Origin of the sequence: Enterococcus mundtii (assembly GCF_002947535.1) — a bacterium.
In the GTDB taxonomy this organism is placed as follows: Bacteria; Bacillota; Bacilli; order Lactobacillales; family Enterococcaceae; genus Enterococcus_B; species Enterococcus_B mundtii_B.
Map to the genome: position 1 here is coordinate 57,672 of NZ_PUAP01000034.1, position 57,671 is coordinate 115,342.

Here is a 57,671-nt window from a genome sequence, read left to right on the forward strand (position 1 = left end):
GATTTTTGACGGCACGCAAAATACGAAAACTATGATGTTGCTCACCTTCAAAATACAAGACCGTATCAACCATGTGCTCTAACATACGTGGACCTGCAATCGAGCCTTCTTTCGTGACATGACCTACTATAAAGATGGCAATACCGTTTGTTTTTGCGATTTTCAATAGCTCGGCTGTGGTTTCTCGCACTTGACTAACACTACCTGCGACACTCGTGATATCAGGTTGAGTCATTGTTTGGATCGAATCGATAATGACATAATCAGGTGAAATCTGTTCGATCGCTCGACTGATTTCATTCATGTCTGTTTCTGCATACAAATAAAACTCTGTGTCGATCGAACCTAATCGTTCCGCACGCAACTTGATTTGGTCCGCACTCTCTTCTCCCGATACGTAAAGCACCTTACCACCAATAGCAGCCAGTTGTTGTGATACTTGCAAGAGTAAGGTGGATTTTCCGATACCAGGATCGCCACCGATCAAAACCATCGAGCCAGGAACCACGCCACCGCCTAGAACACGGTTCAATTCTTCTAACTTTGTCTTTACTCGCGGTTCTTTTTTAGGAACCACCTCAGCGATTTTTGTTGGCTTGGCTTTTTCGCCAGTCAAACTCGTTCTTACTCTGCGGTCCGTTGTATCTTGTTCGATTTCTTCAACCATGGTGTTCCATTTGCCACAATTTGGGCAACGTCCTAAAAATTTAGGCGACACATAGCCACAATTCTGACAAACAAATTGAACTTTTGCTTTTTTGGCCATTTCGGTGTACCACCTGTCTTTCATTTTACTTTTCTTGAGTTAAAGATAACTTCAATCTACTTTACTTATTGGTTGGATGAACCAAATCCACCTTGACGAGCATTAGCGGTTTGGTCTTGATCCGCTTTTAAGAACGGTAGGAAGATCCCTTGCCCAATTCTTTCCCCTTTTTTGATCACTACATCTTTGAAACCAAAATTCGTGAATTGGAACATGATATGCCCTTCATTTGCTTCGTTATTATAATAATCACTGTCGATCACGCCGACACCATTAGTCAAAATCAAAAAACGTTTTAACGGATTGCTCGAACGATTGGCTAATTGTAAGAATTCATCCTCACCCATATACGCTTTGATTCCTGTAGGTACTAAAACGGGTTTGATCTTTTTTTCCTCTGCTGATGTTTCAGGAATAAGCGCATCTGAGACCGCTGTGAGTCCTTGTTTGAACCCAGCTTTCCAAACACTTGGAATCACCACATCTTCTGCTGCTTCAAAATCATAACCGGCAGCGTGGTGAGTCGCTCTTTGTGGCAATTGGATCTGTTGATCCTGATAACGTGTAATTACTTCAAAACCTCTTTTATTCACCGAATCCCTCCCAGAGTAAACTAGTTCTATTTTAACATACCAAGCGAGTGAATACCCAAAGTTAACGAATTCTTCATGAAATTCACTTCTCAACTTAAGAAACAAATTTATTGATTTTTTGAAAAAAAGTTTATTTAAACATGACTTTATGATTGAAAACAAGTAGAATAGAGCAAAATCATTTCTGTGTAAAAAAGATTAGTTGAGGTGCTCCATGCGAAAAGAAATAATAGAAGCAAAACGTATCATTATAAAAGTAGGAACAAGTACGTTGATCTATCCAAATGGCAACATCAATTTGGGCGCGATCGATCAACTCGCTTTTGTTCTCTCTGACCTTCGTAATCAAGGGAAAGAAATCGTCTTGGTCTCTTCCGGTGCAGTAGGCGTTGGGATGCATAAGATGAATCTAGCCAACCGTCCCGCTACGATCCCCGAACAACAGGCGATTGCAGCAATCGGACAAGCTGAATTGATGAATATCTATAATCAACGGTTCAGTGCGTATGGCCAACAAACTGCCCAAATCTTAGTGACACGAGATGTCATTGATTACCCTGAAAGCCGAAAAAATGTTGTCAATACGTTAGAACAGCTACTAGCGATGGGAACCATTCCGATCGTCAATGAAAATGACACCGTCGCAGTCGATGAATTAGATCACTCCACTAAATTTGGCGACAACGATCAGTTATCTGCGATCGTTACCAAACTGATTGCCGCTGATCTACTCATCATTCTTTCAGATATCGACGGTTTTTATTCGGATAATCCAACCATCAATCCTAATGCTGAAATGTATCAAACAGTTACCGCGATCGATGATGAACTGATGGCACAAGCAGGTGGTGCTGGTAGCACCTACGGAACTGGTGGGATGGCAAGCAAACTAAAAGCAGCTTTAAGGATCTTTGAAGCAAATCGTCCGATGATCTTAGCAAACGGAAAAAATCCAGCAATCATCTTTGATATTTTAGCTGGAAAAGAAATCGGAACATTATTTAAGGAGGTTTTATAATGACTGATCTTATCCAACTTGGGAAACAAGCAAAAAAAGCCGCACGAGAACTCGCTTTGATGCCGACTAACCAAAAAAATGACTTGTTGCTACAAATGGCACAAACAATCAAAAGAAATCAACTAGCCATTCTTGAGGCCAATCAAAAAGACTTAGATCAAGCGACCGAAAATGATATTAGCGAAACGATGCAAGATCGTTTACGGCTAACACCAGAACGCATCCATACAATGGCGGAAGAAATCATCAAAGTGGCGCAACTAGACGACCCAATCGGAAAAGTCGATCACATGTGGCAAAACGAAGACGGTCTATTGATTGGTAAGAAACGTGTCCCTCTAGGTGTCATCGGCATGATCTACGAATCACGTCCGAATGTGACAACTGATGCGGCCAGTCTCGCATTCAAGTCAGGGAATGCAGTGATTTTACGTGGTGGAAAAGAAGCCTTCCACTCCAATCAATTGTTAGTTGAGTTGCTTCAAGAAACATTGAAAAACGCTGACGTATCACCTTATGCGATCCAATTCGTGGATGATACCTCTCATGAAACTGCTGCAGAGTTGATGCGTTTAACGGATTATTTAGACGTATTGATCCCTCGAGGTGGCGCTTCGTTGATCAAACGCGTGAAAGAACAAGCAACTGTCCCAATTATTGAAACCGGCACTGGCAACAATCATATTTATATCGACAAAGAAGCACAATTAGCCATGGCAGTTGATATCATCGTGAACGCAAAAACGTCTCGCCCTTCTGTCTGCAACGCTGCCGAGACGTTGCTGATCCATTCAGAGATTGCGCCTTTCTTCTTGCCATCCATTGAGCAAGCACTAGTAGAACATGGTGTCTCTCTACATGCAGATGCTCGCGCGTTAGATTATTTAGAGACAGCAACCTTAGCAGACGAAACCGATTGGGATACAGAATATTTGGATTACATTTTAGCGGTCAAGATCGTTGATTCTTTGGATGAAGCAATCGAGCATATCAACCGTCACAATACACAGCATTCCGAGGCTATTGTCACAGACAGTTACACAGCAAGTCAGCGCTTTTTAAATGAAGTCGATGCAGCTGCTGTTTACGTCAATGCTTCTACTCGCTTCACTGATGGTTCAGTATTTGGTTTCGGTGCAGAAATCGGTATTTCTACACAAAAACTCCACGCTAGAGGTCCAATGGGGTTGAATGAGTTAACAACGACGAAATACATCATCTATGGAGATGGACAAATTCGTAAATAATGTTTCACGGGAAACATTTAGGTTTGAATTGTCTTTCATAATAAGTTACGCAAAATCCTGATTTTTCTTTATTAAGAGAAAAATCTTTCACAGAAATAAGACGACATCCACGAAATTTGGTTTCAAATTTTTGTGGTTGTCGTCTTATTTCTTGAGATTGAACACTACTATTGCAACCTCCAACTAAATTAAAATTTTTTGCAAATAAATCCTTTGATCCCTTTGTAAACTACTCTTCAGGTAACTGATCAAATAAAGAAAAGCCATCAAATGTTTCCCCATCATAATAGCGCAATAATTGTTCACTCGTCAGATTTGTGGTAGTTTCTTTTTCTTCTTCTGATTCAAGAAGAAGTTGTTCACGATAGTTTCGGTATGTTTCTGCTAATTGTTGCTGCATTTTTGCTCTTGAATTAGCCTCCGCGTTGATCGTCGGTAACTCTTTGATAAACCCCCGATAAATCAACTGTTCATCTACCCATTCAACAGGTAGTTCGACCATCGTCAAGCCTACTTCTTTAAAATATTCTTCGATCATCATCTATGCCTCACATTTATGTCTTGCTTGCATTTTAGCTTATCTAACTGAAAGTTGCTAGCAACAACATAGAGACTTCTTTCTTTATTTTTGGATCGTCGCCAAAACTGCACGTGAAACTGGGCCGACAAATAATAACTGCAACGGCAACGCCATGATCGCATTCATTTTCCAGGCTGTAAGATAGGTAGAAAGAAATTGCTCTGGAATCCCTTGTTCAATAACAATACCGAATAATGACATACATGTTACCATACCTAAAACCATGAGGCATGAAATCGTGAGGATCATTTGCATTTTATTTTGTTTATTTATAGGTAATTTAAAAGCAATCTTTTTCGCAACCACTCCTACGATAAAAACATCTAATATAAATGCCACGATAAATCCTGGTATAAGTCCTATGAATAAATTTGATACATGCAATGCATTATGTAGCCATAGATTATAGATACTCATCCCTAAAACCATCAGAAAACACATCATCGTTGTAAAAATAATTCCTTCTTTTTTGTTTGTTGGCACTCCAATCACTCCTTTTCATGAAAAACAGCATAGCATAAATGAAAATTTTTCGTAAGTTTTTATTTTATTTTTTGTATCAAGCCACTTTTCTTGACTTAGTTTAGAAAATATATTGGAAAATAATTAAATTTACGATAGAATAATATTAGTAACACCAAAATAAAAATAACATTTTCTTATTAATCAAATAAAGAAAAGATTACAATTAGGAGGATATTTGATGAAAGTAAGGATTTTGCTTGCATCGATAATGTTATTAAACGCATCATTGTCGCCATGTATTGCTTTAGCAGAAACAATAACAACAAATAATCAGCAAACCGAAACCACCTCAAGTACAATCACCGACGAAAAAACAACAAATGTAATATCTCCAACTACCATTTCAAGCACAAACGAAGAGATACCCCCACCCAGTACTGACACACCAACTATAATAGGGACTCCCCAATTAATAGGTGAGAGCTATAAGGATGGTGTCAGTAAACCGAAAAGAATCAACTTATCAGCGACTGAAACTATGCAACAAACATTTATTGAAGATGAGGAAAACAAAAAAACAACACACAGCTACATTAGTGGAAACACAATCTATGAAATAAATTCCACAGATGTTCAAGTCCCTACTCCCCGAACCACTGATTCATCTACAATCCAGTTAGCTGTCTACGCTGGAGATGTCTCACAAACCAAACAAACTTTAGCTTATTATCTTGCACAACAGTTTAAAACCTATCAATTCTCCCTCGAGAATCCTAAAGATATTCTTTCAATTGATCCAGCTTTAGCGATTGATGAAGATAGTTTATTTGTTTTGATTCAAGAGTACTACCCGCAAGTCACAGAAAAAATTACGATTCAAGAAATAGAGGAATTAACTGATCAATATGGGAGCGTGCAACAACAAGCACTAACTGATACATTTAATCAACAACCTAATGGAAAAGAATTCTCTGGAAACATTCTTTTGACTCGAAAAATCGTATTATCCAATCAGGAAATATATTTTTTTGTCGAAAGTGCTACGCAGTCCGGTTGGATTTTTGCAGAAAATTTAACTTGTTATGATTCTAAAATAATAAACTTTTCTGAAAAAGGAAACTTAACAGAAAATCATGCAAAAATTTATTCCACTTTAGATGATGCATGGCTTGAAAAATCTGCAATGCAAGCTGATCTTGAAACACTTTATGAAGTAAACCAACAAATAAAAATCAATAACCGTTCATTTTATAAAATATCCCATGACAATGTTGTGGTGGGGTATGTTGATCAGAATGAATTTAAAAAATTAGGACAAGCTGATTCAGACACAATTGAAACAGAAAATATGACACCTATTGTACCTTCGAATAGTAGTGTCAATGATACAAATCATTCACCTAGCGAAAGTAGAACAGAAACTTCAATTAGTTACTCAACACATGTGCGTGGACACGGATGGATGCCCACCTCAAAAAATGGTGAGTTGTCTGGTACAGAAGGACAAGGACTACGCATTGAAGCAATACGTGCCAATCTTACTTCTTCCCTTTCAGGATCAATTGAGTACAGTTCCTATGTTGAAGGAACTGGCTGGCAAGACTGGGTATCGAATGGAGCAATATCAGGAACAGAGGGGCAAGGTCTTCAAATAGAAGGAATCAATATGCGACTCACAGGAGAATTGGCTGAAAATTATAACCTTTATTACCGAGTTCATGTTCAAAAACTTGGTTGGCTTCCTTGGGCAAAAAATGGAAACCCTTCTGGAACATCCAGTTTTGGTTTCCGAATCGAAGCCATCGAAATTCAATTAATTAGTCGCTCCCAACAAGGTCCTGAACTTGGAGATTCTTACGTCCAAAGAGCATCTATAAATTATTCTACGCATGTACGCGGACGAGGTTGGCTTCCTGAATCTTCGAATGGGGAAATTTCTGGAACAGAAGGACAAGGGTTACGTATTGAAGCGTTACGTGTCAATCTCTCTTCTGCCTTTTCTGGATCAATCGAATATACTTCCTATATTGAAAATCATGGTTGGCAAAATTGGGTATCAAATGGAGGGATATCGGGAACAGAAGGACAAGGTCGTCAGATTGAAGGAATCAGGATACGATTGACAGACGAACTTGCAACACATTACAATATTTATTACCGAATCCATGCTCAAAATCTAGGCTGGTTACCTTGGGCAGAAAATGGAAATAGTGCTGGTACATTGGGGTACGGTTATCGTATTGAAGCAATTGAAATACGTCTGCTACCCAAAGAGCAAACTGGGCCACCAACGGGTAAATCTTATGTTGAAAAAACTCCTTCTGTCTTAGCGAACGCTCACGTAGCTTCTAGAGGATGGCTACCAGAACAAACAGCCGAGACACAAGTTGGAACGGTTGGACAAGGTCTTAGCTTACAGGCACTTCAATTAAAATTAACGGAAAACAGTTATGCAGGTAGTATCGTTTACCAATCCCACCTGTCACATCGTGGTTGGGAAACTTCATGGATTCAGGAAGGACAAACTTCAGGGACCGTTGGACAAAGCTTAGCATTACAAGCTGTCCGAATTAATTTGACCGGTGATATCAGTCACCACTATGATATTTATTACCGTGTCCATTCCCAACATTTCGGATGGTTAGACTGGGCAAAAAATGGAGAATCAGCTGGCACACAAGGTTACTCTTATCGTGCAGAGGCATTACAAATAAAACTAGTCGAAAAAGGTCAAGCTCCACCAGGTGCAACTTCTCGTGCCTTTCGAATTGCACCGCCTAAGATTTCCTTTGACGGTCATGTATCGGGTATTGGTTGGGTCAATCGCAACGGACTAAGCAATTCTATCAATCATGCGAATCAAGGGCGTCAATTTGAAGCAATTCGTGCACAATTAGCACAAAGTGATTACTCTGGTGGAATTAGATATGATTCACATATTTCATCAAGTGGATGGACAAATCCTGTTGAGAATGGAGCTATATCAGGTTCTGTCGGACATAGTCGAGCACTCCAGGCCTTCTCTTTTCAACTAACAGGTGAATTATCCGAAAAATATGACATCTACTATCGTTCATTCGTCCGTTCACGCGGTTGGTTGGGTTGGGCTTCAAATGGCCAAAAGGCAGGCTCAGTTGGAATGAGTCTACCTGTCGAAGCAATTGAAGTAACGATTGTAGAAAATGATCGAAAACCAACGGGTTACCAAGCAAATCAACTGACCATTTTAGGACAAATCGACACTTCAACACCAGAAGGTAGATTTGTCAATTCTATCACTCAAAGTGCCAATCGTGTCGCTCCAGCGTACGGATTGTATACCTCTGTCATGCTTGCTCAAGCAATTTTAGAAACCGGCTATGGCACTAGCTTCTTGGCACGCAATGCGAACAATTTCTTTGGAATGAAGTTCAAAGATGGGGAAGATGAAGGGAAATATGATTACGTTTGGCATGTCTCAGATGAAGTTGTCAACGGGATCACAATACCTGTCAACTCTAAATTCCGTGTCTATCAAAGTACCGATGAATCTTTCATCGACAATGCTGTGAAACTAAAATATGGCGTACCTTGGGACCCTGTTCGCTATCGTGGAACTTGGAAAGTTAATACACGTTCTTATCGAGATGCGACCCAAGCCTTAACTGGAACATATGCAACTGATCCAAATTATGGAACAAAATTAAACAACATCATTGAACGTTGGCGTTTGGATCAGTTTGATTGATCTGATCTTTTATAAAAAATATCTACCTGACATTGTTTGAAAATGCCAAGTAGATATTTTTTATTTATTAATTCGCATAAAAGCCGATTCCTTCATATCTCCAACCTAATGGTGTCAAAGAATCTCTTTCTACTGAACTTAATGTGTAATGATGTGTTCCGATAGTTTCATTTGGGTTAAATAGTCGATAAATGGGTTTAGAACCTCCAGAATAAAAACTTAGCCCTTCATATCTCCAGCCTAGCGGTGTAAGGAAGTTGATTTCTGACTGAGCCATCGTGTAATGATGATCCCCGTTATTTGGGTTGTACAGACGATACACCGGTTGCCCACTATTTGGTGCTTGCCATGCAATCCCTTCATATTTCCAACCAACTGTTGATAAATAATTTTTCTCTCCCGCATTCAATGTGTACAAATGCTGTCCTGTACTTTTATTGTATAAGCGATACATCGGAGAAGAACTAGAATTTGGCGTATCATATTGTGTCAAATTGTAGGTTTCAATGATGTTGTTCAATGTTGAACCATAATTTGGTGCTGTCGCGTAACGCCCTGTTAACCATGCTGTGGCATCTTTGTACGAAGAGGTATTACTTTTCCAAGCTCCTGAGTAATAATACACACCAGATTGGAACGAAGTTGTTTTAAGGACAGTCACATTATCTTGTAAAGATTCTGCGTAAGAAGGATATTTACGAAAAGCAGCATTTACGGTGATCCATTGCCCGTTTACAAACTCAGAAGTTGGCATTGTCACTGATTGCCCATTATAACTTCCCTTTATTCCAAATAAATTGTAGTTAGGTGCCGAAGCTAGCGTGCTTTTCCCCCAGCCACTTTCAACAATTGCTTGAGCGATCATAACTGAAGCATATAAATCATTCGCGCTTGCTAAGGTCTGTGCACTTGCAGCAATACTATCAATGAACGCTTGTTGTGCATTTGAAGAAGAACGTGCTGAAAATGCTGCTATGCCAGGATTTTCAAATTGTGATAAATCCGCTTGATGTGTATGGGTCAGTTCCTCTCCATTGGTTAGAGGATTCGTAACAGACTCAGTTTTTTCCACATTTTCCGTAGGCTGTTCTGTCACGTCGTCTGCTTGTGTCGAAACAGTGGTTTCAACAGAATTATTTGTTCCTAATTCTTCTGCAAGTACAGTAAGGTTGGTAGTCACAAGACTACTCAGAATAATTGCACTAAATAATAAATTTTTTGCTCTCATTACTTCTCCTTTATTCTTAAAAATAAAATAATTTAATGTGTTGCATATGATAACAGAAATAAATATCATACACTTTTTAATTATACATAGATTTCAACTTTTTTCAGTATATAAATTCTTAAGATTTAAAGGAGTCTGTATGCCATTTTGTATCTTTTCAATTTTCAAAGTCAATGATTATTGGCTCAAATCAAACAATAAAAAACTCTTAGAGAATTGCCGGCTTGGTTTAGAAATACATCTGCTATTTCCAAACCCATACGTGCGCTCTAAGAGTAATATTCCTATTAAATTTGGTAGAAAAAACTAGTCCTTAATTTGGATACCTAACTCCCTTAACCCATCCTCTATCGAAGTCAATTTGCGACCTAATACTTTTTCAAAATCATCAGAAGTTACATCTAACTGATTGTTGCGAATATCATTTTGGATTGCAGTCGTCATTTCTGCACCGCCTTGAGAAAATCCCGAAGCTGTTAGTTTACCTGTGAATTCATCTGCAGCCAACGAAAGGATTTCTAAAGACTTCCCACTTACTTTAGCAACTTTTTCTGCCAATGTTTGATAAGTGATTGGCTTTCCAGATAATTCTAAGACCTCAGGATAATCCATTCCTGCTAATACTTTTGCAGCTACTTCTGCATACTCTCTCTTTAACGCCCAACCGGTTTTGCCTTTGCCAGCTGCATAAACAAACTGACCAGATTTCAATGCTACCTCGATCAACGGCATCTCATTTTCTAAGTACCAGTTATTTCTTAAAAAGGTATGTTTAATACCCGATTCTTTGATGATTTTTTCTGTGAATTGATGATCTGGAGCGAGGATACTAGTCGAATGATCTGCATCCGCAAAACTAGTGTAGGCAATAAAAGAAACCTTTGCCTCTTTCGCTGCTTCAACAACATGTTGATGTTCAGCTTGTCGGTTTCCCGGTACACCTGATACAAATAATAGACGATCGATGCCTTGTAGCGCCTGTACCATCGTCTCGCGATCAGCATAATCGCCGATGCGAACTTGAAGACCTGCTTCAATTAATTTCTGTGCCTTTTCTTCATTACGAGCAAGGACATAGATCTCCTCCAAAGGAACCAGTTTCTTTAATTCTTCTAAAGCGTAGTGTCCAAATCCTCCAGTTGCTCCTGTTACTAAATAAGTCATATTCCCACTCCCTATTGATTAATTATTTTTGTTCACATAGCTGTACATTTTTAAAATACACCATTATCATAAAGAGTATGCTAAGATAAGTCAAGAAATCAAGTTGAAAGGATGGATTTTTATGAAATATTCTCTACAATTAAGCGATGCGATTCACATCTTAGCGTATATCCACATATTTCAAGGAACTGATCTACTTTCAAGCGACATGATTGCAAGTAGCATTGAAACAAATCCAACAAATGTTCGAAAAATCATGAGTCAATTAAAAAAAGCAGACCTTATCTATACAACAAGTGGGAAACCAACACCCGTACTTGCGAAAGCTCCCGAAAATATCAATTTATTGGAAATTTATCGAAGTATTGAAGGCAACACGAATTTGATCCAAGTAGATCCTAAAACAAATCCGAATTGCGTGGTAGGCGCTAATATACAAGAAGTCTTGGCTGAAACTTATTCTCGATTACAGAAAAAAGTGGAAGAAGAAATGGCAGTAATCACTTTGGATGGGCTCATTAAACAGATTGCATTATCAGAAAAAGAGAAACGCCCAGAAAATCAACCACTCGTGGAAAAATTTCTTTAGTTTGTAAGTAAATCAGAGTCACTTTTAGTTATCTAAAAATTAAAATAACAGTTTTATATTATTATTACTTTTATAATAGATTAAATAATCTTCGTACTGGAAAAAAATTGCTGTTTTCTTTTTATTTATTCGGTAAAATTAAACTATGAAGATAACTAAAGGAGGAAATATTATGAAAGACTGGAAAAACGATTTTTGGGAATCTGATTTAGATCATGGCTATGAATTGTTTATTGAAAAACGTGTTCATGGATTTTTGGTTACTAAAGAAAAGATCAGCGCAAAAGTAATAGAAGACAACAATAAGGAGTATGACATACTTATCCAGCTAACAAATGATGAACGATTCTATGGTTTGTCTTGCAGTTGCTCCCATGAAGATACAGGTCATTGTCCACATGTCGTGGCTGTCTTATTCAAATATGAACAAGAATACAGCTACGAAAATGTAAATGATCTTGTCAAGTTCATTTCTTATGCAGATGAACAAGATGTTCAAGATTTTCTATTGAATATCCTAAAAGAGAATCAAGACCTTACACGACGCTTTCAAGAACATATTGCAATCAAAAATATTGACGATTACGAAAAATTGGTTGTTATCTTAGAGAAACATACCCAATATTTTGGTAGTAATATTAACGACCGTACATTGCAAAAGATCAGCAAAGAACTATCTGAATTTTTAAACAATCTTATTGATACATCCATCGAAAAAAAGCAGATCCTTCATGCATTCGAACTGATGAACAGAGTAGTTGAACACTTTGACTTAGCAAAGGTACATAATGTAGAAAATGATATCAGCCTTATCATGCATCAATGTTACTCTCTATGGAAAAAATTACTGAGACATGCATCTGAGCAAGAAAAACAACGAATGTATTCTAAACTTTCGGCTAAAATAAATAATGCAAGCCAGTCTAGTTTTTATATCCAACAAATTTTACATGAAGAATTCCCCGAACAGTTCTCTGATCAGGATCAGCAAAACCTAGATCAAATATCTGAAAATAGCGGACACTTCAACTATAAAAACAAAAGACTTCTATCCATTCGCCAAATGGAAAATTTAAATTATACAGACAACCAAATTCATCAACGTGCACGTGAAAGTTGGCAATCTCCAACTATACGTTCACAATATATCGACTATCTGATGCAAAAGAAAGCATATGAAGAAGCAATTACTGTTTTGAATGAAAGTATTGTATTAGACCAACACTCTTCCGATATGGTCACCCTGCATCGCTATGCATTAAAAAACCTCTATCATAAACTAGGGAAAAAAGAGCTTTATGCAGAACAAGTTTTGTTTCTCCTATTAGAAGGAGAAACCGTTGATATGAATTTGATCCATCAATTGAAAAAATCATATTCGATCGATCAGTGGGAAGAAGTACGTGAACACTTATTTGAACAATTAAAATATCGTACAGACGTTGGATTGTTCTATTCAAAAGAAAGACGATATGATCTGTTATTGGATTATGTCCTCAAGTCACCTGGACTGGAAGAAGCTAGCCGCTATTTTTCTTTCTTAAGAAAGCAGTTCCCAGAAGCACTCCTTCAAAAATATGAATACGAATTACGCCGAATGGCTGCTGAGACGACTACACGTTTACGGTATCATAAAATGGCTTTGTTGATTGCTGAAATGGCAACCCTCCCTAGTAGCACGATCTCTGTCCAATTATTGATCAAAGAGCTAAAAGAAAAGTACCCACGCAGAAAAGCAATGCTAGAAGAATTGAAAAAGTTAGAAAAAACATATAAATAATCTAGCAATAGCGACCTTATTCACAGTCAGTACTTCAAAAAGCCGAATCAACAAGCAACGCCGTTGATTCGGCTTTTTGAAAAGACAATTATAAATTTGTCAATTTCCTATATTTTCCTAAAAAAGAAAAAGCATTTCAAACACTATTAAATAACATGACGGTTCATCTGTCAATCAAATCCAATCGGAACTGATTGGAGTGGTTTACTTGTTGCTTGCTTCACGTCAGACTCCCACTTGCTATAGATATCTAAAAATCTCACTTCTTCTTCATCACTATATCCTTCAAAAACAACTTTATCGATATTCCCATGATCAAAAAAAATCGTTGTCTCAGGATTTAATCCTGAGGGGTAAAGGACTGCCATATAGTCTGCAAATGTATCTTTTTCCGTCTGTTGATCTGTATATATAGCTCCTCTTCCAACGATAACTAATTTTTGTAAACCTTCCTCAAGCAAAACGACACTTCCTAATGGTAATAACTTTTTGCCCTCACTCATCTTGCATTTCCTCCCTTTCAGTTCCCTTGATATGTTTAATAAAATATTTCTCACCGTACCATTCTAGCTGACTCTTGCCTTCCCTATTGCGGTATTCTTCTGAGTATTTGTGTTTATAATAACCGTGTAATAGATACGGGAAGAATAGATAGGCTTCGGCGATGATAAATCCTATATCAAACGCTAACCACATCGCTAAAATATTGATAAAACCTACCATATCTGTTCGAGGTGTATCTCCATCTGGAAAAATAAAATTCCAAATTATAACTATTATGACCAGTATCCAGCCGTAATTCATTACCATTTGAATGATTTTTTCTATAAAATCATCGACTTTATTTTTTTCTTTATTTTTTATATCAAGTATTTTTATATTTAAGGAATTACTTTTACTTCTAATAACGATGTAGCCTACTATCGTTAATAAAATCAAAACGATTATCATCCCAATAGAAGTTAATAGTTTCAGAAACATAGTAATAAAAAATAAATTTACTGTCAGTATTAACCAAATAAGGTAATTGTTACAGGTGTTCATTGTAATAAAAATTCTTGTACTACTATTATTCTTATTTTTATATCTTGTATATAACCAGATAGATAAATAAATAAAAAGAAATATCCAAAAAAAACTTTCTGGCAAAAAATTTATATCTGGTTCAGGAACAAGGCTATTTCTATCAGGATCTTTCATCCCTAATCCAGTAAATTTAACAAAACCATATTGTGCTATTATTGAAATTATTGATATAGATATTAATAAAAAACGCTTTTTCCCATTATATAATCCTCTTTTTTCAGTATCTTTTATCATATAATCGACTAAACGATCATCCAGCAAGTTTAAGCTTTGTTCAAACGTCGCATTGAATAATTTTTTCATATTCTTCACCAATTAAAGCTACTCTCATCTCTAATGTCTACTCCTTATATTTTTTCTTCTTTATTAGTTCCTTTGATATGCTTGTTAAAATATTTCTCACCATACCATTCTAATTGTGTTTGCCCTTCTAAATTACGGTATTCTTCTGAATATTTGTGTCTATAATAACCATGCAATAGATAAGGGAAGAATAGATAGGCCTGTGCAATAATAAAGCCTATATCAAGTGCTAACCACATCGCTAAAATTTCTATAAAGCCCGTCATATCGGTACGTGGCGCATCTCCACTAGGAAAAATAAAGTTCCAAATAAACCCGATAATAACGACTATTGAGCTATACTTCACCACTAGGTTTATTATTTTTTCTAACCATTTATCTACCTTCTCTTTTTTATTTTTTTTATAGAGCAAATTTTCTAAGGAAGCTTTCTTACTTTTAACTACTATATATCCTATTAATAAAATTATTGAGAAAAATATTCCCATGCCTATAGCTGTTAGAGGTTTTAAAAATGCTGTAATAAAATAAAGATTAATTTCAATTACTAGCCAAGTAAAAATGTTTACCACATTAATGTAGCCCCAGACAAATTTAGTTGCTCGATAACGTTTAATCAATGTATAGGCCCATATAACTAAATACATCACTAAAAATATCCAAAATATAAATGGAGGTAAAAAGTTTACCTCGGCTTGTGGGACAAAACCATCTCTATCGTGGTTCGTAACAATCCTGTTTGTAAATAAAACTATGCCATATAGCATGCCTATCAAAGCTAGTGCTAATATTTTCAATAAAATAGGTCTTTCTTTTAGATCCCACCTTTCAACATCATTTTTCATATAATTGATTAGCTTATCATCTTTCAAATTTAAACTTTCTTCAAAGGATGCCTTAAATAAGTTTCCCATATTCATCTCCAATTAAAATTTATTTCTGGTACTTTTATCGAAGATAGTATATTTCCAATTGATTTTCCCACTTGTTTAATATTTTCATTCATAAGTTTCACTGTATTAACGCTTTTTTCAATTGCCTTACCTAGTTTTTTCGTGTTCCTATCATATATTTTATAAGCCCAATTTTTGACATAATCATAGGTATCTGGCTCTGCAAATTGTAAACTCTTATTTCCCAAACCTATAACTAAACCTAGGCCGGCACCAACGACATTTCCAATTCCTGGTACAAATGTTCCTAACTTTGCACCTAATGTCATTCCCTCTAACGGTCCAATACTCTTCACCATCTCTATTCCACCACCTATTATTCCTTTGCCAATACTTCCTGTTTTTCCATATTCATTCACAGCATTGGCGGCGAAAGTGATGCCTAATTGCGCATAGGTAGCTACTTGGCCTGCCGTTCCTAATCCTTTGGCAACACCCCAATTTTTAGCTCCTTGCACAAATTGAGATTTCTTCAAGGCTTCGCTGACATAGGTTTTTACGGGAGAGGTAAATTTAGTGAAATTTTGATAGGCTTTGCCTAGCGTATCGATTTTAGGAATCCATTTCCCTTGGGCAACGGCTTTACCGAACATTTCGTATTTTGCAAGACCGCTAAATAATTTATTTTTCATACCTGATGGTAGATGATTAGCAAGCATCAAAAATTCATCGTTGGATGCCAACTTATTTACCAATGCATCAGGATAATTGCTGAGCAACATTTCAAGTCGTCTGATTGTGTCGGTTTTCCCATCTTTCAGGGGTTGGACCAATTTTTCGATCTCCGCATACATTTCTAAGTAGGCATTGTTTGAAGATTCTTCCAACAAAGCTTGTCCGTTTGGTTTGTACTTCTCAAACCAACTCCCATCCACTCCTTTCGGCAATACATAACTACCGTCTGCCTTGATGGTTGTTTGATTCAAGACTAATACGCTTTGCATGGCGAGTTTCAATTCCAGTAGACTGTTATTGAACAGTCCACTGGTTTGGGAGTTAAAGGCATGAAGTTTTTGTTGTTTGCGTTGCAAGTTGTAGATATCTTCTTGCAGGCTGTCCGCCATTCGCATCAAGTTTCGATGAAAATCACTTAGCATTTCTGTAATGCCGGGTAATATGCTTGTATTGGCGATCTGCCTAATCGTCTGCGCGTGGTTATCGATCGATTGTTTAGCGAATGTTTTGGCACGAATCTGTCCGCTTAAATTATCTTCGTCCAAGTATCCTTCACTGGCAATCATTTGGTGTGCGGAAGAGTAAAGATTCAAGTCTGACTGAATCCCTTGCACCGCAGTATTTACCCGATTGATCGTAGGTATGATCAACTCAGAAAACAGTCCTTTACCGGCTTGATAAGCCGCTCCGGAGAGAGTTTTGCCATCAATCGCTCGGACAACTTGTTGACTACCTGTTCGTAGTTGAGTGATCGTTGTACGAGCAAGCGATAAATTAGTGGTCAGATTGCTCATTAGATTAGAAGACTCTGTGGCTGAATAGATTAATCCCATCGTTTATTCCTTTCTTTCTGAAGTTCCGTACGTTCTTCTTCAAGTTTGATCACACCTTTTAAGTATTCTTGGTCTAGTTGGTGCTGTTGGCTTTCTACCAACTGCGTGAAGTAAGTTGATTTTCCTTCATTCTCATTCTTCTCCCAACGAGCAACTTGATTTCCTTGAGATACTAATTCTTCTGTGAATTGTTGGATTTCTCGAAAGCTTTTTCGCATATCCATCTCTAAATGATGCATACATTGTTTTAACTGCTGTTTTTCTTTGCTCAGATGCTCCAATCGTTGTTCATTGTTGCTGATTTTACGATCATATTCAGCGATCAACTCTTCCTTTTCCATACTGACTCCTTAGTTGAATCTTGTTTGACTGTCTCTGACTGCGATTACTTGAGCAAGCTGGGGGAATTTGATTGCCTGTTCATTGACACAAGTAACTAGATTTGAAATATCGGTGAGTAGGTTGTTACTGACCTCTACTCCTGTTTTCATACTGCTGATCGTGCTCTTGCTTAAAGAACTTGTTTTACTACTACTAACAGATACATTTTTTATTCCTGATATGGCTGCTGTTGCAGTGGATTCCTGAGAAGCGATTTTCGACATCTTTTTTCTCCTTATCTGAATTGATAGAATGGGTCTTCTTTTAATCTCTCTTCTTCATTGCTTTTTATAGTTTCTACAATCGGTACAGGTTGCTCCTCTTGCACAAGTAGTGGTCTGGCTGGCGCATCCCTAAGTTGCCTCAACAAATCGTCTAAAAATTCTTCATCGTCTTGGTTTTGAAAGCCTTCGAACAACACTTCTGTGATTTGATCGGCATGGATAGAAAAGACTTCTTGGCTTGGTATATCTCCAAATGGATGGGGGGCTACACGATATCTTGATATCACTTTTTCTTCTTCATTTTTGGCGATGGCGCGAGCAACGACGAAATAGAGCAGTTGATCATCTTCTGTCCCTACTAGTCTTAAGATACTGCCTAGTGGCAAAAACGGTGTGATCATTTCTTCTCTCATGCTTCCTCCTCCGTTGGAAATACCAAGGCTTCCAATTGATCATCCTTCAAACTGTGTAGGACGTTTTTAGCGACTATTGCGTTTTTTTCTTGATAAGAAAGATTTTCAATAAATAGTTGATTTTGTAAGCTACCACCAAATAAAATCTGGTCAATATTTTCTTTTATGAACGTAGTGATTCCGCCAAATGTATTGCCCACTTTCGCCATATGATCGAGAAAGACAAATTGTAAATGATCGTTCCCACCACTTAGCAGAGCAGTAACTTCTTCAGGGGCCAATGCTAATTTCCCGACTAAGTCCGCAATACCATTGATTACGACGATCCTCTTGCCAGTTTCATTTGTTAAAAGAGCTTCTAGAGCCGCTTTTAAGGCCATTGATTCTTCAGTGAGACATGAACGGTCCAAATATAGTGAAACACTCACCTTCGCTGATTCCAGAGTTCCATTTGCATCAATCACTACCACTTCTCCTTGGCATTCTTGGCAAATCTGTTGAAGCAACCAAGGCATCATCGCACGAAGTTGTTTGTTGGAGTTGAAAAAGAGCCCTAATCTCATGCCTTGGAATAAGTCGAAAGATTCTACTAATGAAGTGCCTTTGTTCAATCCTAAATACAGTTTGTTTTCGTCATCTTGTACAAAATAAGAAGCGAAACTTTTTTGTGTTAGATTTTCTGGCACCATTGGAATTTTCTCAGGACGTTCGCCTGTCCAAGCTTGATTGATTTCTATTATTTCTTCTTCCAGATTTTGGAGTAGTTCAGCATCATTTTTCCCATTCGTTGGAAGATAAAACTGAATGGTAGTTGGCGCAGCCAGTAAGACTTGTCCGCGGCCATTGATTGCTTCAGGTGACAAAGCATTTCTGCCCATGACCATGTTTATTTCATTTTCATCGTTTAAATATAGCGTTATCTTAGTGGCAATATTGCTCATCATGTTAGTCCGAATGCTACCTGCACGATTTGCCGTCATGACAAGAAAGACGCCTAAACTGGCACCGTCTCTTAGTAATTGAAGAAGCACTTCGTCAATTCTGTCTTTCCGCTTATCTTCCAAACTCAGCCCATCATAACTATCGAGAATGATTCCTATGATCGGTAATTTTTCTCTTGTTCTTGTTTCATATTGCGTTAGATTAGCGACACCAGCTTGCTTGAATAAATTTTTGCGCTCTGCTAATAATTTTTCGATTCGATCAAGCATTTTTTGCAATTTTTCATCTTCTTCTAAAGTTGCAATATCCGCAACATGGGGTAATTCTTTGAGTACTAATAAACCGTTGTTCCCAAAATCCACTAAATGAAATTGGATCATTTCAGGAGTATTTTGACGAGCAAGGTTCATGACTAGAGTTTGTAGCCCTGTCGATTTCCCATAGCCTGGACTGGCAACGATCAATGTGTGACTCGCTTCTTCTAGATTGAAAGTATAATTCATTTGTTTTTGTTCCGAAGGGATATCTAAACAACCAAATGGGATAGCTAAATTGCGGTCTTCTGACTGTTTTACTTTTGGCGTAACAATCTGCTTGTCTAAGTTCGGTAGCCACGGCTTATCTGGCAGCTTGTAGGTAGAACCCACAAAGGTTGTCTTGATCTTATCAATGACTGCCTCTAATTGCGTTGGCAGGTCTCGTGTATCTTTCCCTTGAATGATTTCGACGTCTGGATCATAGAGCAATTCCAATTGGCCCAATTCATTGATTTTAAAGACACGCTCATCGATCACTTCTTCGATCAATTGTTCCGGATCATAAGGAACCCCAGCATAGCCACTTTGAAATAATTCATACACTTCATTTTCGCCAACTTTCAAGTAACCTCTTCCGGGATTCGTGATTTGTGCGGCATCTGGTGTTTTGAGTAGCTCATTCGAGTCTTGGACACTCGCCATTTTCAAGGCAATTTTACTCGTACTATTGGCTTCGATCTGATCATTGACTACGCCAGAAGGTTTTTGGGTAGCTAAAATCAAATGGACACCCAATGAACGGCCGATTCGGGCAACAGATGTAAGTTCATCTAAGAACTCCGGAACATTAGCTTTAAGCTCCGCAAATTCATCGGAAACTAAAATCAAATGAGGCAGTGGTTTTTGCGGATAAATAACCTCTGGTTTTGGGGTCTTTCTTTGTTTATACAAAGTCATGTACCCGTTGATATTGTTTACGCCATATTTGGCAAACTCTCTTTGGCGTTTCGCCAGCTCCGCTTTGATACTCGCTAAGGCTCGCGTAGTTCCAGCGCCATCCAAATTAGTGATTGCGCCCATAAAGTGGGGCAAATGATCTAAGGTGTTGGCTATTCCGCCACCTTTCCAGTCAATAATCAACATACCAATATCTTCTGGTGAAAAATTGATTGCTAAGCCAGTCAAATAAGTCGTTAGAAATTCAGATTTTCCTGATCCCGTCGTACCGCCAACTAAGGCGTGGGGCCCATGAACTCGTTCATGGAGGTCCCAATAGACTAAATCTTTTTTTCCGCGCCAACCAATTAACGAACGAATAGATTTATTAGGCTCAGCAGTAGCCCAGCGGTTCGAAATCGCTAGTTCTTCAACTGTCTTGACCTCATATTGATCGAGTAGACTCAAGCTGTCAGGTACGGCATTTTTTTCTACTTCCACATGATGGAGATTCGCCAAACGCCGAATGGCTTTTTCGATTGGATAAGTTGTCGGCAAATGATTGGGAATAAAACGCTGGTTGACATATTCATTGTCCTGATTGATCAAGGTTGCTGCTTCATTGCTTTGATATTCAATTAAAGTCGTGGTCGTTTCTGGCAACATATTCAACGTTTCTTTTCCCCAAATGACCGTAATCCCATAGTCTCCTAAGTTTTCGGCTAAAAATTCGTTCAATCCATGTCCTGCCAACCAGCTTTCATCCAAAATCGAAAAAACATAATGTGGCTGAAAGTGCACCTTCTCATTTCCTGCCTCACGAACTTGTTGTTTTCTTTTTGCCACTATTTGATAAAAAGAATTCAAGATCATGTCTCGACTTTGGGGGGTATGGACAATTCCTCTTAGATTTAAAGAACGGATTTTATTATGGGGCAACCAACGCCATTCCCGCCAATGTTGTTCGTATTCTTCCGAGGGAATCAATGTAATGAATTCGACGTCTCGATAAGAATGCAATACGCATAACTGAAACAGCAGTAGTTGTAATGCTGTTCGTAAAATACTAGGTGTTCCTGCTAAGCCAACGGTTTGTTCCAACAGTGAAACGATGATCGGTGCATTTCCAAGTTGTTTGTATGGATGGTTGAGATGTTCAAAGGCTTCTTTAATCAGTTCATCCTCTTCTGCCGACTGGAAGTTTGTTTGAAAGCTAGTATTGATTTCGCCGATTCCTAAACGGACAGTCAAAAAATCCTCGTTCACTGTCATGCGTTCATAAATCCTCGCATGATAATCTTTAGCCATCAATGCTAATTCATTCAGTGAAGGATTCATATATTCTAATGCTGTTTTTTGTGTTTGCTGTAAGACGTTAAGCTCCGATTTCTTTTTGATCATATACTGACGGTAATACTCTTCTCTCGCATGATTTTTTCTGTTGCTCTCTTTTTTATTCGTAAAATAACTCGACACAGAAAAACCTGTTGTGAGTAAACTAGCACCCCCCATACTGATCAGCATGACTGGATTCCCCCCGCTCAAGAAACTTGTAGCACCACTCAAAACAACCATGCCTAACGGTGGAACGATGGTTTTCAACCACTCGTTCTTTCCTTCAGTAGCTTTCTGCTTAGGCGATTGGATCTCTATTTTTCCTTTTGGCTCCTTTAAATGGATTCTTGGGCTACGTCTGAATGCTGGAAAATTTTCTGGATACTCGGAAATGTAAGGTTCTTCGAGCAACTGCCAAGGGTCCAACTGTAACTGATTTTTTAAATCTGAGATCTTCAATTGTTTCTCTCGCATTTCAATGATGAGATAATCAATAATCAACTGATCTCCTACAGAAAATGGAAATACCCCTTTTTCTACACGTTGGTGATTGTAATAAACCTTGGCATTACTGGGATAGACCTTTACTTGATAGTCATCGGTGTTGCTATCAAGACTAAGAAAAATCAACGTGTCAGAATCAATACAGATTGCCGAGTCTTGCGCACGTGATAGATAAATACTTTCTCTTGGCTTATTAACAACAACCGTTTTCATATTTTCATGTTGCACGAGGAGAAACTTTTCATCCTTGACTAATTCTCCTTCACAAAAAAGCTGTCCGTCTTCACAGGAAATCGTTCGATCGTCAATTATTACTTGATTCTTTTTTTCTGTTATTTGTGTATGAATGAACGTCGATCCAAAGTAAAAAAGATCATAAAGAACTGCAACGGAATGTTGGATTTGATCAGTCATTGAAATTGGCTTAATTTGCTTCATTGCTATCCGTCTCGCCTTCTAAGATTTCTAAGTACTTATTGATTTCTTCCTCATAACTTGTTAGTAATTCTTGCTTCTTCTGACCACTCATTTTATTGTTTGCTCTCGTTGCATCGTATAGCTTGGTGTAGGCATGTAAAATGTATTGATGATCGCCGATGTTTTGTGCGATATCTAATGATCGGTCAAAATTACCCCGCCCGATATAGATCCAGTAGAGCAAGGTATTCTCATTTGATTTTTGGGAAATGTTGTTTAATATCGCTGTTTTTTGCTCATTCGACAAATTATCTAGCTGTACAGCGCTGACAGCAGCGACATATTGGGCACCAGTAGGAAGATCTTCGGGTTTGTCATCTTTTAATGTGGTCAAGACATTCGCATAATTATTAGCAATATATTGCGTTTCAGCAGAGCTGATCCGTTCTTGTGCGGGAAGTTTATCAAACGCATAGATGCCTGTCGCAAGCGCTAAACCTATTGTTGTGAGGCTTAATAAAACCGTTCCCCATTTGAAAACAAAGTAGCTTTTTTTGTTCACCATTTGAATTTCTGATGCACGCTTTGCTTTTTGCTGTACAACTTGTTCACCAATCATGCGATCGATTTCTGTGACACTGCTTGCTGCTTGGATTCGCTTAGAAAGCTCGTCCTTCAATGTGCCATTTCCTTCAATCAGTTGCTCATAATCGAACTTAGGATGTAAAATTGTCAGGATCAAGGCACGATATTGCTTCAAAAATTCTTCTTCAGATATTTCATAAGGAACAATGGAATGAGCAAAGCCTCGATGTGCTACGATGATTTCTTCTCCAAATAAAAAGAGACTGGCTGGATGAATGAAAGGCTGGATCGGGCTACTTAAAAACTCGGATAAGAAATTGATTTTTTGTGCAAGTAATAATCGTTGAAAAAGTTCCGTTCGTTTAAGGTATTCTTGCAAAGAATAGATTTGTTTACTTTTCTGGTAGTGTATAACGAGTTTTTCTTCTGAGGATTCCACAATATGTCCAGGAAGCAAGTGCTTTTTTTGTGTTAAGAATAGTTGATACTGTTCTAAACGATCCAGTTGGTATTGCTTAGCATTCAGTGTTACTTCTACAGCATCAGTTGTTGTCTCAATGATAATCATCTCAGAAATATCTTTTATGTGGGTCACGTTCGTTCCTCCGATTTTTGTCGAGATTCATGGATCAGCAAATGATCACCTTCACTTAATGGATAATCTGCCACATATGCCTCTTCCTTTAAGCGGATCGGTTTATTCAACACCACTAAGTCGAACACATCTGGCAACGATGAACCATTTTGCATGAAAGATGCCTTTAATAATTCTTTTAATCTTGTAACCGTAACTTGGGTCGGGATCTGCAAATCAAAAATTTCTTCTTTGACTTCTAAGCTGATTCCAATGGCTTGATTTTTTTCCAATTACAACAGTCCTTTAATCATTTTTGTATTTCTGTTGTGAAAACTTTTTCCCAAAATAGGTGCCCCCAACAGTCAGTAAGATACTTCCTAGTAGAAGTAAAATCCACAGAACAATTCTCCCCTGAATACTTGTGTGATTTGGGTTATCTGACAACTGATGTCCTACAGCCATTTGCTCTTCTTTGAATAGTTGGGGGATAATTGTTTGTTCAAAGACCTGGGGCTGAGTGGTTGCTTTTGACACAAAAACTAAGTTCTGAGCCATAGAGATTTGTTGCCTTTCTTGTTGGACACGCTCTTGATCTAATTTTGTTTTATCTTCTAAAAATAAATCGTGTACTACAAATGTTGTTTCATGGTCTTCGATGCCTTCTCTTTCTTGGTAGATCACATGGTTATTGATAGTGAGTGTGCCTGCAAAAACTGTGAGATGCGGGATACTTAAACATAGTAAAAGTACCAACAAAAAGAGAAGCCCTTCTATTTTTTTCTGAACCATTTGCTGCCTCCGTTTATTCATTTGACCGTTCTTTTTTCTCTTCTGGACGGACAATAAAATTCAATATCACTCCAAATATAAGGAAGAAAACGAGTATTAAATAACTTCCCCAACCGATGACACCCTCATTCATCAACACAGTAAACCCGTTTTGAATATTCTGTAAAGGGGACAAACGATAGAGCCATTCCGTTAACGAACCGTTTTTGATCGCTACGCCTAGCAGTGGAGTCAACATGAAGAACAACCCGAAAATCCCGCCATATAAATACAACGTGAGTTTTTTGAATTGACGCATGAATCCTAAAAGAATCAATTGACCACTAGCAAAGACTAAAAACGCATAAATGAACCAAATAAAAGAATGCGCAGCACCTGATACTAGAGTTGTTAAAGTGCTGTAAATAAGTGACAGAACTGACGTTACGCTGAGTACCGCCACCATATTTGGCACGTTTTTCCATATACGGTTCGGTGTGACCAACAAATCGGCAGAAGTCACTACACGTTTTTTCATCACGCTAGATAATTGGAAAGATACTAATAAAATCGTTAAGCCACCGATCAATGTCACGTAGTAAGGAGTCAATGAGCTTTGTCTTGTTTGACCAAAACTCCCTTGTCCTAAAATCGGACTTGCTAGAAAATTAAAGACCTGGGGATTATCTGCCCCTCCATTCCTTGTGTTGGACAGGACGCCACTAAATGCTTCTGCGTATGTTTGATTTTCAGAAATAGTTTGTGACGATTCATCAAGAGAGGTACTTAGATTACTTAAAATAGTGGTAGCATTCTCTTGTACTTCAACGGTCGATTCTTTTAGCTGATCGATCGTCGGAGCGATATCAGTTACTTCTGCCGCAGATTGACCGGTAACTTCAGCAGCTGTTTTCGAACTTTCCATCAATCCTTGCATCGTTTCGATCAGATTGCCTGTTCGAGTTTCGATCATTGTATATTCATTTTCTTTGGGATGTGGGTTTTCTTCTGTGATGACGGATTCTGCTTCTATTTGTGCCGTTTGCTGCCAACTGTCGTATACTGCATGGATCTGTTGATTCGCAGAAGTAAACCAGTGATTTAGTTTATCAGCTTCTTCTATAAATGTTTGTGGTAGTGTCATCAGTTGCAATGTACCGTACAAGGTTGGCTTTAGCTCCTCTGTCTCTCTCGTCCCTGCAGAACCAATGACTGCTTGTAAGGCTATGATTTGATTCTCAGTATCGTTATACAATTGATCACCAGTTTTCTTATATTCCTGATACAATTGTTCGCTTACCATAGAGGGTTTATCGCTTTCTTGAAGATTGTTGTATAGCCAATAAATCGAACGTGGATCAGCTAATTCAATGAGGGATTTCTCCATGTTTTCTGGTTGATCGATCATCTGTCGGTATGCGGGTATCGTTATAGAATGGTGAGGTGTGCCAAATAGCGTGACGATTTGTTGTGCCGTGGTACTCAATAGTTGGAACTGTGTCAGAATTTGTGGCACATCATCGATCAATGGCTGATCCATCGGAAGATAGACTGAGAATTCTCTCGTTTGTTGTACGTGTCCATTGATCATCCATGTGTAAAACATTTGATTATATGACGTAGTCTGCTGTTCTGGATTCAACTGCCAATTCAAAGGAATCCCGGCTTCAAAGGTCAATTTATCTGGTAATGAAGGATATTTTACATGCTTGTGCTCCTCTTCTTCTGTCTCCTCCTCCGGCTCAATGGGCCAAGGCTGTACGATTGTTAATGAATGGTTTGTATCTACTCGGATCGCTGTTTCATAGTTGTAGGGTGCCAGTAACTGATTCAATTGATTTTCCATTTCTGTAAAATCATGTGTTGGCTCAAAAATGATCATCCCTTGCTGCTCATCTTCTGTTTGTATCAAGAGAAACGTGTCTTGATTTAACTCGATTGACATCTGTTGGTAGATTGTTGGTAAAGGAATAATTGCTTCATGTTGCTCTTTCGGTTCAAGATAAGCAAAAGAAGCCTCACTTCCGATTGGTCGATCAAAATCATTGGCATAACGTGTAACAATCGCTAGCTCATCATTGAAAATTGCAGCCTGATCCTGACTGATCACTGCTTGATTTTGCAATTCAGCTAATAATTGAGCCAAACTGTCAACTGGGATTTGGGGCAACGCCTGCTCTATTACTGATTGATATGCCCCATCTAATTTGGGTTCATTACTTTGATTTGTCATCAACTTGATGATCGCGTTTTTGACTTGAGTTTCTGTCGCAGTTTCCGGTGTACTTGTCGGATCATTATAATACGCATTGGCAATTTGATTTTTTAAATGTTCTAATTGTTCTACCTGACTTTCCAATTCCGTAATTTGTTGTTGGATCTCTTCAATGCGTGTTTGTTGATTGGTTTGAAACGCTGTTGCCTGAGTCAAGAAATCCCAATAAATACCGAAACTATTTTGTTCATTTGGGGTATAAAAATTGCTGAACTGAGCTAAAATCGCATCATTGAACAAGTCGTGTTGGTTTCTATAGTCAACCGTTGCGTTCTCCCACTGAGCGGTTAACTGATTTTTTTGTAAGGCAACTTGTTGATTGAATTGATCGATTGCTTCAGTGATTTTTTCATTCGCTTCTTTTGTGTAGTCAACAATCGTCTCTTGAACATTTTCTGTCTCACTGTGTGTTTCTTCTAAGCTGGTATTATTGCGCTCCAAAAGAGATTGTACGGAATCGACAAAGGCTTGTTGCTGCGCCTTGAATGTACTGTTTGTTGTATCTAAGATACTGGTCGTGTCTAATACACTAGCATAATTGTCGGGAATATTTTTGAATGGCTGGTAGATCGTATTTTCTAGGTTTTGCTGATAGTTACTATGTGTATTCGTCATTCTGTTCACGTTTTGTTGTGCTTCAGAAAGATTTCCTACAATACTGGAGAAATACATTTGCACCACACGCTGATTGAAGTTTGTTAAGATCTGATTCACTTGTTCTTCAATCATTTGGTTGGTTATTTCATTTTGCCCATCCCGCACTTGATATTCGATGACTGCTTTTTCTGGATTGATGCTTTGTAAAGATAATAGTCTTTCCGAAAAATCTTGAGGGATAATGATTTTGGCATCGAATTGACCGTTCTCGAGCCCTGCTGTTGCAATATTGCGCGTCGTCGTTTCCCAACGATTGGTGGAATCTTTATTGATCAGTGTCACAAAATCGGTTCCTAACAAGTACTGCTGACCTTCAAAATCTGCTCCCCGGTCTTCATTCACCAAGACATATTGCATTTTTGTCGTCGGACTAGCTGTACTCGTGATGATACTTTCTTCTTTGAATCCAATATACGCAAAGAAAAGAAGCAAAGATAAACTTGCGAAGATTGCAAGAATAAATGGCTGCTTTTGCTTCATTTTATTTTTCACATTGTTCTCCTCCTCCGAAAAAGGGCTTAGGTTAGAAGTCACTTGTACCTGAATAAATGCTGTAAACAGTCCCTTTAAAAATAAGCGTCAAAATCCAAAAATAGCTAGCTGATTTCGGATTTTGACGCTTATTTCATGGCGATGTGCACTTCTGTCATATCCTCTTTTTAGGCTATAGCTGAGATGCTTTGTTGCACATTGTGTTTTGGTGCACATGTGATCAGTTTAAGAAAACCTAGCAAACTGACTTTTTGTTTCTGTTTAAACATCAAGTTAAAATCCAAACGAACCGGCATCTTGACGATCGCGTTCTGCAACCGTATCAGCATACTTGTTCAGCTGTTGATTGATACTTTCAAGAAGTTCTTCCATTTGGCGGACATTACCTTCTAACTGGTTGTATTGTTCTAAATAAGCTTGAAATGCTTGTCCTTTCCACTGTTGGCTGATTTGTTGGTTCATTGAATTTACTTTGCGGATCGCTTCTTGAATCTGAGATGCTGCCTGTGAATAAACCTGTGCTTGTGACTTCAGTTGTTCGGGTGTGACTGCAATTACTCCTGCCATTGTGTAACCTCCTAAAATTTTTTTTGACCAGTTAATCATACTTGATTTTCAACCGGTCAAAATAAAATACGCCGAATAAGGTTGATCTTCGTCGTATACGCACAATTCTTTTCGTATAGGATTAGTTATTTTAAGATAGCTTACGATCACTAGGTGGGTGGGTGCTCATTCTTGAGTTCAAAATCAACGTGATAAGCCTGCTCCACGAAGCGTAACAGTTCGTATTTTTTTTGATATTGTTGCTTTGAATCCAAGTAGCAACTGACTGCTAATGCGTTTTTCACGTGAGACTTTCCTTTTTCATTTCCCTTGATCATATACCAGACGCCTTGTAAAAACAGTTGCAAGTTACGCTCATAGTATAGTTCTTCTTCAAGGAAATACTCTTCTAACTTCGCCCCATATTTCCAAACCAAGCGGAGATCCTGATTTTTAATAAATAGAATGAGGCCATTCGCCAACATGCGAAATGTCTCACTTTGCCCGCTGCGGTTTTCTTCGTAGACCGCCAAACTAAGAAACGACTTTTCTAAAATCAAATCGATAAATTTAGGATGGAACGCATACATACAGTTAGTAAACAAAAAAATTTCGTAGCGAGTCCATGTTTGCGCCTTCATTAAATACTGATAAACCTCTGAAGATAGCACATCGATTTTTTCCTCTTTTAATTGAGCAATCATCAAACGACAAAGACTGATCAGATGACGTTCCCTTTGTGTACTAGGTTCTTCTGTTTCATACAACTTGATAATACTATGTAACTCTAGACTATCTTTTTTTTCAAAAGCGACTACCGCTTCTTGCATCAATCGATTGACCTCGGATAAATCATTTGGAAAATTAAATAGCTGCAATTCATCGTAGTCCAAATTTAGTTTTTTCAAAAAATAAGTCAACTTACTGACTGTCGTATCTGCTTTATTTTGAATAAAACGTTTGTAAACCGAACGACTAGCTTCCTCTCCGCAAAGTTCTGCGATCGTTATTCCTTTTTGCTTTCTGACAAATTCAACGATTTCCCATACTTCCATTTTTTCACTCCTGACCTCTTTCACTGAAACTTGAACTCAATGATTCTCAGAAAGAGCTTCTATGATTGAAATTTGATAAAGCTAAAAATCCCCGTTTATTATAATCTTACCATCATTCTCGTTTGAATATTACATTTATTTATAATAACTATTGTTTTTAAATATAAAGACTTTACTAACAAATACAAAAAAACATAATAGAAAAACATTGACGTTATTTATAAGAGCGATAATGATGGAATAATCAATGTATTTTCTGTTCAAAATGTCATGATAAAAAAAGAATGAGCACTCGCAACGTTACTTTCTGCGAGTGCTCATTCCGTTCTATGATGCATCAGATCATCAATGCTATCATACCAATTACAATGTTGATTGCTGTGGACTATTTATTAAGGTTTCTACATATTTTTTTGCTTTTCTCAGCAGTTGGATTTTTCTTATCTGACTGACATAGTTTTTACGATCTAACATTAAATATTTATTTTCTCTGATTACGCTTAATTGCTCTTTATAGATCATTGCAGCAGCGGTCAATGCGAGTTGACAATTCCGGTCAATAAATGGCAGCATCGCAAAAGAATCGTCATATTTTTTTTCCGCCTCATTGGCCACCGCTTCCCATAGCTCAATCAGTGACTTCGTAGGTTTAACTCCTTGTAACATAGCTTCGGTCACACCATGGGCACGCATCATTTCCTTTGGTAAATAAATTCGTCCCATTTTATTATCTTCACCGATATCTCGTAAAATATTCGTGAGTTGCATCGCTTCACCCAATCGTTTTGCCGGCGACTGGATTTGTTCTGCTTGATCGGATAATAAAGGTAACAACATCAAGCCGACACTACCTGCAACATAGTAACAATATTCTTCTAAGTCAGCCAATGTTTCTGGTTGTGTAAAGACTAAATCTTGCTTTTGTCCTGCGATCATGTCGTAGAACGGAGATAGGGTCATAGGATAAACGGAAAAAACAACCGACAAGGCACGCCAAATAGGTTCATCAGGAATTTTACCCATTGAGAAAGCATCTAGTTGGTGTTTTAATGCCAACAATTCTTCCTCACTATGCGCTAAGTCAACGGTATCATCTGCCAAGCGACAAAAGGCATAAATGGCATAGACACTTTTTGCTTTTTCTTCAGGAAGTTGAGAAAACGCTGCGTAAAACGATTTTGAATATTTTTTTATCACAGTTTCACAATAGGCAAAATCGTCTGCGTGTTTTTCAAACAGTTCCTGATTAGTTTTTGTCATCTTTAACCAACTCCTCTACCGCAAGCTTAGCACTTTGCATCACGATTGGTACACCAGCTCCGGGATGTGTACTGCTGCCACAGAAATAAAGATTTTCAGCAGAAGCAAATTTATTATGAGGTCGATAATAGTTACTTTGTTTTAAGGTTGGTTTCAACCCAAATGTTGCACCATTATAGGCATTGAAATGTTTTTCAAAGTCTTTTGGTGTATAAAAACTTTCTGAAACGATATGCTCTTCAATATCAGTAAAGTCCGTTTTTTCTTTTAATAATGTCAATACTTTTTGGCGGTATTCTTGGACTTTCGCTTCTGACCAATCTTCATATTTTGAAAGTTCTGGAACTGGTACTAACACATATAATCCTTCATGGTTTTCTGGGGCCAATGATTCATCCATGATCGTAGGACGGTATAGATAAAAGGACGGATCTTCAGGTAAACGACCATCTTCAAACAAGTCATCAATATTTCGTTTGAAATCATCTGCGAAGTAGATACTATGGAGATAATCCCCTGGATATTTTTTATCTAAACCTAAATAGAGTAAGAAACAAGAACAAGAGTATTCCATCTTATCGATTTTCTTATTCGTATATTTTCCACGATTCTTTTCATCAGGGATCAACTCTTTCATCGCATAAGGGAAATCAGCACCACAAACGACCGCATCTGCTTCTATTCGTTCCTGTCCGATTCGAACACCTTTTGCCACTTTATCTTCAATGATCAATTCATCAACGGGTGTATTGTAATGGATCGTTCCACCTAATTCTTCTAGTAAGTTGGCTAGCGAGGTTGCTAAAGTATACATACCTCCTTTGATAAAATGAACCCCATAGAAAAGTTCGATCATCGGGATAATCGTGTATAACGATGGACCTTGATATGGGGAAACACCGATGTATAGGGTTTGGAACGCCAATGATTTTCGCAAACGTTCATCTTTGACAAATTTAGCGATCGATGAATACGCATCACTAAAGGTCCTTAGACGAATTCCTGCCCACAGTGATTTAGGATTATAGAAATCCCAAAAACCACGAAAGGATTTAGTAATAAATGCTTCTTTGGCTATGTTATAACGCTTGTAGATATCCGCTAGAAACGCATAATAGCCTTGCGCATCTTCTTGGGAAATCGCTTCGAGCGTTTTGGTCAATTCGATGAGATCATTTGAAAATTCGATTGGTTCTTCTTTATTGAAATAGAGCTTCAACATAGGATCGACTTTTTCCATCGGAATGTAATCATCCGGATTTTTTCCACAAAATTCAAATACTTCGCGATAGATTTCAGGCATCATCACGATCGTTGGTCCCACATCAAACGTGAACCCATCTTTTTTGATTTGGTTCATCTTGCCGCCAGGGCCACTTTCTTTTTCGTACAATGTTACTTCATAGCCTAATTTTTGCAAGCGTACAGCTGCACTTAATCCCGCAACTCCTGCACCTGTTACAATGACTTTTTTCATGACATCCACCTACTCAATTCTTGTTCTATAAATTTTTATCATCTGATAAATTTTAGGATATCATTAAATTTGTTTTGTCATAAAATAAAACGCTCAAATAACATATGTTACATTAAATTTTCTTCATTTTTCTTTGTTTTCAATTCATTTTTTATCATTTTTCACTCAGTATTATTTACATATGAAATATAGAATCTAAATACCCCTTGTTTCCCAAAACCGAATAAACAGCCTTAAGTCAATTCATTAAAAAAAAGCCGTAACATCCAAAAATATTTCCATATTTTTAGATGTCACAGCTTTTTTGGTTGATTACTTTTGTCACAACCTCAACTGTTTATTCAGTTTTATGTTGAAATTCATCTAAACGTGCCCGAACTTCATCAGTGGATTTCGTGTTCATCAATTGCACACGCAAATCGTTGGCTCCTGGAAATCCTTTGACGTAGATTTTGAAGAAACGATGTAAGCCTGTGATCGAACGTGGGATCTCTTTTGCATAGTGGTCTTGTAAATCTAGTTGCAAGCGCAGTAAGTCAATAAGTTCTTCTGCTGAATGCTCTCTTGGTTCTTTTTCAAAGGCAAATGGATTTTTAAAAATACCTCGACCGATCATGATGCCATCTACACCATATTTTTCCGCTAATTCAAGTCCTGTCTGGCGGTCAGGGATATCACCATTGATCGTCAACTTCGTTTGTGGGGCAATTTGGTCACGCAAGGCAACGACTTCAGGAATCAGCTCCCAATGTGCCGCAACTTTACTCATTTCTTTGCGTGTTCGTAAATGAACAGAAAGATTCGCGATATCTTGCTTTAGTAAATGACTGATCCAATCAACCATTTCAGCTTGCTCTGTGTACCCAATACGTGTTTTTACACTTACCGGTAAGCCTCCAGCTTTTGCAGCTTCGATCAATTCTGCCACAACTTCAGGGCGTAGGATCAAACCACTACCTTTCCCACGTTCTGCCACATTCGGTACCGGACAACCCATATTGAGGTCTATTCCTTTAAAACCCATCTCAGCTAATTGAATACTCATCTCTCTAAAAAATTCCGGTTTATCCCCCCAGATATGTGCCACCATCGGCTGTTCATCTTCAGTAAATGTCAAACGTCCTTTAACACTCTCTTTGCCATCTGGATGACAAAAACTATCTGAATTAGTAAATTCGGTGAAATACACATCCGGCGCACCAGCTTTTTGGACAACATGGCGAAAAACCACATCTGTCACATCTTCCATCGGTGCTAATACAAAAAAGGGCGTAGGGAGTTCAGCCCAAAAATTATTCTTCATCAAGTACACTCCATTTCGCTATATAAAAAGTTCCATCAAAAACATTGTTGCCATTATACAAGGAAAAAGAAAAAGAAGCAAAGTAGAGGTTGTGAAAGGAGCGATCAGCACTAAGGCATAAGCCAGGAAAATCGAAAATGGCTGTTTCATTTTTGATTTTTCTGGCTTATGTCCGAAGTGTTGCTCCTTGAACACCGTTTATCAGAGGTTGTGAGAAAAGTGTTTTGACCTGAGCAGTAAGATAGAAAATGGTAAAATAGCTTTTCATATTTTGCCATTTTTTAGCTTAATGTTGAAGGTCAGCTTTTTGAACACCGTTTATCTAGGTTGTGAGAAAGCCGGTCAGCTCCGAATATTAAGGGGGAAATTGGGAAAATAGCTTCTCATATTTTTTCAATTTTCCCCTTACTATTGAAGGAGTTGGCTTGCCTCGTTCATTAACTTCTTAACCCTCTACCTTTATTGATCAAGTACCAACACGTTGAGTAAAGTACAACGATGAACAGTACAAGGATCGCAATCGAAATGACAATTGGCACATCTGTTGTGCCTAAGAAACCATAACGGAAACTTGAGATCATATAAACAATTGGATTTACTTTTGAGATGGCTTGCCAAATTGGTGGTAACATCGAAATTGAATAGAACACCCCACCAAGATAAGTCAAAGGTTGTAACACAAACGTTGGTACAATGGACACGTCATCATAAGATTGGGCGAAAATCCCATTGATCAAACCGGCAAGAGAGAATAAGATAGCGGTCATCAATAGTGTTAATACAACGATCGTCCATGAATAGACATGTAATGGCACAAAAAATAGAGAGATCATGGTGACTAATGCACCGACTAAGACACTCCGTCCTAATCCACCAATCACAAATCCCCAGATGATGACATGTGTTGGTACAGGCGCAACTAAAATCTCTTCGATATTCTTTTGGAATTTTTGTGAAAAGAACGAAGAAGAAACATTTGAATAAGAGCTTGTGATAGCAGACATCATGATCAACCCTGGAACGATAAATTCCATGTAGGAGAAGCCGCCCATATCACCGATTCGACCACCGATCATTTTCCCGAAGATGATAAAATACAAAGACGTAGTGATCACTGGTGGTACTAACGTTTGTACCCAGATACGCATATAACGATTGGTTTCTTTGATTGCTAAACTTTTTAATGCAGTAAAATAAAGATTAAACATTTTTCTTCGTTGCCTCCATATGATAAGTTTCTTCCGTAATTTTCAAGAAAAGTTCTTCTAAGCGATTGGATTTATTGCGCATAGACAAGACTTTGATCCCTTGCGCACTTAACTGTTCAAAGATCCCATTCACTCCTTGATCACGCTCCACTTCAACCGCAAGTGTGCGTTCATCTTCTAAGACACTTGTATAGCCAATGATCTCTGGCTTTTTATCATAAGGTGCTAAGTCAAAGATAAACGTTTCAAACTGTAATTTGGAAAGCAAGGCTTTCATAGAAGTATTCTCAATCAGCTCACCCGATTGGATGATCCCAATATTTCGACAAAGCATTTCTGCTTCTTCTAAATAATGAGTCGTCAAAATGATCGTTGTTCCTGCATTATTCAATTCACGTAGAAATTCCCACATTTCTCGTCTTAATTCAATATCGACACCAGCTGTGGGTTCATCAAGAATCAATAATTTGGGTTCGTGCATCAATGCACGGGCAATCATCAATCGTCGCTTCATCCCACCTGAAAGCATCCGCGCACGAACATTGCGTTTCTCCCACAAATTAGATTGTTTAAGATATTTTTCACTACGTTTCAATGCTTCATTACGGGACACGCCATAGTAACCCGCCTGATTCACGACGATTTGTTGCACTGTTTCAAACGGATTGAAGTTGAATTCTTGGGGCACTAAGCCGATTTGTTGTTTTGCTCGTACTAAATCTGTATCCAAGTCATAGCCAAATACTTTCACTTTTCCCGATGTCTTGTTCACTAATGAAGTGATGATCCCGATCGTTGTTGATTTCCCTGCGCCATTTGGTCCCAATAGTGCATAAAAATCTCCTTCTTCAACCGTCAGATCGATGCCTCGGAGTGCTTCCACACCTGTCCCGTATATTTTTCTTAACTCATTTATCTCAAGAGCATATGTCATTTTTTACTAACTCTCCTTATTTTGTCTGATTTACTATTTTAGCATGTAAAGAGGTTGTGAGAAAGCCGTTAAGCTCCGAATAGTAAGGCGGAAATTGAGAAAATAGTTTCTCATATTTTTTCAATTTTTGACTTACTATTGAAGGAGTTGGCTTTCGAACACCGTTTATCTAGGTTGTGAGAAAGCCGTTAAGCTCCATACAGTAAGATGAAAATGAAAAAACCACAAGTCCTTCCAGAAAATAATTCTGTCGTCTCTGTGGTTTTCATTATCAATGATGGTTTTTGACTAAATACCTTTAGCTTGGGCTTATTTCTTACTCCACTACCCGCCATTGGCGATGTTGATCAAAAAAGGCAGCTTCTGCTTGTGCCTCTTTCACGATTGCTGTAGGATACTTCAGCACATCTAATAATGCGATGGCATTTCTTGTCTTAGCAGGTCCTTGTTTTAATTTAAAATCAAAACTGATCCCTTTCTCAGGAGTCACTTGCTCTTCAAAATGGACATTGGCACAATCTTTTTTCAAGATCTCTGTCAGTTCGATATCATGTGTTGCGACAAAGGCTAAAGAAGGGTAATCACTCAACCAATTCACGATAGCTGCCGAAGACGCGATCCGTTCAATCGTATTTGTCCCTTTCAAGATCTCATCGACAAAGCAATAGCAACGTTCTTTTGTTTCCACTTGCTGTAATAAACGCTTGATCGATTTGATTTCTGAAACAAAGTAACTATCGCCTTCAAATAAATTATCTTCGATCGCCATCGAGGTCAAGACATGACCGGGTTGGATCGTGAAAGATTCGGCTAAAGTAGTTTGGATCGTTTGCGCTAAGATACAGTTGATGGCAATACTTTTGACGTACGTCGATTTTCCTGAAGCATTCGATCCTGTGACCAATGTGTTCTGTTGCCAATCGATGGGATTGACGACTGCCTCTGCAATCAGAGGGTGATACGTATCCTCTGCCATGATCCCGCCTTCTGCAAAGACTGGTTGACAAGAATAGGGCATGTAGATGCGATAATTCAACACTGCCGCAGCTACTTCTAACTCTCCGAGTAATTGCCATAATTCGATCGCTTGTTCCGTTTTCTTTTCCAATCGACTAATGACAAAATGATACGAAATAAATGGCAACATGAACATCATATTCAAATAGTCAAAAAACAACTCCGCTTCTGAGCCATTTTTAACTCGAAATGAAAAACCGAACTTAGGGATTTCTTTTAAAGGCTGAACATTTTGTTGTAACTCTGCTTGTAACGGTGTGGCAAACATAGCTATTTTTTTCGCCGCAGAAATCGTAGAAACAAGATAGCCCATACTATTCAGTTCTGTTTCGAGCGTTTGCTTTTTTATCAAGTAATAAACCGTATTGAATAACACACTAATGATCGCGATATAAATGCCGATCACTTGTCCAAGTAAAAACAAGCCTAAACCAATGAGTGGTAACATGCCTAAAAAGGCAAATAGCCCAATATGACCAATTCTCTTGCTTTTGCCATCTGCTAAGTATTGTTTGGCAAAATTCCGGTCTTTTTTTCCAAGTCGTGCAAATTGATATTGGATTTCTTCTCTCAACTTAGGATTTTCTTGGTAGAAAGTAATCAACTTTTCTAGACGCTGATCTTGTCCAAAATCAAAATTACGCAGCCGCTGATAAAGCGCTTCTGAACCCACACTTGAATACGTATGATTGACCGTTTCGAATACTTCAAACATATCTAGGTCATACCAAGTCAAATCATCGACTTCACTGTCCCACGTGCGAAACTTTTTTTCTGTCTGCCAAGCTTCTTTTAAGCTCTCCTCCTTATCAAATCGTACTTGATATGGAAGCTTTCCCCATTTGTAACGGACATCTGCTCTTAATTTTTTTCGCGAATTGATTTCTAAGACAATTAAGATCCCAATGATACCGACGATCAGGAGCATGATAAATTCTGTTTGACTCATAAATTTTCTCCAATCTATTGAATACTTTAAGTATAGCACTGATTGGAAACATAAATGGAGTTATAAAAAAACTATCCTTCTTTTTCACCGTATTCATGTTGGTTCTAGACACCAATTAATTCCATCGAAAAGTACCTTTTGACTTCCTTCATGTTGCAATCCTTCTGAAAAATGTGCAGGAGTCATACAAAAAACTTTACCTTTACCATACAGATGTCGCCAAGCAGCGATAGCTTCCCCATATTGAGAATAGCTGTGCATAAGAACTTCCGTTTCTCCTATAGCTACCTCAGTGAAATAGTGTTCGTCCCATATTTTATAAGACTTACCATTTGGTTCTCGATAGGTTACTTCTGTAGGTTTAGGATGATGAACGAAGCGCCCCCGCAACATCTCACTAAAAGCAGCGTGGATCGGGTAGTTAGAAAGTCCTGAATGATGTGCAATCAAGCTTCCACCACCTGCTACATACTCGGTGATCAACTGATCGTATGTGTCATCCAACCAAAAAGCGTCATTTGTTTCAGGCGCTAACCGGTTTTCCTTTGAAAGGAGCACCAAATCCGGTTGCTCTTGTAACGCTGTAGCGAATTGATCGATCCTAAGGTCAACCATTCCTATTTCTTGTGGGAAGTGCTTAGCGATCCCCTGAAAATAGTTGACTAACGGATCATGCGGATGGTAAAAATCGCCTAACAACGTGATCATTTTTTTCACTAGGAACACACTTCTTTCACTTAGGTACTCGTTTATTATTTTTCATACATGTGACAAATTTCCTTTGTACATTCGTATACTTTACGATAACGCGCATACACCTTTTGGTAAACTTCTACTTGTTGCGGGTTCGGTTGCACAGGGGATTGGTAGGAAACAAAAACACTTGCACATTCGTTCAAATCAGTAAACCAGTCACAGCCTACTGCTGCTAACATAGCGGCGCCAAGCCCAGGTCCTTGTTCGGTGGTTAAAGTAACGATCGGTCGATTGAAAATGTCCGCTTGCATTTGGAGCCACGTCTGATTTTTTGCGCCGCCACCGACTGATACGATTGTTTCGATTTTTTGTTGAGTCATCTCTTCCATGATTTCTTGGGAGTCCTTCAGAGAGAAGGTGATCCCTTCTAGCACGCTACGGGTAAAATGTTTCAACTCGTGTTGCGTATCTATCCCAATAAAGCTTCCTCTGATTTGACTATCACTGTAAGGCGTCCGTTCCCCTACGATATAAGGAGTGAACAATAAGCCATTACTGCCTGCATCAACACTTCCGATTTCTGATAGCAACTCGCTGAATGAACGATCAGGAGCAAAGCGCTGTTTGAACCAACTCAAGCTGTCGCCAGCAGCTAAGGTCACACCCATGGAATACGCGGCACCTGAGGCATGTTGGAAGAGATGGAGCTTCCCTTGATAGTCTCTATCCACATTCTTTTCGTATCGAAGGAATACTCCGCTTGTACCGATGGAACATAATCCCAGACCTTCTTCTAAAATACCAGCGCCAACAGCGCCACAGGCATTGTCGGCACCGCCTGCAATCACTTTGACTGGCTTGGTAAAGCCATATCTTTCTTTTAACTCGTCTTTCAATGTCCCCACCACTTCAGTAGAAGCCACTAAAGGAGGTAAGATGGCTGGATCAATCCCAAATTCTTCTAAGATTTCTTCGTCCCACTGCTTCGTTTCTTGATTCAGCAGTAGTGTGCCAGCCGCATCTGAATCGTCCATATGATACGAACCAGTCAACCAGAATCGTAAATAATCTTTCGGTAATTGAATGTGTTTGACCTTTTCCCAACTCGCTGGTTCGTGTTCTTGCACCCATAAGATTTTCGGTAGTGTAAATCCTTCTAACGCTTTGTTTTTCGTGTGCTGTAACAACTTATCTCCCATTTTTTCAGTGATTCGTTGACATTGTGGTGTCGTACGAACATCATTCCATAAAATAGCTGGTCTTACAACTTGATCTGCTTCATCCAAAAGAACTAAGCTGTGCATCTGTCCAGAAAAACTGATGCCTGCCAATTCATCTTTAAGATCAGTCACTTCCCCTAATAATTCTTTCAATATTTGATCTGCTGCTTTGAGCCAATCCGCCGGTTGTTGCTCGCTATACCCCATCTGTAGATTGCTCATAGGGTAAGAAGCAACTGCTTCTGCCACTAACTTTCCTTTTCGATCAAACACTAGGCCCTTCAAGGCACTTGTTCCTAGATCTAAACCTAATACATACATGAATCGTTCTCCTTTCCGACAAAAACAAGCGAAAGAAACAGTCCGTTCCATCAAGACACCGCCTGTTCCTTTCCACTGATTACATACGCTTTTTATTCTGTTTCTTCTGTGCTTTCTACTGAAGAATCTTCTACTGAGTCTGTTTTCACTTTACTTTTTTCTTTTCCATACTCTTCTAACTCTTCCGCTAACACATAGTTGACATCGATCGGAATTGTTGCGTCAATTGTTTCACCGTCGATTGCTTTCACTAAATTCTCGATCACTTGATAGCCGATTTGGTACGCATCTTGGTCAACGATCGCTGTGATTCGTTCATCCGCTACTCCGCCTAACCAAGTGTCCGTATAATCAAATCCATAATGAAGCACTTGTCCTGCTTTTCCTTGAGATTCTAACGCACTCATCACACCAACATTCGGCCCTTCTGAACCTAATGAAAAGACAGTGACTAAGTCTCTATTCGCCGCAATGTAACCTTCTAATTGTTTTTTAGATTCTGATGGTTGATCATTGTCTTGTATCGTCGCTAAAAACTTAAAGTTCTCAGCATCTTTTCCATAGATCTCTGCAAAACCTTCTTTCAGTCCTTTTTCACGATCGATCATAGTTGGTTGTGCAACATCCACACAAACGATGGCGATCGAACCACCGGTAATGCCTTTTGCCTTCATTTCTTCAGCAGCACGTAACCCTAATTCTTTTCCAGCTGAGACATTGTCTGTACCTACGTAAGCTGTCCGATCTTCAGGATTTTCTAAATCGGCATCAAAGGTGATGACTGGAATATTTTTATCCATGGCTGCTTTGATTGGATCAACAAACGCTTTTTTCTCAATCGGTGCAATGGCAATTCCTGCTACGTTTTTGGCAACTGCTTCTCTGATAAAGCCGATATGTTTCTCTTTCTTACTTGGTTCAGCAGAAGGAGATGTTTTTGTGACCAATGTATAGCCCAATTCTTGTGCCGCATCCTCTGCTCCTTTTTTCATGGGGTTCCAATAAGCCCCAGTGTCTACGATTGGAATGAAATACAAGGTCTTTTCACTATCTGCATCCGCAGAATCACTCGTACTACAGCCTGTACCAACTAATAATAACGCAACGAACATACTAATGACCCAAAATGATTTTTTTAACATGGTCTTTTCACTCCTTAGATTGTAATTATGACTGACGACTTGCTCGACGTTTCAAATAATCAATGATGATTGCTAAAATAATGACTAAGCCAGTGACTGTATCTTGTAAAAATGAATTTACCCCCATCAATGTCAAGCCATTTTTAAATACTTGTAAGGTTAAGATACCTGCTACCGCTCCGCCAATCGTGCCGATGCCACCGCTAAATGACGTACCACCCATGATCGCTGCCGCCATCGCGAACAAGTCTAAGCCATTCGCATCTTTGGAAGCGCCACCATTTAAATTTGAAACAATCAACAAACCAGCGATGGCTGCTAACATTCCTTCAATCATAAACATCTTGATGATATGTTTATCCGTATCGATACCGGATAATCTGGCAGCTTCTTGATTTGACCCTACCACATAGGTATATCTTCCCAGCCGAGTATTTTTCATTATAAAAGCAAATACAATGATGATAATTAAAAAAATCAAGGCATTGCTTTTGAACATATCCGTACCGATCGGCGTTTTCGCTAACCGATTGAACCACTCATTTTCGGAACCGATAAATTGTTCATCTGTGAAAAAGCCGAGCATTCCTTTGATGACATAACTTGTTCCTAACGTCAAAATAAATGAAGGTAAATCAAATTTCTTGATCAACAAAGCATTCACTGCGCCTAACATTGCCCCTGTCAATAATGCCAGAAGCACAACGACTGGCGCAGGCATTCCTTGATTTGCCGCATATAACCCGAGCATTCCTGACGCCATTCCGACATAACCAATTGATAGATCCACATAACCGCAAATCAAAATCATCGCATAAGCAACAGTTAAAATACCTACCGGCGGAATTTGTTGGAAGAAATTTTCAATATTGAACGTGCTCAAAAAATTCGCATTTGCAATTGAAAAATATAGGACTAAAGCAATTAACACTAAATAAACAGAGTAGTTCATAAAAAGTGACTTGATCGTTAACTTGTTTCGTTTTTCCATCGTTCTCTCCTTTGTTTACATATCCTCTAACCGAAGAATCGTTAATGCTCATTAAGCGTAGCATAGGTCATAACCAATTCTTGCGCCTCATCTTTTCTGTCCTGATACTCAGCGACGACGACTTCTCCTGTAATCTCACCTTCACGAAAAACATGGATTCGATCGCAGATCCCTAATAATTCAGGGATTTCTGAAGAGACGATCAAAATCGTTTTCCCTTGGCGTGCCAACTCGTTGATGATCGTATAGATTTCTGATTTTGCCCCCACATCAATACCTTTTGTCGGTTCATCAAAAATATATACTTGATTTGTTGTATTCAACCACTTTGCTAAAACGACTTTTTGCTGATTCCCACCAGAGAGACTGGCAACTGGACGTGCAATATCGCTGATCTTGATCTTCACGTCTTGTACAAACTGATGAGCCGTTTGATTAAGTGATTCATGTTTTAATACAAATCCACCTAGATTCGTTATCGTGATATTGTCTTGGATCGAGAGACCAAGAAACAAGCCTTGATGTTTACGGTCTTCCGTTAATAACCCGATTCCTTGACGAATCGCATCCACCGGTGACTTGATCACTACCGGCTGGTTCGCCAATTTGATTTCACCAGATTTTGCACGATCCGCACCGAAAATCAGTCGCATCGTTTCTGTTCGACCGCTTCCTACTAACCCCGCAAAGCCCAATACTTCCCCTCGTCTTGCCTGGAAGCTGACATTTTTCACCCGCCCGAAAGAATCAGAAAGGTTCAAAACTTGTAAGTAAGTTTCTCCTAATTGGGTAGGTTGTTTCGGATACAGATCGTTGATTTCTCGCCCAACTAAGCGAGCGATGATCGCTTCTTCAGACAAGTTTTTCACTTCATCGGTCAAGATATACTCTCCATCACGCATGATCGTGATTCGTTCACCTAATTCAAAGATCTCTTTCATCCGATGGGAGATGTAAATACTCGATACACCTTTTTCCTTCAATCTGCGAATGATAATAAACAAAACTTCGACATCTTTTTCAGACAAAGAAGTCGTCGGCTCATCAAAAATGATCACTTTGGCGTTCAAACTAAGCGCTCTGGCAATTTCAACTAATTGTTTATTGGCTGTAGACAACGAAGCAACAAGTGTAGTAGGAGAAATCGCAGATCCTACTAGATTCAGCCATTGTTGCGTGTCTTCATATAATTTTTTGAAGTCAACAATTCCTAGCGCCTTATTCTTATAGGGCAAACGACCAATAAAGATATTTTCTGCCACAGACAAATCTTCTGCGAGATTCAATTCTTGATGAACAAAGGCAATTCCTAATTCTTGTGCGAAGTCAGGAGTCATTTTAGGGATTTCTTTCCCTTCAAATATGATTTCTCCTTCGTCCTTATCGATCAATCCAGCAAGAATGTTCATTAAAGTAGACTTACCGGCTCCGTTTTCTCCCATAAAAGCATGGATCTCGCCTTTATTTATCTCTAGTCTTGCTTTTTTCAAGACGTGGACAGGGCCAAAACTTTTTTCAATATTAGACATTGAAAATAAACGTTCTTTTTCCATGAAAGATCTCCCCTCTTACTCCTGAAGCGACCACACTGTCCTATTCACTTTGCTTTTCCCGATAATCAAAATAATCAAAAACAGCTGGCAAATCATATCCTGAGTAATCGACGTTGACCATTCCCACAAACGCACCCGTAAAAAATCCACCATGGGTTTGGTTGACATATTCATCGGATAGTACTTTTGCGTCTAACTGGATCGCTAATTCGATCCATGTTTTTCCGTCAAACGAATAAGCATATGTGTAAGTTTCTCTTCTGACGATCGTTTTGAAATAAACAACTGTTACATCCTCTGGAATTGGAATGACCTGTTCCTGCAAATAACTTTTTAATACGCCTTGATTATTCTCAGTGAGTTCAATGACACGGCCTTTTTCTTCGTGCCAAGTCACTTGGATCATCGACCAATGTTGCGAATTATAATAATTCGTCAGCCCTGCCATTTGTTGGAAGGTCGTTGGTGAGTAGCTCAAGGCAGTTTCTGCTTCAAACTCAAATGCTTGCCAACGTCTAGCAACTAATGAGTTCCCATGTGTATTCGCTAAGCTTCCAGCGCCTCTCAATGTCAGTTTTCCATCTTTCAAGATGCCGATGTCCTTCGTAAAAGGGACACGTACTGTTTGAAATTGTGGTGGCAGTTCGCTTTGTTCGAAGTTAGTCCTTTCTGGCAGTTTTTCATAAGGGTGGGGTGTCACTCCTTTAGGTGCTTCCACCTCCAAGCTACCTTGCTTTCCACCAACGATTTCTGGCCACAATTCTTTAGACCATATCACCTTTTGAATCGCTGTTTCTCTGCCTAATGTACACCAGCCACGAGGATCATGGATGGATTCGTTTTTATGATGCCACGGTCGACCAGTCAAATGGGCAAAATACCATTCGCCTTCTGGTGTATCGACTAATGCACCATGCCCGCATTTTTGCAGTGGATTTTCTGGAGAGTCATAGGCAGTTAGAAAGGTCTCTGCTTGGCTTTCAAAAACTCCTTCTAAAGTTTTTGACCGTGCCACCACTTCTTGGTGCGTATAGACGGTGCCACCTTCTGCACAAAACAAATAATAATAACCAAATAACTTATACAGATGAGGCCCTTCCACTAATTTCACGTCAGTTCCTTTCCAAATGATCTTACCTGTTTCCGGAAGTAGACGTTGCTCTTCTACTGAATATTCGGTGCATTTGATCCCGTTAAATGGATGATGGTATTCGCGATGATCCCATTCCATTTGAACTAGGTATTTGCGGCCATCGTCATCATGAAAAAGAGAAGCATCGAAACCGACACCGTTCAATCGGATCGGTTGACTCCATGGACCAGTGATTTTTTCTGCGGTAGTCAAATAATTCGTACAATCTTTGAACGCCCCATTGACCACTTTGACATCGGTATAAACTAACCAAAATTTCCCATCTGCATAAGAGAGATCGGGCGCCCAAATTCCTCCTGAATCTTCATTGCCCTTCATATCCAACATCTCGACAGAAGCCAATGGACGTGCCACTAAACGCCAATTCATCAAGTCCTGCGACTCATAGATCTGAACGCCTGGAAACCATTCAAACGTAGAGTTGGCAATGTAATATGTTTCTCCCACACGCACAATAGACGGATCAGCATGAAAACCTGTTAATACTGGATTTTTAATTTTCATCGTACACCTCACTCTATTTTTTAGGAGAATCCCTTTCAACCATCCAATCGAGTCAGTGACATCTATCCTTAGCTAACTGAAAGAGACTCTCCATAAGTTGGATTAAACTAAATAATCATTCAAACAAGATTTGACATATTCGATATGACTTGATTCCAGCTCGATATCTTTCAACTTCATTGCATAGTCAGTCAAACTTTCCAAATCTTCCTTGTCGTTGACAATGGATTCCCCAATACCCTCTTGGAAAGTAGCATAGCGTTTCTCTTTTAAGGTATCGAAGAAGCGATCCTCTTTTAATTTCGCCGCTGCCTTCAACCCTCTAGCAAAGGTATCCATCCCTGCGATATGCGCTAAGAATAGATCTTCCATGGCAAAACTTGAACGACGGACTTTCGAATCAAAATTGATTCCTCCTGGTGCGATACCGCCATTTTCTAAGACACCGTACATGGCCAACGTGACATCATAGACGTTCGTTGGAAACTCATCAGTATCCCAACCAAGCAACACATCCCCTTGGTTCGCATCTAGTGAACCTAGCGCGTTGTTGATCCGTGCTACTTCGATCTCATGCTCAAACGTATGCCCAGCTAACGTGGCATGATTAGCCTCTAGATTCAGTTTGAATTTCTCTTGTAAACCATATTTTTGGATAAATTGTAAAGCCGTTGCGGCATCAAAATCATATTGATGTTTACTTGGCTCCATTGGTTTTGGTTCAATCAAGAATTGTGGCGTATGACCGATTTTTTCACTATAGGCGATCGCCATTTTGAACAAACGTGCAATATTATCTTGCTCAAACGCCATATCCGTATTCAACAACGTTTCGTATCCTTCACGACCACCCCAGAAGACATAATTTTGACCGTTGAGTTTTTTTGAGATATCTAAGCCTTTTTTGACTTGAGCAGCAGCATAGGCAAAGACATCCGCATGATTCGTTGAAGCCGCACCATTCACGTAGCGTGGGTGGCTGAACATATTCGCCGTATTCCAAAGTAGTTTGATTCCCGTACGCTCCATCTGTTCCTTGATCAAATCGGTGATTTCATCTAAGTTTGCATAGAATTCTTCTAAACTATTCCCTTCAGGTGCAATATCGACATCATGGAAGCAAAAATATTCGACACCTAGTTTTTCTAAAATCTCAAAAAAGGCCGCCACTCGATTTTTTGCAGTTTCCATTTCATTTGCACCTAGCCAAGTTCTTTGATTGACTGGCGAACCAAACGGGTCACTGCCATCTTGTGTCATGGTATGCCAGTAAGCAACAGCAAATCGTAAATGCTCCTTCATCGTTTGACCAGCAACTACCTCTTCTGGATTGAAATGGCGAAAAGCAAAGGGATTGGTTGTCGTTGTTCCTTCATATTGGATTTTTTCTATTTGTGGAAAAAAGCTCATATCATATTCCTCCTAGTTTATTCATTCTATATTAGTTAGTTCACCTAACAAACTAACTTAACAAGCATATAGTATACGCTTTCATAATTATAGTCAAGTTATTTTTTTATTATTATCAAAGCATTTATAGTCGAATGAAGTTAATTTATTTACTTTACAAAACGAAATAGCAATAGATAAATAACTAGAAAAATAATGAGATTACCAGTATACTTTAGAACGTATCCTCATTACATAATGAATAGGAAGTGATTTACTTTGAAAAATCCAACGTATACTCGACGGAGCCCAAATGAGTCTCTCTGTTTAGAATTGATTATGAATCAACCCGCTCTTTCTCGTGCAGAGCTTTCAGCCATAACTGGACTAACAAAGGCAACTGTGTCCTCCATTGTAAAAAAATTGATCGATGACCAACTAGTCATTGAGACTGGCATTGGAGAATCTAGTAATGTCGGCGGACGTAAGCCAATCATTCTTCAATACAATGGAAAGGCTGGCCTCTCTATTTCCATTGACATCGGCTATAATTACATCCATGGTCTCCTTACTTATCTAGATGGGGAAGAGATCCAACATATCCAAAAAAAGCCAATCACATTAGATGAGGAAGCCATCCATCTATATCTTTCAGAAATCTTCACGTTATTTGAACAACATCTTCCGACGACAGAATATGGGATTATTGGGGTAGCAATAGCCGTTCATGGCCCTGTCTACCATGGTGAGCCGATTTTTGGCCCTCATTACAATTTCGATCACATTCCTTTTCGCAAAATAGCTGAAAAACTGAGAGACTATCCTGTCTATTTAGAAAATGAAGCAAATCTTGCAGCCTTAGGCGAATATAGCTTTACCTCAGATTCGGAAAATCTTGTCAGTATCAATATGCACAGCGGCATTGGTGCAGGAATCGTCAAAAATGGGAATTTAGAGGTTGGTGCCCATGGTTTTGCTGGTGAAATCGGTCATCAGATCATCGTGATGGACGGTAAGGAATGTCGCTGTGGCAACCGAGGTTGTTTGGAAATGTACGCTGCCAATAAAGTCTGCTACGATCGATTTGCTCAGAAAAAAAAGTTGGACTATGTCAATGCCATCATCCTTCGAGAATATGTTCAAAACCAAGATCGTGATGCCCTACAAGTCGTGGAGGAAAATATCAACTACTTGACGATCGGTATCAACAACTTGATCGCCCATTATGACCCATCGATCATTATTTTGAATAGCTCACTTTATCGCGAAATACCTGATATGATCGAACAGTTAAAAGGCAATCTGCACAATCATTTTTCGAATCAATTAGTCGTCCGCAACAGCTCCTTGAACGAAAAAGCGACACTGCTAGGAGGATTGGTCTTAAACCTCCAACACTTTTTAGAAATCAAACACCTGAAATTAAAATAATCATGAATCAATAAAAAAATCTGCCAAACCGGAAATCATTGAATTCCAGTTTGGCAGATTTTATCTAAATAAAGTACTCGTATCTTTAACTTGAAATTTTAAATAGTAAAAGAACAAAAATACCTTCTACAATTGATCAAACACTTCAACAACATGTTCCACTGTAAACTGATAATTTTGGATGATCGTTTCCCCAGGTGCGCTCGCGCCGAAACGATCGATCGCAATGATTGCCCCTGCTGTCCCTGTATAGCGCTCCCAGCCAAATGAAGCAGCCATTTCGATTGCAACACGCTTCGTCACTGCTTTTGGCAAGACGCTTTCTTGATATTCCGCGGATTGTTGTTCGAACAAATCAAAACTTGGCATTGAAACCACTGAAACATCTTTCCCTTGTTCCGCCAATACTTTTTGCGCTTTGACAGCTAGATCCACTTCTGAACCTGTCGCGATCAAGATTCCTTCTGGTTGTTCCCCTTTGGCAGGAGACAAGACGTAAGCACCTTTTTTGACCATGTCATCTGCCACTTCTTTCGTTGTTGGAAGAACTGGTAGATTTTGACGACTCAAGACTAAGATCGTTGGCGTATCTGTGGATTCCATCGCTACTTTCCATGCCGCACGAGTTTCGTTCCCGTCCGCTGGACGTAAGACATGGACACCTGGCATACTTCTAACCGAAGCCAATTGTTCCACTGGCTCATGCGTCGGACCATCTTCACCAACTGCTACAGAATCGTGGGTCAAGACATAAATGACTGGCGTATTTTGGATCGCTGCTAAACGTACAGCTGGTCGCAAGTAATCGACAAAGACAAAGAATGTCCCTCCATAGATGCGTGTACCGCCATGTAATTGGATCCCGTTCATCGCTGATGCCATCGCAAACTCACGAACACCAAACCAAATGTTGCGGCCTTCATAGTGTTCAGGCGTGAAGTCTTTGTCGGCTGTGACCATCGTGTTGTTTGAGCCGGATAGATCGGCAGAACCACCCCAGAAACTTGGGATCGCTTTTGATAATGCTTGGATCATCTCTTTACTTGAGACACGACTGGCTTGACTTTCGCCTTCGTCGTATGTTGGAAGCTCTGCATCCCAATTCTCTGGTAATTTCCCAGCAAACGCATCTTCGAATTGTTGCGCTAATTCTGGATACGCTGCTTTGTATGCTGCGAACAGCTCACGCCAAGCATTTTCAGCTTTTTCACCTTCTTCAACCATCGTTTGACGGAAACGTTCCGCTACTTCTTCTGGTACGGCAAAGTCAGGGTATTCCCAACCATAGATCTCTTTGGCTTTTTGAATGCCTTCTAAGCCAAGTGGTGCGCCATGGACCGCAGAAGTTCCTTGATTTGGAGCACCAAATCCGATGACTGTTTTTACTTCGATCAATGTCGGTTTGTCTGTTTCGGCTTTCGCTTCTTCGATTGCTTTTGAGATGGCTTCTAAATCATTGCCGTCTTTGACCAAGAGATGTTGCCAACCGTAAGCTTCATAGCGTGCGCCAACATTTTCAGTGAAGGCTTTTGAGGTTGGTCCGTCTAAAGAAATATCGTTTGAATCGTATAAAACGATCAATTTACCAAGTTTCATATGACCAGCCATCGAACTTGCTTCTTGTGACACACCTTCCATCAAGTCGCCATCACCACATAACGCATACGTATAATGATCAACGACGTTGAACTGCTCTTTGTTGTAGGTCGCCGCTAGATGCGCTTCTGCCATTGCCATTCCCACAGCCATTGCGATCCCTTGACCTAACGGACCGGTCGTTGCTTCGACGCCGTCCGTATGATTGACCTCAGGGTGTCCTGGCGTTTTTGAATCCCATTGACGGAATTGTTTCAAGTCATCGATCGTCACTTGATACCCTGCTAAGTGTAACAAGCTGTACAACATCGCTGAACCATGTCCCGCTGATAAGACAAAACGGTCACGGTCTGCCCAGTTTTTAGAAGTTTTCGGATTCACTTTCAAGTGTTTCGTCCAAAGGGCATAAGCCATTGGCGCGGCACCCATTGGTAACCCCGGATGTCCTGAATTTGCTTTTTGTACTGCATCGACACTCAATGTACGGATCGTATGCACACCAAGCTGATCTACTTTATCAAACAATATAATTCCTCCTTGTTCGTTCCTATAAAATAATGTCCATACTTTAAATTTCACTTTGAAAATAAGACAGAAGAATCAAAAATGAATGAGGCATTCTCGATTTTCCTGTCTTATTACTCAATGGTGACCGCTCCTTTCACAACCTAGATAAACGGCGTTCGAAAGCCAACTCCTTCAATAGTAAGTCGAAACGTGAAAAAATATGTGAAGCTATTTTCCCACGTTCCGCCTTACTATTCGGAGCTGACCGGCTTTCTCACGACCTTCTCTTACCCGATCGTTTTCCCAGTCATTTCTTCATAATCGGTTTTCATGATTTCCCATGACTTCTCGATTTTTTCATCTAAGCCAAACAAGCCACTGCGACCGACGATATAAATATCTGGTCCTGCTGCATCGATTCGTTTGAAGGATTTACGGTTGGAAGAGCCGTCCATTTCAATCACATAGTTATATCCTTTTTCTTCGCGTAGTTCGCGTAAAGCAACGATTTTATCCAGTGTACTTTCAATAAACCGTTGTCCAGCAAATCCTGGATCGATTGTCATGATCGTGATTTTATCGACCAATTCGATGTATGGGAAGATGGCTTCGATCGGTGTTTCTGGGTTCAAGACGACGCCAGCTTTTAACCCTGCATCATGGATTTGATCGATCAAGCGAAAAGCTAAACCATCTAATAATTCGGCGTGCATACAGATCCATTCACACTTTTGGTCGATTAATTGATTCACCCAAAAACTTTGGTCTTTGACCATTAAGTGCGCAGACATCGGTAGATTACTGATTTTGCGTACCTCATCAATGAACCATGGAGATAACGTGATATTTGGTACATAATGACCATCCATGATATCGATATGGTAAGAATCGACATGATCATTTAAAAATTCGATTTGTTCTTTGAACTTATCCAAGTCCATCGTCATCAATGAAGGTGAAAATTCCACTTTTCCCATTTATTTGTTCCCTCCTTGAAAGCTTTCCCAGTCCGCCATGAATTGAGCAATTCCTTTATCTGTCAACGGATGGCTCCACAACGTTTGGTACAATGATGGCGGTACAGTGGCAATGTGTGCGCCAACTAAACTCGCTTTTTCCACATGTTCCGAATTGCGGACACTTGCTGCAATGATTTCTGTAGAAAACCCGTAAGTATCTAGTACTTCACGGAGTTTTGCGACAAGTTCGATCCCGCTCGTTCCGGTATCGTCTAATCGACCTAAAAATGGTGAAATAAATGTAGCACCTGCTTTTGCTGCTAGTAACCCTTGTGCCACAGAGAAAATCAATGTGACATTGGTCTTGATCCCCAATTTAGATAATTCGTTCGTCGCTTTCAATCCTTCTTCTGTCATAGGGATCTTGATCACGATGTTTTCCGCCCATTGGACGATTTCTTTCGCTTCTGCGACCATGCCGTCTGCTTCCAAACTAGTCACTTCTGCTGAAACAGGTCCATCAACGATCGAACAGATTTCTTTGATGACTTCTTCAAACACGCGTCCTTCTTTGGCAATGATCGTCGGATTAGTTGTCACCCCATCGACTAAACCTAGCGCATTGATTTTTTTGATTGCTGTTACATCTGCTGTATCTAGAAAAAATTTCATCGATTTTGCCCCTCTTTTTTACGCACTTATTTTAAAAAATCTGAATATCATCTAAACTGATATCTTCTTCCTCTTTCTCTACTACTAAGTCCATTTCTTCTTCCGGCACGTTCTTTTTGATTACAGCTAAAACGACGGCTGTAACTAAGACGTTCACTAAGATCGCGATCACACCTGCCCATGGTCGAGACATCGTTGGGATCATCAAGACACCACCGAAAGGAACTGTTGCATCCGCACCTAAGATCATCGTTGTTGCTCCACCAGCAAATCCACCGATTGCTGTTGCAACTACACCACGTACGATATCATTCATAACTAAAGGAATCACACCTTCAACGATATTGATGACACCCATTGGTACGGCTGATTTCAATGTCTCTACTTCCACTTTTGTATAGATATTCTTGCGGAACATTTTGGCGATAAAATAAGCTAAACCAAAGCCGATCGGTGTGGCTGTATTGACTAATTGCAATGCGGTGATCGGACCATTCAACCCTTCTGCTTGCATCGTCAACACAAAGGCAAATACGGTTTTGTTGATTGGTCCACCGTAGTCGATCCCACTTAACAAACCGATCACACCACCAAAAATCAATAAGGAAGAATTGCCTAATCCATCTAAGAAATTCGTTAATAATAGCGTTAATGCTGCGATTGGCGCTCCAATGATATAAACCATGACTAAGCCACCAACAATTGAAGCAATAAATGGAATAATCAATGTTGGCATCAATCCTTTTGCCCATTTTGGTACTTTGACATGTTTTAAAATACCTAAAACCAGATACCCTGCTAAGTAACCACCTAAAATCCCCCCGATAAAACCAGCACCAATTGCATTTGCTGTTAAACCAATAATGAATCCTGGTGCGATCCCTGGTTTAGCTGCAATAGAATAAGAAATCCCAGTAGCGATCACAACTGGTAATAATCCTAAACCTGCGCCACCCATTGTTGCTAACGCATCCCAAATCGAAAACTCGCCTTGTACAAGTGTTCCTTGACTTGTTCCGCCAAATGCCATGCCGATCGCAATCAAGAATCCGGCACCACATACGATTGGAATCAGATATGAAATCGCTGTCAATAAATGTCCTTTTAAATTTAACCTTTTAATTGCCTCCATTTTGTCTCCCCCATTCTGGTAATTATTGTTGCACAACTACTTCTTCTACTTTTTCAATCAACTTACTTGGTGATTTTACAGCGACTTCTGTCGGTACTTGAACGATTCGTTTTCCTTCAAAACGTTCACGTCCACTGATTTTGACATCCACAGCTAAAATCACGACATCTGCTTGACTGATTTGCTCTGCCGTCAATTCATTTTCGATCCCGATCGTTCCTTGTGTTTCCACATGGATCTCATGCCCGGCCTTTTTTGCGGCATTTTCCAACTTTTCTTGCGCAATGTACGTATGGGCGATACCTACCGTACATGCTGCTACTCCAACAATTTTCATTTTTTCTTCCTCCTCACTCTTTAGCCAAATGCAGCGACTACTTCATCGATTTCTCTTGCCGCAATCAAACGTTCCACTACTTCATCATTTCCTAGCTTACGGGCAAATAAGGACAATAATTTCAAATGTTTTTGCGCACCTTCCGTATCATCTCCGACTGCAAACAAGATGATGCCTTTCACGCCCTTACCATCTAATGTTTCCCAAGGGATTTCATTTTCAGTCACCCCGATCGCCACACCTACTTTTTTCACATACGCACTTTTTCCATGTGGGATAGCGATATAATTACCGATCCCTGTTTGACCTTGAGCTTCTCGCAAATAAATATCTTTCACAAATGCTTCGACATCCGTAATGTATTCTTGTTCATACAAGCGATTGGCTAATTCATACAAGACCTCATCTTTCGTTTTCCCGTCTAAGTTCGTTTTGATGATTGTTGGATCAATGATTTCTTTGATCTCCATTTTCCTCACTCCTCGTTAGTTACTGACAACTTCCATTGCTTTTTCGATTAATTTGTTTGGTGATTTTACCGCGATTTCTGTCGGCACTTGGATGATTTTCTTTCCTTCGAAACGTTCACGTCCACTAATCTTGACATCCACTGCTAAAATCACGATATCGGCTTGATCAATTGCTTCTTGTGGCAATTCATTTTCAATGCCAATCGTTCCTTGAGTTTCGACATGGATCTCATGACCCGCTTTTTTTGCTGCATTCTCTAATTTTTCTTGTGCGATATACGTATGGGCGATACCCACTGTACATGCTGCTACTCCAACGATTTTCATTATTGGTTCCTCCAATTTTTGATAGTATTTTTATCGTTCTGTGAAATTACCAGCTTTCAAGTCATCTAGATAGTCCGGATCAGCCAGTTTTCGCATAAAATCAGCCAGCGGACGTTTGACTGCTACTGTTTCGTTTTCTGCTAGTAAGACAACGATGATCAATTCCACTTGTAAGATTCGTTCCGACCATTCAGTAATTGGCTGTTGGGGACGAATCACCCAGACCTGTGTTTTGGCTAGTGCTGGATGTTCAAGATGAGGCAAAATCACGCCTTCCTCGATTTGGATATCTCCTGCCGCTTCTCGTTGAAACAATGCCTGTTGGATCGCTTGTGCCTCTTCTTTTGAAGCAGGAAAGACTTGTTGGCTGATCCATTCATAGGTTTCTGCCTTTGACGTTAATGCAATCTGATCGAATGTTTCTATGAAATTATCTATCATGATAAATATCCTCAATTTTCTTTTGGATTCTTGACTGATCATCAGCGGTCAACATCGCACTAACGATCAAAGATTGAACAGGAAACGCTTCTTTCAACCCAACTGTCGTTAAAATCAACTCGATTCCTGGCGTCTTTTCTAACACCGATTGATAATTTTTAGTGCTGATCACATCCACGATCTCTAGTTCAGGAAATTTTTTGGCTAACTTCACCTTCAATAATTCAGAAGTCCCTACGCCCGTTGTACACATGATCAGTGTTTGGATCGGAAATTGGTGCGTCTCGATCATTCGTGCAAAATACAAAGTGATAAACCCGATCTCATCAGGTGTGATCGTTGGTAACTGAAACGTTTGACTCACCTGTTCTGACACTTCAGCGACAGTATTAAAAATCGTTTCATACGTTAATTGGATTTGATCCAACAAACTATTTTTCACTCTGATTTGATGACGCAATCGATTGATCAAGGGTTTAATATGATTAGCAAGATCTGTAAAAATCATCTCATTCGCTACATTGAGATTCAGCTTCTCACCAACTTGGTACAAATAATAAGAAGTAATCTCCAACACTTCTTCTGTAAACGTTTGCGTTTTAGCTTGGTTATTATCCGTTCTGGAAGAAAGTAAATATTGATAGAGATAGTAGATCTCACTTACTGGTAATTTCGTTTTCAAATACACTTCCACTTGGCGGATCACTTCGATGGCAATATCGCGAATCAAAGATTCATTATCTAAAACTTGTAATTGTTCCATCGTTAATTTTTCTCCAGTGGCTTGATAATTCGTTTTTCTTGCGCGGCGTACCGCAATGTATAGATGGGAGAAAATATTGATATTATATGGGTAAGGAATCGTGCCATTTAATTTCTTTTCAATCAGCTTGATCTGTTCGATGACAAAATTCGCATCGTAACGATTAAACGCAAATTCATCCGATAAAGCGATTTCATCAATATCGAAAATATTCAATCGCTGAATCAATTCAGTGATTGCTCGGCGGATATTTTCTTCCTTTCCTTCAATGGCTAATGTCCGATTTTTGCGGATCAATTGCAGATCATACGCTGAAATCCGTTCCGCAATGATTTTTTCATCATTCGCGATCGCTGAATCACCAACATAATAGGTTTGATACAAATCAATGACTTTTAGTGCTTTAGGCGAGGATAATAATAATTCTTCCATCACATTATTTTGCCGTTCTGACGGTAGAACTTCCACAGAAGACACAATTGTTTGGTTCGTCTGTGCAATATATTTTTCATAATCAAGTTTGTACCCCCGACCCTTTTCAGACAAAATCAGTGGCCCATTCGGAAATTCGTCATTTATTTTTTTAACCAAGCGGTAGACCGTCTTGGTAGAGGTACTCATTAACTCTGCCAACACTTCAGCAGTAACATAATCTCTTTGCTTTGATAAAAGAAGCGTTAATTTATTCCCTCGATCCATTTGACTAGTCATAGCTCTATCCCCCCTGTATCTTTATCATAAGCGATTTTTTTTATTCTGCTTCACTACATAATGTCCCTTGCAGCGGACAAAATGTATTCGGTTACACAAGGTTGTGAGAAAGCCGTTCAGCTCCGAATAGTAAGGCGGAACGTGGGAAAATAGCTTTCCATATTTTTTCACGTTTCGACTTACTATTGAAGGAGCTGGCTTTCGAACACCGTTTATCATAGGTTGTGAGAAAAGCGTTTTGACCTGAGCAGTAAGATGGGAAATCAGAAAATAGCTTTCCATATTTTTTGATTTTTCAGCTTACCGTTGAAGGTCAGCTTTTTTAACAACTAAATAGTTACATTTTTTGATACTAAAGATAACTATATGAAAACATAACATTTTGGACATCAATTTTAAAGCGAACATCATAAATATCCTTTTGAAATATTTTTGATAAGAGATTTTATTCCCCTCAATTGTCTTGATTTACTCGTGATTCCAACTTAAACCACTTGAACAACCTCATAGCCTTAAAATAACTATCACTATTAAATAAGATAACTTTCTTACCACATCCATGATTAACAAATAAGTTAAACAAGTGGATACACAAATCACGTAATGTCTTTACTATCGGATAAACAAACTGTTATAGAGATAGCTTCTATGCAAATAAGGCGACATCCATAAAAATTCCAATGATTTTCATGGATATCACCTTATTTATTGAGAGTAAAAACTTCCGTCCCACCTCAATTTTTTGATTGTTAAATATAGATTTTTTGGAGAATCATCGCTTCCAGTAGTAGTAGGAAACGGTATTTCTCATTAATTTGCTGGTACATCATTCAATGACCAATTAATGGTCGCTTGGTAAGGTTTTCCTACCGCTATTTTATCGCCATCGACCTTCAACTGGACATCTTCATAATTCAACTCCCAAGCACCTTGACCAGTTCCAGTCGCTGCATCCATGACAGAAACCGCAGCACCATCTTCTTGTAATGTAAAGTCAAGCGCTTGAGGTGCTTTTGCAGTATTCCCTGTCGTTGTGTTTAGAGTGCCTGCATGAAAACTGATACTTGCACCTTTTAAGAATGTACCGAACGGTGCCGTCTCCAAATCAGCCATTGTATCACTCGTAAATTGTTGTGACATTGATGCTGTAACGTGCCAACCTTTGTTTGTATATGATTCATCGGTGACTTTTAAACCCGTCTGTGTCTCACTGGCGTATGAGTGAGTTCCCGATTTCAATGTCTGTGTGCCAAACTCAACGGTTGGTACTTCATCAAGCGTTGGCATAGCTGGCGGCGCTGTGACATTTAGAGTAAAAGCTACCGTGCCTGCTTGGTAGTACTTATTCGCGTCAGCGGCCAAAGCCTCACTCAGACTTCCATACGTGTTTCCATCAGGTGCTGTCACATCTTTGATTGTGACACCAGCAGGAAGTTCAGGTAACTGCTCGCTAGGATCTTTGATGACTCCACCGGTGACACCTGTTTCAGTCGGAATCACAGGTAGATCAGGCACATTCGGTCTCGTACCATCCACATATTTATAGGAAAAACTAGCTGACGCAGCATCGCTAGCTAAATAGATAGTAAAATAATTCGCCCAGGGATTGTTGGCTATATCATCAAATGTTGAATTCGCGGCAACCGCTGAAGCAATATCTGGGTATGTCTTCCCACCTTGACCGTCAGGAGCCACGACGTGATCCAATTTGTACCCTGCTGGTACGCTTAACTTAGGTACCGTTGGGAATGTCGCACCATACTTATCGGTGAACGATGGCGGACTAGTCAAAGGTAACTCTACCGCAGATCCTGCTGTAAACGACAGAGTGGACGAA

49 protein-coding genes (2 of these 49 cut by a window edge) are annotated in these 57,671 nt (G+C 39.2%); 6 read left to right on the forward strand and 43 right to left on the reverse strand.

Annotation, left to right across the window (positions count from 1 at the left end):
* Together radA and CUS89_RS11595 are read right to left on the reverse strand one after the other, a co-directional pair.
* Positions 1-766 carry the 5' portion of a DNA repair protein RadA gene (radA, locus tag CUS89_RS11590; RefSeq protein WP_019723034.1) on the reverse strand. 605 nt of this gene lie to the left of the window's left edge, so the window shows 766 of its 1,371 coding nt (coding positions 1-766); it begins with the start codon at positions 764-766; its stop codon lies beyond the left edge, outside the window.
* 65 nt (positions 767-831) lie between these two features.
* The gene (locus CUS89_RS11595; RefSeq protein ID WP_065096459.1) at positions 832-1,359 is read right to left on the reverse strand and encodes a dUTP diphosphatase; all 528 of its coding nucleotides are present in this window, start codon (positions 1,357-1,359) and stop codon (positions 832-834) included.
* A gap of 214 nt (positions 1,360-1,573) precedes the next feature.
* Between CUS89_RS11595 and proB the strand changes: the two genes are divergently transcribed.
* A complete protein-coding gene (gene proB / locus CUS89_RS11600) occupies positions 1,574-2,377 on the forward strand; it encodes a glutamate 5-kinase (protein ID WP_065096460.1) in 804 nt (267 codons plus the stop codon).
* On the forward strand, positions 2,377-3,624 hold the full coding sequence (locus CUS89_RS11605; RefSeq protein WP_104872240.1) for a glutamate-5-semialdehyde dehydrogenase: 1,248 nt from the start codon (positions 2,377-2,379) through the stop codon (positions 3,622-3,624). The genes proB and CUS89_RS11605 overlap by 1 nt, the downstream gene beginning before the upstream one ends.
* A 229-nt stretch (positions 3,625-3,853) precedes the next feature.
* Here the strand turns inward: CUS89_RS11605 and CUS89_RS11610 are convergent, their stop codons facing one another.
* Both CUS89_RS11610 and CUS89_RS11615 read right to left on the reverse strand, forming a co-directional pair.
* A complete protein-coding gene (locus CUS89_RS11610) occupies positions 3,854-4,162 on the reverse strand; it encodes a hypothetical protein (RefSeq protein WP_181055362.1) in 309 nt (102 codons plus the stop codon).
* Positions 4,163-4,246: 84 nt separating this feature from the next.
* The gene (locus tag CUS89_RS11615; protein ID WP_104872242.1) at positions 4,247-4,687 is read right to left on the reverse strand and encodes a DUF2798 domain-containing protein; all 441 of its coding nucleotides are present in this window, start codon (positions 4,685-4,687) and stop codon (positions 4,247-4,249) included.
* Between the two features lie 220 nt (positions 4,688-4,907).
* Between CUS89_RS11615 and CUS89_RS11620 the strand changes: the two genes are divergently transcribed.
* Positions 4,908-8,396 (forward strand): glucosaminidase domain-containing protein, encoded by a 3,489-nt coding sequence (locus CUS89_RS11620; RefSeq protein WP_104872243.1) that lies wholly within the window; start codon positions 4,908-4,910, stop codon positions 8,394-8,396.
* Positions 8,397-8,463: 67 nt separating this feature from the next.
* Here the strand turns inward: CUS89_RS11620 and CUS89_RS11625 are convergent, their stop codons facing one another.
* Both CUS89_RS11625 and CUS89_RS11630 read right to left on the reverse strand, forming a co-directional pair.
* The gene (locus CUS89_RS11625) at positions 8,464-9,624 is read right to left on the reverse strand and encodes a glycoside hydrolase family 73 protein (RefSeq protein ID WP_104872244.1); all 1,161 of its coding nucleotides are present in this window, start codon (positions 9,622-9,624) and stop codon (positions 8,464-8,466) included.
* Between the two features lie 306 nt (positions 9,625-9,930).
* Positions 9,931-10,788, reverse strand: a complete 858-nt coding sequence (locus tag CUS89_RS11630) for an SDR family oxidoreductase (RefSeq protein WP_104872245.1) — start codon at positions 10,786-10,788, stop codon at positions 9,931-9,933.
* A gap of 121 nt (positions 10,789-10,909) precedes the next feature.
* Here CUS89_RS11630 and CUS89_RS11635 point away from each other — a divergent pair, with 121 nt between their 5' ends.
* Both CUS89_RS11635 and CUS89_RS11640 read left to right on the forward strand, forming a co-directional pair.
* Positions 10,910-11,377, forward strand: coding sequence for an Rrf2 family transcriptional regulator (locus tag CUS89_RS11635; protein WP_104872246.1), 468 nt, complete (start codon positions 10,910-10,912; stop codon positions 11,375-11,377).
* Between the two features lie 172 nt (positions 11,378-11,549).
* Entirely contained in the window at positions 11,550-13,157 is a 1,608-nt protein-coding gene (locus CUS89_RS11640) for an SWIM zinc finger family protein (protein ID WP_104872247.1), read from the forward strand.
* Between the two features lie 170 nt (positions 13,158-13,327).
* Here CUS89_RS11640 and CUS89_RS11645 read toward each other — a convergent pair whose 3' ends face one another.
* The 27 genes from CUS89_RS11645 to xylA form a co-directional block, all read right to left on the reverse strand.
* Positions 13,328-13,660: a DUF4176 domain-containing protein gene (locus CUS89_RS11645; RefSeq protein ID WP_104872248.1), complete on the reverse strand. Its 333-nt coding sequence runs from the start codon at positions 13,658-13,660 to the stop codon at positions 13,328-13,330.
* A complete protein-coding gene (locus tag CUS89_RS11650; protein ID WP_104872249.1) occupies positions 13,653-14,546 on the reverse strand; it encodes a hypothetical protein in 894 nt (297 codons plus the stop codon). Before CUS89_RS11650 ends, CUS89_RS11645 begins: the two co-directional genes overlap by 8 nt.
* A gap of 44 nt (positions 14,547-14,590) precedes the next feature.
* A complete protein-coding gene (locus tag CUS89_RS11655) occupies positions 14,591-15,460 on the reverse strand; it encodes a DUF4176 domain-containing protein (RefSeq protein ID WP_258082418.1) in 870 nt (289 codons plus the stop codon).
* Positions 15,461-15,462: 2 nt separating this feature from the next.
* The gene (locus CUS89_RS11660) at positions 15,463-17,007 is read right to left on the reverse strand and encodes a hypothetical protein (RefSeq protein ID WP_104872250.1); all 1,545 of its coding nucleotides are present in this window, start codon (positions 17,005-17,007) and stop codon (positions 15,463-15,465) included.
* Positions 16,998-17,348 carry a hypothetical protein gene (locus CUS89_RS11665; RefSeq protein ID WP_104872251.1) on the reverse strand — a complete coding sequence of 117 codons (351 nt, stop codon included), beginning with the start codon at positions 17,346-17,348 and terminating at the stop codon, positions 16,998-17,000. Before CUS89_RS11665 ends, CUS89_RS11660 begins: the two co-directional genes overlap by 10 nt.
* A 9-nt stretch (positions 17,349-17,357) precedes the next feature.
* Positions 17,358-17,612, reverse strand: coding sequence for a hypothetical protein (locus CUS89_RS11670; protein ID WP_104872252.1), 255 nt, complete (start codon positions 17,610-17,612; stop codon positions 17,358-17,360).
* A gap of 11 nt (positions 17,613-17,623) precedes the next feature.
* Positions 17,624-18,025: a DUF4176 domain-containing protein gene (locus CUS89_RS11675; protein WP_104872253.1), complete on the reverse strand. Its 402-nt coding sequence runs from the start codon at positions 18,023-18,025 to the stop codon at positions 17,624-17,626.
* Complete coding sequence (gene essC / locus CUS89_RS11680) at positions 18,022-22,437, reverse strand: type VII secretion protein EssC (protein ID WP_104872254.1); 4,416 nt, start codon at positions 22,435-22,437, stop codon at positions 18,022-18,024. Before essC ends, CUS89_RS11675 begins: the two co-directional genes overlap by 4 nt.
* A complete protein-coding gene (essB, locus tag CUS89_RS11685; RefSeq protein ID WP_104872255.1) occupies positions 22,424-23,596 on the reverse strand; it encodes a type VII secretion protein EssB in 1,173 nt (390 codons plus the stop codon). Before essB ends, essC begins: the two co-directional genes overlap by 14 nt.
* Positions 23,593-23,868, reverse strand: a complete 276-nt coding sequence (locus tag CUS89_RS11690) for a type VII secretion protein, YukD family (protein WP_104872256.1) — start codon at positions 23,866-23,868, stop codon at positions 23,593-23,595. Before CUS89_RS11690 ends, essB begins: the two co-directional genes overlap by 4 nt.
* Before the next feature lie 13 nt (positions 23,869-23,881).
* A complete protein-coding gene (locus CUS89_RS11695) occupies positions 23,882-24,367 on the reverse strand; it encodes a hypothetical protein (RefSeq protein WP_104872257.1) in 486 nt (161 codons plus the stop codon).
* Positions 24,368-24,380: 13 nt separating this feature from the next.
* Positions 24,381-27,770: a type VII secretion protein EsaA gene (gene esaA, locus CUS89_RS11700; RefSeq protein ID WP_104872258.1), complete on the reverse strand. Its 3,390-nt coding sequence runs from the start codon at positions 27,768-27,770 to the stop codon at positions 24,381-24,383.
* A gap of 273 nt (positions 27,771-28,043) precedes the next feature.
* Positions 28,044-28,337 carry a WXG100 family type VII secretion target gene (locus CUS89_RS11705; RefSeq protein ID WP_019722716.1) on the reverse strand — a complete coding sequence of 98 codons (294 nt, stop codon included), beginning with the start codon at positions 28,335-28,337 and terminating at the stop codon, positions 28,044-28,046.
* A gap of 149 nt (positions 28,338-28,486) precedes the next feature.
* A complete protein-coding gene (locus CUS89_RS11710) occupies positions 28,487-29,371 on the reverse strand; it encodes an Rgg/GadR/MutR family transcriptional regulator (RefSeq protein ID WP_104872259.1) in 885 nt (294 codons plus the stop codon).
* Between the two features lie 363 nt (positions 29,372-29,734).
* Complete coding sequence (locus CUS89_RS11715) at positions 29,735-30,631, reverse strand: phytoene/squalene synthase family protein (protein WP_104872260.1); 897 nt, start codon at positions 30,629-30,631, stop codon at positions 29,735-29,737.
* Positions 30,618-32,108, reverse strand: coding sequence for a phytoene desaturase family protein (locus CUS89_RS11720; protein ID WP_104872261.1), 1,491 nt, complete (start codon positions 32,106-32,108; stop codon positions 30,618-30,620). The genes CUS89_RS11715 and CUS89_RS11720 overlap by 14 nt, the downstream gene beginning before the upstream one ends.
* 337 nt (positions 32,109-32,445) lie before the next feature.
* On the reverse strand, positions 32,446-33,411 hold the full coding sequence (locus CUS89_RS11725; protein WP_104872262.1) for a tRNA dihydrouridine synthase: 966 nt from the start codon (positions 33,409-33,411) through the stop codon (positions 32,446-32,448).
* A 437-nt stretch (positions 33,412-33,848) separates the two neighbouring features.
* The gene (locus tag CUS89_RS11735) at positions 33,849-34,619 is read right to left on the reverse strand and encodes an ABC transporter permease (protein WP_071866502.1); all 771 of its coding nucleotides are present in this window, start codon (positions 34,617-34,619) and stop codon (positions 33,849-33,851) included.
* Complete coding sequence (locus CUS89_RS11740; protein WP_104872263.1) at positions 34,612-35,553, reverse strand: ABC transporter ATP-binding protein; 942 nt, start codon at positions 35,551-35,553, stop codon at positions 34,612-34,614. Before CUS89_RS11740 ends, CUS89_RS11735 begins: the two co-directional genes overlap by 8 nt.
* A 316-nt stretch (positions 35,554-35,869) precedes the next feature.
* Positions 35,870-37,519 carry a MutS-related protein gene (locus CUS89_RS11745; RefSeq protein ID WP_104872264.1) on the reverse strand — a complete coding sequence of 550 codons (1,650 nt, stop codon included), beginning with the start codon at positions 37,517-37,519 and terminating at the stop codon, positions 35,870-35,872.
* Positions 37,520-37,612: 93 nt separating this feature from the next.
* Entirely contained in the window at positions 37,613-38,227 is a 615-nt protein-coding gene (locus tag CUS89_RS11750; protein WP_258082419.1) for a ThuA domain-containing protein, read from the reverse strand.
* A gap of 44 nt (positions 38,228-38,271) precedes the next feature.
* Positions 38,272-39,756, reverse strand: a complete 1,485-nt coding sequence (gene xylB, locus CUS89_RS11755) for a xylulokinase (protein ID WP_104872266.1) — start codon at positions 39,754-39,756, stop codon at positions 38,272-38,274.
* Positions 39,757-39,848: 92 nt separating this feature from the next.
* Positions 39,849-40,898, reverse strand: a complete 1,050-nt coding sequence (locus CUS89_RS11760) for a sugar ABC transporter substrate-binding protein (RefSeq protein ID WP_065096610.1) — start codon at positions 40,896-40,898, stop codon at positions 39,849-39,851.
* 25 nt (positions 40,899-40,923) lie between these two features.
* Positions 40,924-41,889, reverse strand: a complete 966-nt coding sequence (locus tag CUS89_RS11765; RefSeq protein WP_023520548.1) for an ABC transporter permease — start codon at positions 41,887-41,889, stop codon at positions 40,924-40,926.
* 41 nt (positions 41,890-41,930) lie between these two features.
* The gene (locus tag CUS89_RS11770; RefSeq protein ID WP_104872267.1) at positions 41,931-43,442 is read right to left on the reverse strand and encodes a sugar ABC transporter ATP-binding protein; all 1,512 of its coding nucleotides are present in this window, start codon (positions 43,440-43,442) and stop codon (positions 41,931-41,933) included.
* Between the two features lie 40 nt (positions 43,443-43,482).
* Positions 43,483-45,099 carry a glycoside hydrolase family 43 protein gene (locus CUS89_RS11775; protein WP_104872268.1) on the reverse strand — a complete coding sequence of 539 codons (1,617 nt, stop codon included), beginning with the start codon at positions 45,097-45,099 and terminating at the stop codon, positions 43,483-43,485.
* A 102-nt stretch (positions 45,100-45,201) separates the two neighbouring features.
* Entirely contained in the window at positions 45,202-46,509 is a 1,308-nt protein-coding gene (gene xylA / locus CUS89_RS11780) for a xylose isomerase (protein WP_104872269.1), read from the reverse strand.
* A 258-nt stretch (positions 46,510-46,767) separates the two neighbouring features.
* Between xylA and CUS89_RS11785 the strand changes: the two genes are divergently transcribed.
* Positions 46,768-47,919, forward strand: a complete 1,152-nt coding sequence (locus tag CUS89_RS11785) for an ROK family transcriptional regulator (RefSeq protein WP_065096613.1) — start codon at positions 46,768-46,770, stop codon at positions 47,917-47,919.
* Between the two features lie 126 nt (positions 47,920-48,045).
* Here CUS89_RS11785 and tkt read toward each other — a convergent pair whose 3' ends face one another.
* The 10 genes from tkt to CUS89_RS11835 form a co-directional block, all read right to left on the reverse strand.
* Positions 48,046-50,040 (reverse strand): transketolase, encoded by a 1,995-nt coding sequence (tkt, locus tag CUS89_RS11790; RefSeq protein ID WP_104872270.1) that lies wholly within the window; start codon positions 50,038-50,040, stop codon positions 48,046-48,048.
* A 269-nt stretch (positions 50,041-50,309) separates the two neighbouring features.
* A complete protein-coding gene (alsE, locus tag CUS89_RS11795) occupies positions 50,310-50,999 on the reverse strand; it encodes a D-allulose 6-phosphate 3-epimerase (RefSeq protein ID WP_104872271.1) in 690 nt (229 codons plus the stop codon).
* The gene (gene fsa, locus CUS89_RS11800; RefSeq protein ID WP_074800904.1) at positions 51,000-51,653 is read right to left on the reverse strand and encodes a fructose-6-phosphate aldolase; all 654 of its coding nucleotides are present in this window, start codon (positions 51,651-51,653) and stop codon (positions 51,000-51,002) included.
* Positions 51,654-51,684: 31 nt separating this feature from the next.
* Positions 51,685-52,785 (reverse strand): PTS fructose transporter subunit IIC, encoded by a 1,101-nt coding sequence (locus CUS89_RS11805; protein ID WP_104872272.1) that lies wholly within the window; start codon positions 52,783-52,785, stop codon positions 51,685-51,687.
* Positions 52,786-52,807: 22 nt separating this feature from the next.
* Positions 52,808-53,122 carry a PTS fructose transporter subunit IIB gene (locus tag CUS89_RS11810; protein WP_010734014.1) on the reverse strand — a complete coding sequence of 105 codons (315 nt, stop codon included), beginning with the start codon at positions 53,120-53,122 and terminating at the stop codon, positions 52,808-52,810.
* A 20-nt stretch (positions 53,123-53,142) separates the two neighbouring features.
* The gene (locus CUS89_RS11815) at positions 53,143-53,592 is read right to left on the reverse strand and encodes a fructose PTS transporter subunit IIA (protein WP_034690833.1); all 450 of its coding nucleotides are present in this window, start codon (positions 53,590-53,592) and stop codon (positions 53,143-53,145) included.
* Positions 53,593-53,607: 15 nt separating this feature from the next.
* Entirely contained in the window at positions 53,608-53,919 is a 312-nt protein-coding gene (locus tag CUS89_RS11820) for a PTS fructose transporter subunit IIB (RefSeq protein ID WP_019722933.1), read from the reverse strand.
* Positions 53,920-53,949: 30 nt separating this feature from the next.
* A complete protein-coding gene (locus CUS89_RS11825) occupies positions 53,950-54,360 on the reverse strand; it encodes a PTS sugar transporter subunit IIA (RefSeq protein WP_104872273.1) in 411 nt (136 codons plus the stop codon).
* Positions 54,350-55,834, reverse strand: a complete 1,485-nt coding sequence (locus CUS89_RS11830) for a BglG family transcription antiterminator (protein ID WP_104872274.1) — start codon at positions 55,832-55,834, stop codon at positions 54,350-54,352. The genes CUS89_RS11825 and CUS89_RS11830 overlap by 11 nt, the downstream gene beginning before the upstream one ends.
* 810 nt (positions 55,835-56,644) lie before the next feature.
* Positions 56,645-57,671 carry the 3' portion of a WxL domain-containing protein gene (locus tag CUS89_RS11835; RefSeq protein WP_104872275.1) on the reverse strand. 1,295 nt of this gene lie beyond the right edge of the window, so the window shows 1,027 of its 2,322 coding nt (coding positions 1,296-2,322); its start codon lies off the right edge, out of view — the gene reads right to left on this strand; it ends in the stop codon at positions 56,645-56,647.

Coding starts and splice junctions, on each gene's coding strand:
- proB (WP_065096460.1), top strand. CDS start 1,574: ATGCGAAAAGAAATAATAGAAGCAAAACGTATCATTATAAAAGTAGGA.
- CUS89_RS11605 (WP_104872240.1), top strand. CDS start 2,377: ATGACTGATCTTATCCAACTTGGGAAACAAGCAAAAAAAGCCGCACGA.
- CUS89_RS11610 (WP_181055362.1), bottom strand. CDS start 4,162: ATGATCGAAGAATATTTTAAAGAAGTAGGCTTGACGATGGTCGAACTA.
- CUS89_RS11620 (WP_104872243.1), top strand. CDS start 4,908: ATGAAAGTAAGGATTTTGCTTGCATCGATAATGTTATTAAACGCATCA.
- CUS89_RS11625 (WP_104872244.1), bottom strand. CDS start 9,624: ATGAGAGCAAAAAATTTATTATTTAGTGCAATTATTCTGAGTAGTCTT.
- CUS89_RS11630 (WP_104872245.1), bottom strand. CDS start 10,788: ATGACTTATTTAGTAACAGGAGCAACTGGAGGATTTGGACACTACGCT.
- CUS89_RS11635 (WP_104872246.1), top strand. CDS start 10,910: ATGAAATATTCTCTACAATTAAGCGATGCGATTCACATCTTAGCGTAT.
- CUS89_RS11640 (WP_104872247.1), top strand. CDS start 11,550: ATGAAAGACTGGAAAAACGATTTTTGGGAATCTGATTTAGATCATGGC.
- CUS89_RS11645 (WP_104872248.1), bottom strand. CDS start 13,660: ATGAGTGAGGGCAAAAAGTTATTACCATTAGGAAGTGTCGTTTTGCTT.
- CUS89_RS11650 (WP_104872249.1), bottom strand. CDS start 14,546: ATGAAAAAATTATTCAATGCGACGTTTGAACAAAGCTTAAACTTGCTG.
- CUS89_RS11655 (WP_258082418.1), bottom strand. CDS start 15,460: ATGGGAAACTTATTTAAGGCATCCTTTGAAGAAAGTTTAAATTTGAAA.
- CUS89_RS11660 (WP_104872250.1), bottom strand. CDS start 17,007: ATGGGATTAATCTATTCAGCCACAGAGTCTTCTAATCTAATGAGCAAT.
- CUS89_RS11665 (WP_104872251.1), bottom strand. CDS start 17,348: ATGGAAAAGGAAGAGTTGATCGCTGAATATGATCGTAAAATCAGCAAC.
- CUS89_RS11670 (WP_104872252.1), bottom strand. CDS start 17,612: ATGTCGAAAATCGCTTCTCAGGAATCCACTGCAACAGCAGCCATATCA.
- CUS89_RS11675 (WP_104872253.1), bottom strand. CDS start 18,025: ATGAGAGAAGAAATGATCACACCGTTTTTGCCACTAGGCAGTATCTTA.
- essC (WP_104872254.1), bottom strand. CDS start 22,437: ATGAAGCAAATTAAGCCAATTTCAATGACTGATCAAATCCAACATTCC.
- CUS89_RS11695 (WP_104872257.1), bottom strand. CDS start 24,367: ATGGTTCAGAAAAAAATAGAAGGGCTTCTCTTTTTGTTGGTACTTTTA.
- CUS89_RS11705 (WP_019722716.1), bottom strand. CDS start 28,337: ATGGCAGGAGTAATTGCAGTCACACCCGAACAACTGAAGTCACAAGCA.
- CUS89_RS11710 (WP_104872259.1), bottom strand. CDS start 29,371: ATGGAAGTATGGGAAATCGTTGAATTTGTCAGAAAGCAAAAAGGAATA.
- CUS89_RS11715 (WP_104872260.1), bottom strand. CDS start 30,631: ATGACAAAAACTAATCAGGAACTGTTTGAAAAACACGCAGACGATTTT.
- CUS89_RS11720 (WP_104872261.1), bottom strand. CDS start 32,108: ATGAAAAAAGTCATTGTAACAGGTGCAGGAGTTGCGGGATTAAGTGCA.
- CUS89_RS11725 (WP_104872262.1), bottom strand. CDS start 33,411: ATGAAGAATAATTTTTGGGCTGAACTCCCTACGCCCTTTTTTGTATTA.
- CUS89_RS11735 (WP_071866502.1), bottom strand. CDS start 34,619: ATGTTTAATCTTTATTTTACTGCATTAAAAAGTTTAGCAATCAAAGAA.
- CUS89_RS11740 (WP_104872263.1), bottom strand. CDS start 35,553: ATGACATATGCTCTTGAGATAAATGAGTTAAGAAAAATATACGGGACA.
- CUS89_RS11745 (WP_104872264.1), bottom strand. CDS start 37,519: ATGAGTCAAACAGAATTTATCATGCTCCTGATCGTCGGTATCATTGGG.
- CUS89_RS11750 (WP_258082419.1), bottom strand. CDS start 38,227: ATGATCACGTTGTTAGGCGATTTTTACCATCCGCATGATCCGTTAGTC.
- xylB (WP_104872266.1), bottom strand. CDS start 39,756: ATGTATGTATTAGGTTTAGATCTAGGAACAAGTGCCTTGAAGGGCCTA.
- CUS89_RS11760 (WP_065096610.1), bottom strand. CDS start 40,898: ATGTTAAAAAAATCATTTTGGGTCATTAGTATGTTCGTTGCGTTATTA.
- CUS89_RS11765 (WP_023520548.1), bottom strand. CDS start 41,889: ATGGAAAAACGAAACAAGTTAACGATCAAGTCACTTTTTATGAACTAC.
- CUS89_RS11770 (WP_104872267.1), bottom strand. CDS start 43,442: ATGGAAAAAGAACGTTTATTTTCAATGTCTAATATTGAAAAAAGTTTT.
- CUS89_RS11775 (WP_104872268.1), bottom strand. CDS start 45,099: ATGAAAATTAAAAATCCAGTATTAACAGGTTTTCATGCTGATCCGTCT.
- xylA (WP_104872269.1), bottom strand. CDS start 46,509: ATGAGCTTTTTTCCACAAATAGAAAAAATCCAATATGAAGGAACAACG.
- alsE (WP_104872271.1), bottom strand. CDS start 50,999: ATGGGAAAAGTGGAATTTTCACCTTCATTGATGACGATGGACTTGGAT.
- fsa (WP_074800904.1), bottom strand. CDS start 51,653: ATGAAATTTTTTCTAGATACAGCAGATGTAACAGCAATCAAAAAAATC.
- CUS89_RS11805 (WP_104872272.1), bottom strand. CDS start 52,785: ATGGAGGCAATTAAAAGGTTAAATTTAAAAGGACATTTATTGACAGCG.
- CUS89_RS11810 (WP_010734014.1), bottom strand. CDS start 53,122: ATGAAAATTGTTGGAGTAGCAGCATGTACGGTAGGTATCGCCCATACG.
- CUS89_RS11815 (WP_034690833.1), bottom strand. CDS start 53,592: ATGGAGATCAAAGAAATCATTGATCCAACAATCATCAAAACGAACTTA.
- CUS89_RS11820 (WP_019722933.1), bottom strand. CDS start 53,919: ATGAAAATCGTTGGAGTAGCAGCATGTACAGTGGGTATCGCCCATACG.
- CUS89_RS11825 (WP_104872273.1), bottom strand. CDS start 54,360: ATGATAGATAATTTCATAGAAACATTCGATCAGATTGCATTAACGTCA.
- CUS89_RS11830 (WP_104872274.1), bottom strand. CDS start 55,834: ATGACTAGTCAAATGGATCGAGGGAATAAATTAACGCTTCTTTTATCA.